The organism is Marinobacter halodurans, from assembly GCF_004327985.1.
Taxonomy (GTDB): domain Bacteria; phylum Pseudomonadota; class Gammaproteobacteria; order Pseudomonadales; family Oleiphilaceae; genus Marinobacter_A; species Marinobacter_A halodurans.
This window is the reverse complement of the sequence record NZ_SJDL01000022.1, coordinates 1-57,671: the sequence shown is the minus strand read 5'-3', so window position 1 is coordinate 57,671 and position 57,671 is coordinate 1. Positions and strand designations below refer to the sequence as shown.

Here is a 57,671-nt window from a genome sequence, read left to right as displayed (position 1 = left end):
CAGCAATAAGGGGGTATCCGTTTGGGAGGTCATGGTGGATGCCACAAGTGAGTGGGGGAACGTGGAGATATATAAGCAAATTATAAGCGCTTATAGGCGATCGTGCCTTGAAAATGTGTGTAAGGCGTACTTATATCATCGTAACTCATTGTCCATGAGGGTTTAACCAATATTGGCGATATTCTTGCTTGGGTCCTTGTGATTTTGAGCAACGACGTCTGTGTTGCCGGAGGCAGAATCTGTAGGGAATGAGCACATTGAGAGAAGAATTGGTGGAACCCGTATCCTCACAAACCGTCCTGCTGGTGGATGATGTACCGGCAAATCTGGATGTGCTGCTTGAGCACTTGCAGAGTGGCGGTATACGCCTGCTCGCGGCAACCTCGGGGCGGGAAGCTCTTGTTCTGGCGCAGAAAAATCCGCCAGACCTGATCCTGCTGGATGTCATGATGCCGGGAATGGACGGCTATGAGGTGCTGAAACGGCTGAAAGACGATATCGCCACACGTGACATTCCTGTAATCTTCGTCACCGCCATGTCGGATTCGGTGGACGAGGCCAAGGGATTGGCGCTGGGCGCGGTGGATTACATCGCCAAACCTTTCGTGGTGCCGGTGTTGAAGGCTCGGGTGAAAAATCACCTGGAGCTCAAGCGCAAGTCCGACCTGCTGGCGAAGCTGGCCTTGCTGGATGGACTGACCGGCATCGCCAACCGCCGCCAGTTGGAGTTGACGCTGGAGTTGGAGTGGGCCAGGTGCCTGCGCAATGGTTGTCCGCTGTCCGTGATCATGATCGATGTTGATCATTTCAAAGCCTATAACGATCACCTTGGTCATGGTCAGGGCGACGAGTGCCTGCGTGCGGTGGCCAAGGCGCTCCATGGTGCCACCCGTCGAGCCGGTGACCTGTTGGCGCGATACGGTGGTGAGGAGTTTGTGGTGGTCCTGCCGAGTTCGTCCACCGAGGATGCCCTGCAAACTGCCGAAGCCTTGCGACGGTGTGTCCTGAGGCAACGGCTGTCCCACCCGAATTCCCCAGTCAGTCACCTGGTGACCATTAGTCTCGGCATTGCCTCGGCCGTGCCCAGTAAAACCCGGATCGCAAGCCATATGATGGAAGTGGCCGATGCCGCCCTGTATCAGGCCAAGAAGGCCGGTCGAAATTGTGTACGAAGAGCTGGTGAGGAATTGGAGGACGCCGGATCGAATGGCTCTGGCCTCCGTTGATTGGACTGGAAATGATGACGTTAATGACTGATAGAAAGCAGTTCAGGACATTGCCTTTGGCACGGTTGGCCATGATGCTGATCGTTGTAGCAGCACAGCCCGCCCAGGCTGATGAAGAGGCTGAGATCGCGGCGCTCAACGCCATGCTGGAAGCGGAGACCGACGTTGCGACAAGCAATCGCATGAACGCCGACTTTGTGCCGGGGATGGTGTCGGTCATGTATGGCGAGGAGCTGAAACGACTCGGTGCCCGAAACGCGGCAGAGGCTCTGGACAGAGTGGCCGGCATCTACGTAACCGAGGGCAACCGTGGTAACTATCGGGTCCAGGTTCGCGGCGTGGGGGCAACACTGTCGGGCTCGAATATCAAGATTCTGCTCAATGGCCTGCCGATGAACAGCGCGGCCAATGGTGCCGCGGACGCCGTCTTGCGTATTCCCATCGAGCAGATCCAGCGGGTGGAGGTCATTCGCGGACCGGGCTCCGCTCTCTATGGTGAATACGCGATGACGGGGGTGGTAAACATCATTACCCGTACCGGCGATAACGCTGTGGGTGTTCGGGGTGGGAGCCATGGCTACCTCCAGGGCGATGCCATGACGTCCGGTATCAGCGAGTCCGGGCTATCCTGGAAGGCCAACGTCTCCACCTGGGGGCGCGACGAAACCGGTCGTCAGTCCAACCCGGATAATTTTGCGCGGAGGGGCAATGGGAATTCACCAGGCTCTGTCGACGACGACTTCGATGGCAATCTGCTGTTGGCCGGACTGGGATACCAGGGATATCAGTTGTCGGCCCAGTTTCTCGATGTCAGGCGGGGGGACTATTTCGGACGTAATGCCCTCGCCGATTGGGATACTGAGCGTAGCAAGGAACAGTTGGTCGGGTTGGCGCTCGACAAAAACTGGAAGATGAGTGAGACGGTCACCTCTGAATTGACGATCAGCGGCCTGCAAACCGACTTCAATGACTCGGCAACACTGACCATCCCGAAGGGCGTGGATCCGCCTGGACCGCGACCACCGGTCACGAGGGATGTCTATCGGCAGCACAGTAATACCAGTAGACAATACCGGGCGGACCTGAAATTCAACTTTGAGCTGGGACGCAGACACCATCTGCTCTGGGGGCTTGGGTATGCTGACTTGGACGTTGTCGAGTCCGGCAGCACGTTTATCGAGCCCGGTGTGTCCGTGAATCAGGCGACGGCCACTCAAGTGCTCGTATTGGAAGGATCCCATCGCAGGATTGCCAGTAGCTATCTCCAGGACCAATGGCGGGTGATCGATTCCCTTGAAGTCACCCTGGGCGCCCGCTACGACCACTACGACGACTGGGGGGAGAACTGGTCGCCGCGGCTGGCTGCGGTGTGGCAGCCTTTCGATGCCCATATCTTCAAGTTCCAGTATGCAGAGTCCTTCCGTCCGCCCACATTGGAGGAATCCTATCCCGGGCCGGATCTTTTCGGCGGAACCACAACGACGTCCGACGTGACGGCGGAAGAACTGCGGTCCATGGAGCTGGCCTATATATATCGTCATTCCGGCCGGGTTCTTCGGGCGACGTTGTTCAAGACCCATATTGGTAATCTGATCGAGTTTTTTCAGAATCCGGGCGATCCTCCGATTTTCCGCAACCACGGTGAAATTCATTCCTGGGGCGGCGAGTTGGAATGGGAGGAATACCTGGGCCGCAAATGGAAGTTGATGTCCAACCTGTCCTACGTCGAAGCAAGAGATACCGTTACCGATGAGCCTCTGGTGGGGGTGGTCCACTGGCTGGCGAATGCCATGCTCTCCTGGGATGTCAATTCTGCGGTTAACCTGTCCGGTCGTGTCCGCTATGTTGGTGAACAGCAGGGCTGGAGTGATCGGGTCAGGGCCGGGCAGGCGGACAGTTTCGATCCTTACACCACCCTGGACGCCGTGGTGAGTTGGGAGCATCCCATGGGCCTCCGCGGTTTGGAGCTCCGGGCGGGGGCCAATAACCTGCTGGGTGAAAGCTACGACATTTTGCCCAATCCAGCCCAATACCCAACCGGCCTTACGGATGAGGGGCGGACCCTCTGGGTGTCCGCCGCCTATCAGTTTGGCGCACACTGACCATGCACTAGCCGTATGGTAGCCAGCATGCGAAAGCGCGGGATCGGCAAACAGCGATATGTGCTAAGGGTGGCCTGCCGGTTTTGCCTGTTGCTGTTGTTGATATTTGCCAATGCCCATGCGCTGGTGGCAGACACCTACAGTGACCGGCGTGTCTCCGTTGGGCTGAACCTGTTTGGCGCTTTGTTGGTGGCGGATCGGGAGGCGGACAAAAAGGCGAACGAAGACGGCGAATTGCCCATCTATGTGCTCTACGCCGACGACCGCCTGGAGGCGGAAGGTTACGCTCAAACGCTGCAGAAAAAGCTGGCATCCATTCGAGATCACCGCACCCGGGTGGAGAGTGTTTCCTACAATGCCTATCTCGCCGGAGAAACCGACCCGCCGCTGGGTATCTTTATCTCCCAGCGCCTGACGGATAGCGAATTGGAACAACTGATCCGTTCGTCCATTGACGGGGGCGTGATTCTTTTCTCTCCCTTCGAGGGCGATGTGGAGAAAGGGGTGCTGGGAGGTTTGTCCGTACAGGCATCGGTACGGCCCTACATCAATCAGAAAGCGCTTGAACAGACCGGGCTTGCGATCAAGTCATTCTATCTGCGAGTGGCGAGGATCTATGAATAACACCCTCTATCGCCACCGGATGGCGCCGGTCATTGGAATCTCTGCGGTCTTTCTGGCGGTCATGCTGACGTTTCTCTGGTCGGTAGGTCGTTACTGGTCAGGCGTCTTGCAGCCCCGCTTGGCTCAGGCGGCGCAAACCCATGCGGAAGTGCTGGCGAATGCCCAGGCCACGCCGTTGGCAGATATTCTTGAGCGTACCAAAGGTGCGGTGCAGAGGAGAGCGCTGGACACCAAGTTGCAGGAACTGCTTCTGATTGTTGATCCGGCGGTGAAGGAGCCCTTGTTCAAAGATGTCGATTTGACGTTCGACTACGATCTGCTCGAAAGGCCTAGCGGCAGCCTGGATATCTCCACCGGTGAGCGGGATTGCAAAACCTGTTACAAGGTGGAGGTTCCGCTTATCGACGACAGGAGCAACGTGTTTGGTATTGCCACCTTCTGGGTGACCGATGCCTACTACCGGCATTTGGCCAGCAACATGAAGCATCGGCTCTACACCGAAATGAGCGTGGCGCTGGTGGTGTTTATTGGCGTCTGGGTCATTGTGTTGGTGCTGTACTTCCGGTTGCAGAGAGCCAAGGAGCTGGTTGAAGTGTCGGATCGGGCAAAGACCCGGTTCCTGGCCAACGTCAGTCACGAACTGCGCACACCGCTGAATGCAATACTCGGCTACACCCAGTTGTTCAAACGCAATCAGGAACTGATGAGGGGCTACGGCCAGGGTATCAGTACCATTGACCGCAGCGCCGAGCACCTGTTGCTGATGATCAACGATATCCTGGACTTTTCACGTGTCGAATCCGATAAGGTGCAACTGATCGAAAGGGAGGTCTCCCTGGAGGAGTTTCTGGGGACGCTGGTGGAAATGACGTTGATTCGCGCCCGTCTCAAGGATATCGGCTTCCATCATGAATTCCAGGAAAACCTCCCCCAGGTCGTTAACTGCGATGATAAGCGGTTGCGACAGGTCCTGTTGAACCTGCTCAATAATGCTGTGAAGTTTACCCGCAAGGGTGGGGTCACATTCAGGGTCTTCCGGCTTACACAGCAGGCGGAATTGGGGAGCTCGAGGGTTCGATTCGAGATCGCCGATACCGGCCCGGGTATTCCCGGCAACAAGCTGGGAGAGATCTTTCTTCCTTTCCATCAACTTGAAAGCTCCGAGGCCAGTGCCGAGGGGTCGGGGCTCGGCTTGGCGATCAGCAGCAACCTGCTCGGCCTGATGGGGGCGAAGCTGCGGGTTGAAAGCAGGGTGGGTGAGGGTAGCCGCTTCTGGTTCGATCTGACTTTGCCGGTTGTGATTGAGGCTTCGGAGCAGGAGTTGCCGGCCAAAGGGAATGTGATCGGTTATGACGGGCCTGAATTGCACATCCTGTCAGTGGACGACAATGCCCTCAATCGTGATGTGATTCACCAGCGATTGGCGGGTTTCGGCTTCCGGGTCAGTGATGCCGACGGCGGGGCCCGGGCGCTGGAGGTGCTGGCGAGTGACACCGTAGACCTCGTGCTTCTGGATCTATTGATGCCCGAACAGGATGGCTATGAGGTACTTGCGGCCATCCGCCAACGCTATTCCGATGCCGAGCTTCCGGTTATCGCCATGACGGCCTCGGCACAACCGGAAGCTGTGGAAAGGGGTCATGCCTCGGGCTTCCGTGACATATTGTTCAAACCGATCGCCGAAGAGGCGCTTCTCACTGCCTTGGCTGAAACACTGCCGGTTATCTGGCGGTACGAGGGGGAACAGGCAGCCGCTGACCTTGCATCGTCAGGGCCGGTGACGACATCGCTGGTTCTCCCTGAAAGGGAGATCATGCAATCCCTGAAGGATTGTGCCCGACAGCATGATGTCCTGGGTTTGCGCAAGCAGTTGGAAGCGATCAAGCCTGAGCCCGGAATGACGGTGTTCGTCGACAAGGTTCAGTCCATGGTTCGCGCCTACCAGTTCGGGCCGTTGGTGGAATGGCTGGAAAGTTTCGAAAGGGACTGACCATTCCGAATCGTCGTTCTTCTGGCGCAGCCTGTTCTTTTTCTTTAGGCGCCCCGGGTCACGCATTCTATAAAGTCTAAAGGCGAGTTCTGCTTATAGAATTTGAAATGTCTTGAGACGGGGCGCTTGTAAAATATTTATCACATTGAAAAGTGACAGTGCCCTTTCATTGTATATATGAACACGTCTACCAGGCCGTCGTCATGCCCGGTGTCTGAGCCCTCGCCCAGTCAACCACCCGGCGCTGACTGTCGGGGGCGTTATCCAGCGCCCTGCCGACAGCGAGGGTGGTAGGGTATCCGAAGATGCCGTCCCGAATGACGCCGGCGGCCGGGAGCGGCGGGCTGAGCTCTCGGCAATCGCCTCATGAATCCAGCTCACGACACAGGCTCATCCAGCGATCGATTCCCGCGCTTCGATACTTCTGCTTGTGCAGGATAAAGTAGAACTGGCGGTCAAAATTACGGTATTCCGGCACGGTCAGTGGCACCAGGCTGCCCCGCCGGAAGGCATCCGCCAGGCAAACCTGAGACAGGCAGCCAATACCGAGATTGGCCTCCACCGCCCGCTTGATCGCTTCGGTGTGCTCCAGTTCCAGCAGGATGTTTAGGTCTGGCAGGATGCCGTGCATGCCGCGCTCGAAGGTCTGTCGGGTACCGGAGCCGAGTTCCCGCATAACCCAGGTGGCCTGGACCAGATCGTCGTCCGTTAGTGTCGCCCGGTCGGCGAGCGGGTGTTCCGGCGAACAGAACACCACCAGTTCGTCAGCGCGCCAGGGAATGACTTCCAGGTCGTCCGACTGCAGTTCCCCCTCGATTAGCCCGATATCCAGCTCGAAATCCTTCACGCGGCGGGCGACGGTGCTGGTGTTGGCGACTTCCAGCGACACCTTGGCGTGGGGCTGGGCGCGCATGTAACGGGCCATGACGCCGACGGCCAGGTAGTTGCCGATGGTCAGTGTGGCGCCGACCTTCAGGGCGCCGACTTCGGTGTGCTGATCCAGCGCCAGTTCCAGTTCACGGCCGCGGGCCAGCAATGCCTCGACCTGAGGCCGGAACAGTCTTCCCAACTCGTTCAGTTGTAAGCGTTTTCCGATACGATCGAACAGCTGGATATCGAACTGGGATTCCAGCTCCTTGAGTGCACTACTGGCTGCGGACTGCGACATGGCCAGTGATTCCGCGGCCCGCGTGATGTTCTGGGTGTTGGCAGCCGCCAGAAAAATTTCCAGTTGGCGGAAGGTGTATCTCATTATCGGTATTTCCGAATAAGGTTATGAAAATATCCCATTTTGTCGATAGGTTACTCCTGCGGTAAGCTGTGCTCAACTTTCAGGCGTACAAACGCCCAACACAGATACAGCTGCTTCAGGAATAGATCGTTATGAGCAATATGAATCGCGAAACTGTCACCAGCGTTCGCCACTGGAACGACACGCTGTTCAGCTTTACGACCAGCCGGGACCCCGGTTTCCGCTTCAAGAACGGTCATTTCATCATGATTGGTCTGGAGCAGGAGGGTAAGCCCCTGATGCGCGCCTACAGCATCGCCAGCGCCAACTATGAAGAGGAACTGGAGTTCTTCTCCATCAAGGTGCCGGACGGCCCGCTGACCTCCAAGTTGCAGAAAATCCAGGTGGGTGACGAGATCCTGGTGAGCCGCAAGCCGACGGGCACGCTGGTGGTCGACCACCTGCTGCCGGGTCGCAACCTGTACCTGATCAGCACCGGTACCGGTTTGGCGCCGTTCCTGAGCATCATCAAGGATCCGGAAGTCTACGAGCGTTTCGACAAGGTGATCCTGACTCACGGCGTGCGTTACAAGTCTGAGCTGGCCTACCAGGACGAAATCAGCGGTCTCCCGGAGAACGAGTACTTCGGTGAGATGGTACAGGGCAAACTGCTGTACTATCCGACCGTGACCCGTGAGGAATTCCGCAACCAGGGTCGTCTCACCGATCTGATGGAAAGCGGCAAGCTGATGGACGACCTGGGTCTGCCGGCGTTCAACAAGGAAGACGACCGCTTCATGATCTGTGGCAGCCCGAGCATGCTCAAGGATACCTGCGCCATCCTCGACGCCCAGGGCTTTGAGGAAGCACGTCACGGCGATCTGGGTCATTACGTGATCGAACGCGCCTTCGTGGAGCGTTAATGCGCCGATGACTCGAGTCAGGCTCAATAAAAAAGGGACCTTCGCGGTCCCTTTTTTGTGCCTGCTTGAGGGTGAGGTCAGCGGAAGGCTTCCTTCTTGAGTTCCGGCGCCTGTTCCGGGCCCACTTCAATCCACCAGACATGGGTATCCCAGTCGCCCAACACAAAACGCTGGGCCGGTTCGCCGTTCGCTTCCAGGTCATGGACGGCCGGGCGGTGAGTATGTCCGTGGATCAGGCGCTGCACGCCATGCTCCTCCATCACCCGGACCACTTCATCCTTCGTCACATCCATGATGTCTTCTTGCTTGCCCTGGTTTTTCGCCATGCTCATCTCCCGCAGTTGCCGGGCCACCAGTTGGCGGTCGGCGAGGGGGCGTTTGAGGAACATGGCCTGCCATTGCGGATTGCGCATGTTGGCTCGGAACTTCTGGTACTCCACGTCGGCGGTACACAGGCTGTCACCGTGCATGAGCAGGGTGGGGGTGCCGTATAGATCGACGACAGTGGGATCGTCCAGCAGGGTGCCGCCAACCCGGTCGCAGTAGTCCTCGCCAATCAGGAAGTCCCTGTTGCCGTGCATCAGGTACAGCGTGACACCGGCGTCTGTCAGTGACTTCAGGGCGGTCGCGATTTCATCCTGCAGCGGAGTATGCTCGTCATCGCCGATCCAGGCCTCGAAGAAATCGCCCAGGATGTACAGGGCTTCGGTGTGGGCTGCCTTGTCCTTCAGGAAGTGGAGGAAGGCGTCGGTGATGTCCCGACGCGACTCCTCGAGATGCAGATCCGAAATAAAGAACGTGGTCACGCCGCGCCTCCATCCTCCAGCACTTCGGCAGACTCGATCACCACGTCCTCGGCCGGCACGTCCTGGTGACCCTGGCGCATGGTCGTGCGCACACCACGAATGCTGTTGACCGTATCCATGCCTTCAACGACCTTGCCGAACACGCAATAGCCCCAGCCTTCGGCTGTTTCAGACGTGTGGTCGAGGAAGCCATTGTTCTCCACGTTGATGAAGAACTGGGCGGTCGCTGAGTGCGGGTCCATGGTCCGCGCCATGGCGACGGCGCCGATCATGTTGCTCAGGCCGTTGTTGGCCTCGTTCCGGATCGGTTCACGGGTCTTGCGGGGGACCATGCCCGGTTCGAAGCCGCCGCCCTGAACCATGAAGTTGCTGATGACACGGTGAAAGATCAGGCCGTCGTAGAAGCCGTCGCGCACGTACTGTTCAAAGTTGGCGGCGGTTTTCGGGGCCTTGTCGTGGTCCAGTTCGATCTTGATATCACCGTGGTTGGTTTTCAGCAGAATCATCGGGGGTTCCTGTGTTGGTCTCGCGTTAAAACATTCATTTCCGGGCACGCTGCTCCCCGGAAACCGGATCGTCAAAAAAAGTTAAGGTAAATTGTACGCGCTCGCGCCGCCGGATGCATGAGATACGGCCTCATCTATGCGTATAATAGCGGTTTTCCATCGACCACCAATTCAGAGTATCTATGAGCGCAGAATCCCGAAAAGCCAATAACTTTATCCAGAACCTGATCGAGGAAAGCATTGCCAGCGGTCAGCATCAGGGCAAGGTGGTAACCCGGTTCCCGCCGGAGCCCAATGGATATCTGCACATCGGCCACGCCAAGTCCATTTGCCTCAATTTCGGCATTGCCGAAACGTTCGACGGCGACTGTACCCTGCGCTTCGACGATACCAACCCGGAAAAGGAATCCCAGGAATACATCGACGCGATTACCCGGGACGTGAGCTGGCTGGGTTGCGAATGGGCCGGGGAGGTTCGCTATGCCTCCGACTACTTCGACGCCATCCACGACTTCGCGGTGGAGCTGATCGAGAAAGGGCTGGCCTATGTCTGCGCCCTGACGGCGGACGAGATGGCCGAGTATCGCGGGACGCTGACCGAGCCGGGCCGTAACAGCCCGTATCGCGACCGTCCGGTGGAGGAGAACCTGCGTCTGTTCCGCGAGATGCGTGAAGGCAAGCACGACGGCGGCTCGCTGGTACTGCGCGCCAAAATCGATATGGCGTCGCCGAACATCAACCTGCGTGATCCGATCCTCTACCGCATTCGCTTTGCGTCGCACCACCAGACCGGTGACAAGTGGTGCATCTATCCGATGTACGACTTCACCCATCCGATTTCCGACGCGATGGAAGGGGTGACCCACTCACTGTGTACGCTGGAATTTGAGGACCATCGCCCGCTGTACGACTGGGTGATCGATAATATTTCTGCGCCGTGCAAGCCGCGTCAGATCGAGTTTGCCCGACTGAACCTCAACTACACGATCACCAGCAAGCGCAAACTCAAGCGCCTGGTGGACGAAGGCTTTGTGGAATCCTGGGACGACCCGCGCATGCCGACCATTTCCGGTATGCGTCGTCGCGGCTACACCCCCCGGTCCCTGCGCAATTTCTGCGACATGATCGGTGTGAACAAAGCCGGCGGCATCGTGGACATGGGCATGCTGGAGCACGCCATCCGCGAAGACCTGAACGCCCGCGCCCCGCGAGCCATGTGCGTGATGCGCCCGCTCAAGGTGACACTGACCAACTACCCGGAAGGCCAGTCCGAAACCCTGACCCTGCCGGTGCATCCGCAGGATCCGGACATGGGCACCCGTGAGGCACCGTGGACGCGTACCCTTTACATCGACCGCGAGGATTTCGCCGAGGAGCCGCCGCGCAAGTGGAAGCGGTTGGCGCCGGATCAGGCGGTCCGCCTACGCGGCGGTTATGTGATGACCTGTCGCGAGATCGTCCGTGACGACAGTGGCGAGATCGTTGAGCTGCGCTGCGAATACGACCCGGCCACATTGGGCGTGAACCCGGACGGCTATAAGCCCAACGGCGTGATCCACTGGGTCTCCGCCGAAGAAAGCATCGAGGCGGATGTCTATCTGTACGATCGTCTGTTCAACCACGAGGCGCCGGACAGTGACAAAGACGTGGATTTCGTGACGCACATCAATAACGAGAACCTGGTCGTCAAGGAAAACGTGCGCGTTGAAAAGAGCCTGGCGGAACCGCGTAGCGATATTCCCTACCAGTTCGAGCGTGAAGGGTATTTCTTCCTGGACGGGCAGCGTTCCCGTGACGGGCGTCCGGCATTCAACCGGACCGTGACCCTGCGTGATTCCTGGGCGAAAGCCAACAAGTAAACCGTGATCGTACTGAACCCACTTTTTTGGACCCGAATACCGTGATTCAACTCTACAACACCCTGACGCAGAAAAAGGAACCCCTGAAGACGCTGGAGCCGGGCAAGGTTCGCATGTACGTCTGTGGCATGACGGTTTACGACTTCTGCCATCTGGGGCACGCCCGGGTGCTGGTGGCGTTCGACGTGATCACCCGGTATCTGCGCCACAGCGGTTACGACGTCACCTACGTGCGCAACATCACCGATGTGGATGACAAGATCCTGCGGCGGGCGGATGAGAACGGTGAGGCGTTCACGGCGCTGACCGAGCGCATGATCGATGCCATGCACGAGGACGAGCGGGCGCTGGGCGTGATCGCGCCTGACCGGGAACCGCGGGCCACGGGCCATATGGATGACATGCTGCGGATGATCCGGACCCTGATCGAGAAGGGCTTTGCCTATGCGGCGGACAATGGTGATGTGTACTTCGCGGTTGAGCAGTTCAACGGTTACGGCAAGCTGTCCAAGAAGAAGCTGGATGACCTGATTGCCGGTGCCCGTGTGGATGTGTCCGAGGTCAAGCGTAGCCCGGCGGACTTCGCGCTGTGGAAGGCGGCCAAACCCGGCGAGGTGAGCTGGCCGTCGCCCTGGGGTGACGGTCGGCCCGGTTGGCATATCGAATGCTCGGCCATGTCGACCTGCTGCCTGGGTAACACTTTCGACATCCACGGTGGCGGACCGGACCTGTTGTTCCCGCATCATGAGAACGAGATCGCCCAGTCCGAAGCGGCCACCGGCCAGCCGTTCGTGAACTATTGGATGCATGCCGGCGCGGTCCGGGTGAACAAGGAGAAGATGTCCAAGTCTTTGGGCAACTTCTTCACCATTCGTGAGATCCTGGAGAAGTATCCGGCGGAAGTGGTGCGCTACTTCCTGGTGTCCAGTCACTATCGCAGTCAGGTGGACTATTCCGAAGAAAACCTGGCGGAAGCCTCCAACGCGCTGACGCGGCTCTATCATGCCTTGCGCGGTGTCGCTCCGGCGGCGGACGTGCCGCAAACGGATTACGATGCCCGCTTCCAGGCCGCCATGGATGACGACTTCAATACGGCAGGTGCCAACACGGTCCTGCACGCGCTGGCCTCCGAGATCAACCGTCTGCGGCGCGATGGCGAAGAGCAGGAAGCGGCACGGCTGGCCGCCGTGTTGGTGCGTCTGGGTGGCGTGCTGGGGCTGTTGCAGCAGGATCCGGAAGTCTATTTCCAGGCGGGTCCCGGTGACGGACCGAGTGCGGAGGAGATTGAGCAGCAGATCGCGGCGCGCACCGAAGCCCGCCGCAACCGGGATTTCGCCGAGGCCGATCGGATTCGGGATGCCCTGGCGGAGCAGGGCGTCATCCTCGACGATTCGCGTGAAGGGACGAGTTGGCGACGGGCATGAATTTGTCCGTATTATCCCTTACACTAGCGCGCTCAAAGATAACGGGTGGCCGGACAGGGCGTCGGCCATCATCAGGAAAGTAGGGTGGGCAAAGCGGCCTCAAAGAAGCCGCGCTCATACCCCGGCACACAGAAACCATTGAGGCGATAACGATGACAGAACGCGTCCAAGTCGGCGGCCTGCAGGTCGCGAAAGTCTTGTATGACTTTGTGAACAATGAAGCGATTCCCGGTACCGGCATCGATGCTGACAAATTCTGGTCTGAATTTGACTCCATCATTCACGAGCTGGCGCCGCGCAACAAGGCGCTGCTGGCCAAGCGTGACGATATCCAGGCGAAAATGGATACCTGGTATACCGAGCGCAAGGGGCGGCCGATCAACATGGACGAGTACAAGTCGTTCCTGAAGGAGATCGGTTACCTGGTCGACGAGCCGGCGGACTTCAGTATCACCACCTCCAGCGTCGATCCGGAAATCGCCACCATGGCCGGCCCGCAGTTGGTCGTTCCGGTGATGAACGCACGCTTCGCCCTGAACGCGGCCAATGCCCGCTGGGGTAGCCTGTACGACGCGCTGTACGGCACCGACGTGCTGCCGGAAGATGACGGCGCTGAGAAAGGTCGTGGTTACAACCCGATCCGCGGCGCCAAAGTCATCGAGTATGCCCGCAACATGCTGGACAGCTCCGCGCCGCTGGCAAGCGGCAGCCACAAGGACGCTGCCAGGTACAGCGTTGAGGGCGGCAAGCTGGTGGTCAAGCTGCAGAACGGCGAGACCACCGGTCTGAAGGATGAATCCGGTTTTGTCGGCTACACCGGCGCGGCCGGCGAGCCCACCGGCATCCTGCTGGTCAGGAACGGCATGCACTTCGAAATCCAGATCGATGCCTCCCATCCGATCGGCAAGGACGACGGTGCTCACGTCAAGGACGTGCTGGTCGAGTCCGCGCTGACCACCATCATGGACTGCGAAGACTCCGTTGCCGCCGTCGACGCGGATGACAAGACCGTGGTCTATCGCAACTGGCTGGGCCTGATGAAGGGCGACCTGGAGGAGACCTTCGAGAAGGGTGGTCAGCAGATCACCCGTAAGATGCACGGCGACCGGGCCTATACGGCGGCCGACGGCTCCGAGCTGACCCTGAAGGGGCGCAGCCTGATGTTCGTGCGGAACGTGGGTCACCTGATGACCATCAACGCCATCCTGGACAAGGACGGGAATGACATCCCGGAAGGTCTGATGGACGGCCTGATCACATCGCTGATCGCCATCCATGACCTGAAGAACGAAGGTCCGATCCAGAACTCCACCACCGGCAGCGTCTACATCGTCAAACCGAAGATGCACGGCCCGGAAGAGGTGGCGTTCACCAATGAATTCTTTGGCCGCGTCGAAGACGCCCTGGGTCTGCCGCGCTTTACACTGAAAGTCGGCATCATGGACGAAGAGCGTCGCACGACCGTCAACCTGAAGTCCTGCATCGAAGCCGCCAAAGAGCGCTGCGTGTTCATCAACACCGGTTTCCTGGATCGCACCGGTGACGAAATCCACACCTCCATGGAAGCGGGCCCGGTTATCCGCAAGGGTGACATCAAGGGCGCGGCCTGGATCCAGGCCTATGAGCAATGGAACGTGGACGTGGGTCTGGAAGCGGGCCTGAAAGGCGTTGCCCAGATCGGCAAGGGCATGTGGGCCATGCCGGACATGATGGCCGCCATGATGGAGGCCAAGATCGGCCACCCGAAGGCCGGCGCCAACACCGCCTGGGTTCCGTCACCGACGGCCGCAACGCTGCACGCGCTGCATTACCACCAGGTCAATGTGGCCGACGTCCAGGCCCAGTTGGCCAAGCGTGAGCGGGCGAAGCTGGAAGACATCCTGACCATCCCGCTGCTGAAAGACCCGAAATCCCTGTCGGCCGACGACATCCAGAAGGAGCTGGACAACAACGCTCAGGGTATCCTGGGTTACGTGGTTCGCTGGATCGATCAGGGGGTGGGTTGCTCCAAGGTGCCGGACATCAACGATGTCGGCCTGATGGAAGACCGCGCGACGCTGCGCATTTCCTCACAGCACATCTGCAACTGGCTGTATCACGGTATCTGCACCGAAGAGCAGGTGATGGAAACCATGAAGCGCATGGCCGCCGTGGTTGATCGCCAGAATGCGGGCGATCCGTCCTACCGCAACATGGCGCCGGACTTCGACGACAGCGTGGCCTTCCAGGCGGCTGTCGACTTGGTCCTGAAGGGCCGTGAACAGCCGAACGGCTACACCGAGCCGCTTCTGCATGCTTACCGTCTGAAGGCGAAAGCCAAGTACGGTCAGTAAGCGACAGGCCGCAAAAAAACCCGCGTCTTGCGGGGTTTTTTGTGGCTGCCCGATAGCGGGCCGTCGGCCCGCCGAGGCGATGTGGTGGGCCTACTGGTCCTGGTGCAGTTCGTTGGCCGCATAGAGCGTGTTCTGGAGCAGGGTAGCGATGGTCATCGGACCGACGCCGCCGGGAACCGGCGTAATATAGGCGGCACGTTCTGCGGCTTTATCGAACTCCACGTCACCGATCAGTTTGCCGTCCTCGGTGCGGTTGATGCCGACATCGATTACCGTGGCGCCGGGTTTGATCCAGTCGCCCTTGATCAGGCCGGGCTTGCCTGCGGCGGCAATCAGGATGTCCGCCTCAGAAACGAAGCGGGCGAGGTTTTCCGTAAAGCGGTGGGCGATGGTTATGGTGGCGCCGCGCAGGAGCAATTCCATCGCCATGGGGCGGCCGACGATGTTGGATGCGCCGACGATGACCGCGTGCTGACCTTTATAGGGTGTTCCGATGGAATCCAGCAGGGTGATGATTCCGGCCGGCGTGCACGGACGCAGCTCCGGCCGGCGTTGAGCCAGGCGGCCGACGTTATAGGGGTGAAAACCGTCCACATCCTTGTCCGGGCGAATCTTCAGCAGGATCGGATCTGCATCCAGGGGTTCCGGCAACGGCAGTTGGACCAGGATGCCGTCGATGGCCGGATTTTCGTTCAGTTCGTCGACCAGTGTCTCCAGCGCTTCCTGGCTGGTATCCGCCGGCAGGTCGTAGGACAGGGATACGATACCGACCTTCCCGCAGGCCTTGCGCTTGTTGCCAACGTACACCTGGGAAGCTGGGTCTTCGCCGACCAGGACGACGGCCAGCCCCGGTGCTCTCAGGCCTTGCTCAATGCGGGTTTGAACGCCCAGGGCGACTTCTTCACGAACCTGGGCGGCGATTTTCTTTCCATCAATCAGTTCTGCTGTCATTGCGTGTACAATCTGGTTTGTAGGCAGGGCCTTGAAGCCTGCCAGAGCGAGTGATCACGGGATGGCGCCGCAGTCGGATCAGTCTGCGGGAGCAGGCCGACGCTTTCCGGCTAGCGGTGTGCATCCAACCGCTGTACGCCATCCGGGAAAAGAGGGCGCCATTGTCTCATGGTTACGGCTTACGGCCAACGCGGCGGGAAAGATTGGCCACTTATCCGAAATCCGTGTTGACGGGCCCCGGAACCGCCGGTATCATTCGCGCCAACTTTGCTGAGGCATCTGTTGTTCAGGTCGTCAGGAACGGGGTATAGCGCAGTCTGGTAGCGCGCCTGCTTTGGGAGCAGGATGTCGGGAGTTCGAATCTCTCTACCCCGACCACTCCGCTAAAACCTGGTCATTCAGGTGGGCGAAAGGTCAAGCGCCCGTAGCTCAGCTGGATAGAGCAACGGCCTTCTAAGCCGTGGGTCGTAGGTTCGAGTCCTACCGGGCGCGCCATTAACCCGGCGGGTGAGGGCTCCAAGGAGCACGAACCAAGCCCCGAGGCAAAGTTGGGAATAGGCGCCAGCTTATTCCGGTAGGATATACGAACCGTAGATTGGGTTCGAGTGACAATGTGGTGGACGTAGCTCAGTTGGTAGAGCTCAGGATTGTGACTCCTGCGGTCGAGGGTTCGAACCCCTTCGTCCACCCCACTTTTCCCGGATGTTTGATTCCCCGCTGACCGGATTCTAAGCTGGCATTCTGGTGCTGTTACGGTTATCGAGTGGCGAGAGTGGCGGAACTGGTAGACGCGCTGGATTTAGGTTCCAGTGGGGCAACCCGTGAGAGTTCGAGTCTCTCCTCTCGCACCATCCCTTCCTTGTAGATGTCGATCCCACGACCCATCGTCGGTCAGTCTGTTCACGAAAGTGCAAAGTCCGCGCGCCAGGCGTTCTCTCGGCGACCAAAAGCATGATAAAATGGCTGTTTAGTTTTCGCAGGCCTGAGCGGAATGATCTGCGTCCGTTCTGGATTTCGCGTCCGACTCAACCTGTGTCCATTTACTTATTGAACCGGTAATTCGAGGAACTTCCATGCAAGTGTCTGTAGAAACGACGTCCAACATCGAGCGTCGAATGACGATTGGTGTGCCCGCTCAGGAAATTGATCAGGCTGTTCAGAAGCGTCTGCAGGAAACCGCACGCACCGTTCGCCTGAACGGTTTTCGCCCGGGCAAGGTGCCGCTGAGCGTCGTCAAGCGTCGTTTTGGAGCGGGTGTTCGCCAGGAAGTGGTCAGCGAAGTCATGCGTGACAGCTACGTCAAGGCGCTGGAAGAGAAAGACGTGTCTCCGGCCGGCTGGCCGCGTTTCGAGCCGAAAGTCATGGAAGAAGGCAAAGACCTCGAGTTCGTGGCGATTTTCGAAGTACTGCCGGAAATCGAACTGGCGGACCTGAGCAAGGTTGAGGTCGAGAAGCCCAAGGCCGAAGTGGGCGAGAAAGACGTCGATCAGATGATCGATACCCTGCGCCGTCAGCAGGCGGACATGAAGTCCGTCAAGCGCAAGTCCAAGAAGAAAGACGTTGTGACCATTGACTTCAAGGGCTACGTCGACGGCGAAGCCTTCGACGGCGGCTCTGCCGAAGGCCACAAGCTGACTCTGGGTTCCGGTCAGATGATCCCGGGCTTTGAAGAAGGCATCATCGGCGGCAAGGCCGGTGAAGAGCTGGAAATCGAAGTGACCTTCCCTGAGGATTACCAGAACGAAGAGCTGGCCGGCAAACCGGCCAAGTTCGAGATCACGATCCACACCGTAGAAGAGCCGATCCTGCCGGAACTGAACCAGGAATTCTTTGAGAAATTCGGCGTCGATGCCGAAGACGAGGAAGGCTTCCGCGCGGACGTGAAGAAGAACATGGAGCGTGAGCTGAGGCAGGCCGTCTCCAACAAGGTCAAGAACGACGTCGTTGAAGGTCTGGTCGAAGGCAATGACTTCGAAATTCCCCAGGCGTTGATCGACCAGGAAATCGACCGTCTGCGTCAGGACGCCGTCCAGCGCTTTGGCGGCCAGATGCAGATGGATCCGCAGCAGCTGCCGGCTGAACTGTTTACGGATCAGGCCAAGCGCCGCGTCAAGACCGGCCTGTTGTTCCAGGAACTGATTCGTCAGAACGACATCAAAGCGGATGCCGACAAGGTCGACGAAAAGATCCAGGAAATCGCATCGACTTACGAATCACCGGAAGAGGTGATCGCGCACTACAACAGCAACCCACAGCAAAAGGCCCAGATCGAGTCCGTGGTGCTGGAAGAGGCTGTTGTTGACCATGTGCTGTCACAAGCCAAGGTCAAAGAGAAGAAGATGAAGTACGAAGAAGCCGTTGCCGCTGGTCAGCCGCAGCAGGGCTAACGCTTCGTTTCAAAAATGGACCGTTTCGGGGCGGACATCGCGCTCCGAAATGGTTACGCTGGAAATCGATGAGCAGCTTCGGGCCACTTCTGGCACCAGGCGGTGTTTCGGAGTTGTTCAAAGGTTTCCTGGAATACGGAACAGCCGGAATGTCCGGCTGTTTTTGTCTGGGGCGATGACATGTCGCGGTTATCGGGCAGCGTCGTCCCGGATCTTCGAGAGGCATGCTGAGGCCAAATCAAGGCGCGCTCAGTTGACTTCCGGTAGGGTGGTCCCCATATCATCCGCTGGATCGTTCATTTAGCTAAGGAGTTCAGGCACATCATGACGCAACAACCGTACGACGGCCCGACCATGGTGACCAATTCCGGTCTTGTCCCGATTGTCATCGAGCAGACAGCGCGAGGCGAGCGCTCTTTCGACATCTATTCCCGGCTGCTCAAGGAGCGTGTCATCTTCATGGTGGGTCCGGTCGAGGATCACATGGCGAACCTGATCGTCGCGCAACTGCTGTTCCTGGAATCCGAGAACCCCGATAAGGACGTACACCTCTATATCAACAGTCCGGGTGGCTCCGTGACGGCCGGCATGTCCATTTACGACACCATGCAGTTCATCAAGCCGGATGTGGCTACTCTCTGCGTCGGTCAGGCTGCTAGCATGGGTGCCTTCCTGCTGGCCGGCGGCGCTGCAGGCAAACGGGCCTGTCTGCCGAATTCCCGGGTCATGATTCACCAGCCGCTGGGTGGCTACCAGGGGCAGGCCACGGACATCGAAATCCACACCCGTGAGATCCTCAAGATCCGTGAAACCCTGAACCGTTTGCTGGCCCACCACACCGGTCAGGACCTGGAGACCATCGCCCGCGATACGGACCGTGATAACTTCATGGATCCGCAGCAGGCTAAAGACTATGGTCTGATCGACTCCGTACTTGATAAACGCGTGTCGAATAAATAATACTGATTTGGCGGCCTGAATCCCGGAGCCTGGGCGGTAATCGCCGCAGGGACGGGCCGGCAGGCGCCGGTCAGATGCAATCCGAAATCGACTACCGTGATCGCATGACGTCTCGCGGGCGTATATCGGCAACTGGAATGCTGTATTTCCGGCCGACAGTGAACACGAAAGCCAAGACAGAGGTATTTCAATGGCAGATGACAGAAACGGCAGGGGCGACGATAACGGCAAGTTGCTCTACTGCTCGTTTTGCGGAAAGAGCCAGCATGAAGTCCGCAAGCTCATTGCAGGGCCCTCGGTTTTCATCTGCGACGAGTGTGTCGACCTGTGCAATGACATCATCCGGGAAGAAATCCAGGAAAACGCGCAGGAAGAACAGAGTGACCGCCTTCCCAGCCCCGCGGAAATCCGCGACACACTGGACCAGTATGTCATTGGTCAGGATCGCGCCAAGATCGTATTGTCTGTAGCGGTATACAACCACTACAAGCGCCTTCGCTACGGCGAGGGCAAGTCGTCTGACGTGGAGCTCGGCAAGAGCAACATCCTGCTGATTGGCCCGACCGGTAGTGGTAAGACGCTGCTGGCCGAGACACTGGCGCGCATGCTGAATGTTCCGTTTACGATCGCCGATGCCACCACTCTGACGGAAGCCGGTTACGTCGGTGAGGACGTCGAGAACATCATCCAGAAGTTGCTGCAGAAGTGCGACTACGATGTGGACAAGGCCCAGCGCGGCATCGTCTACATCGATGAGATCGACAAGATCTCCCGCAAGTCGGACAACCCGTCGATTACCCGGGACGTATCGGGTGAAGGTGTGCAGCAGGCGCTGTTGAAGCTGATCGAAGGTACCGTGGCTTCGGTACCGCCCCAGGGGGGACGCAAGCACCCGCAGCAGGAATTCCTGCAGGTGGACACCGGTAACATCCTGTTTATCTGCGGTGGCGCCTTTGCCGGGTTGGACAAGGTGATCCGCGAACGGTCCGAGCGCAGCAGTATCGGGTTCTCTGCATCGGTGGTCAGCGACGACGACCGCAAGAGTACCGGAGACATCATCAAGGATGTGGAAACCGAGGATCTGGTGAAGTATGGCCTGATCCCCGAATTCGTCGGCCGTCTGCCGGTTGTCGCGACGCTGACCGAGCTGGATGAGGATGCGCTCGTACAGATCCTGACCGAGCCGAAGAACGCCCTGACCAAGCAGTACCAGAAGCTCTTCGATATGGAAGACGTCGAACTCGACTTCCGCGAAGACGCGTTGCGTGCGGTGGCCCGCAAGGCCATGGAGCGCAAGACCGGTGCCCGGGGGCTGCGTTCGATCCTCGAGGCGACCCTGCTCGACACCATGTACCAGATTCCGTCTGAGCATGATGTCTGCAAGGTGGTGATCGACGAGAGCGTTATCAGCGGTGATTCCGAACCGTTCAAGATCTACGCCAGTAACGACCACGCCAAGGCCGTGCCGGAAGACTGACGGCGTCATATGCGGTGTGGTTGGGAAAAGGGGCGCTTGCGCCCCTTTTCTGTTTCTGCGACATCCGTTTCTTATGGCGCCAAAACCGGCGCAGATGGCCATTGTATTCGCGAAAAAAGCCCCCAATCATTAATTCAGTGGAAGCTGACAGCCTTCTTTCTATGGCATCATGGTGGAAAGCCTGTTGGCGGCAACCCGATTCGCAACCGGGCAGGGCATTGACGCTCGCACCTGTCCGTATGCCACGTGTTTCAAGACGCGTCAGTCAGAGGATTCTCTATGACATCAATACCTGAAGCCCCCATGAATGATTATCCAATGCTTCCGTTGCGGGACGTGGTGGTCTTTCCCCACATGGTTGTGCCGCTGTTTGTCGGCCGGGAAAAGTCGATCCAGGCCCTGGAAGCGGCCATGGAGGGGAGCAAGGAAATCCTGCTGCTGGCCCAGCGGGATGCGGGGACGGACGACCCGGGCGCGGATGACGTCTACAACATGGGCACCCTGGCCACCGTCCTGCAGATGCTGAAATTACCCGACGGCACCGTCAAGGTGCTGGTCGAGGGCAATGCCCGGGCGCGCGTCGATTCCATCGAGGAAGGTGAATTCCTGACCGCCCGGGCGGCGTTGCTCGAGGAAGATACCCTGCCGGAGCGGGAAGAGTCCGTGCTGGTCAAGACACTCTCTGAAGAGTTTGAGAAGTACGTCAAGCTGTCCAAGAAAGTGCCGTCGGAGGTGACCAATTCCCTGACCGGTATCGACGACCTGGAGCGGCTGGCCGATACCATGGCGGCGCACCTGGAGCTCAAGATCCACGAGAAGCAGGAACTGCTGGAGACGCTGGATGTGCGTCAGCGGGTCGAGCTCCTGCTGGGGCGCCTGGATGGCGAGATCGACCTGATCGAGGTTGAAAAGCGTATCCGTGGTCGCGTGAAGAAACAGATGGAGCGCAGTCAGCGGGAGTACTATCTCAACGAGCAGATGAAGGCCATCCAGAAGGAGATGGGCCAACTCGGTGAAGGCGGTGGTGATTTCGAAGAGCTGGAGCAGAAGCTCGAGGAAGCCGGTCTGCCCGAGGAAGCGCGCAAGAAGACCGAAGCCGAACTCAACAAGCTCAAGATGATGTCGCCCATGTCCGCTGAAGCCACGGTCGTTCGTGGTTACATCGACTGGATGCTGGCGATCCCCTGGAAGAAGCGCAGCCGGGTCCGTCACGACCTGGAGAAGGCCCGGGAGATTCTGGACCAGGATCACTACGGCCTGGACGAGGTCAAGAAGCGGATCCTGGAATATCTCGCGGTACAAAACCGGGTGAAGAAGATCAAGGGGCCGGTGCTGTGCCTGGTGGGCCCTCCGGGTGTCGGCAAGACCTCACTGGGGCAGTCCATCGCCCGGGCAACCAACCGCAAATATACCCGTATGGCGTTGGGTGGTGTGCGTGACGAAGCGGAAATCCGCGGTCACCGCAAGACCTACATTGGCGCTTTGCCGGGCAAACTGCTGCAGAAGCTTTCAAAGGTCGGTGTGAAGAACCCGCTGTTCCTGTTCGACGAGATCGACAAGATGGGGATGGATCACCGGGGCGATCCGGCATCGGCGTTGCTGGAAGTCCTGGATCCGGAACAGAACCACACCTTCAACGATCATTACCTGGAAGTGGACTATGACCTGTCCGACGTGATGTTTGTCTGCACGTCCAACTCCATGGACATTCCGCCGGCCCTGCTGGACCGGATGGAGATCATCCGTATCCCGGGGTACACCGAGGACGAGAAGGTCAACATTGCGCGGCAGCACCTGTTGCCCAAACAGCTTAAGGCGAATGGCCTGCGCAAGAACGAGTTGAACGTCTCCGATGACTCACTGCGTGACCTGATCCGCTATTACACCCGCGAGGCGGGCGTGCGGAGCCTGGAGCGCGAGATTGCAAAAATCTGCCGCAAGGTCGTGCGGGAGCATGTCGAGGCCGGCAACACGGAAACCGTGGAACTGACGCCCGATCTGCTTGAGCATTACTCCGGCGTGCGCAAGTTCAAGTATGGCCTGGCGGAGGAATCCAACCAGGTCGGGCAGGTGACCGGTCTGGCCTGGACCCAGGTCGGTGGTGAGCTGCTGACTATTGAATGTGCCCTGACCAAAGGCAAGGGCAAGGTGGTCAAGACCGGGTCGCTGGGCGACGTCATGCAGGAGTCCATCCAGGCGGCCCTGACCGTGGTCCGCAGTCGGGCGGCCGGTCTCGGTATCAAGGATGACTTCTACGAGCATCATGACCTGCACATTCACGTGCCGGAAGGTGCCACACCGAAAGATGGCCCCAGTGCCGGTATCGGCATGTGCACCGGTCTGGTGTCTGCACTGACCAGCATTCCGGTGCGGGCGGATGTAGCCATGACCGGTGAGATCACCCTGCGCGGTCGCGTGCTGGCCATTGGCGGGCTCAAGGAAAAGCTGCTGGCAGCCCATCGTGGCGGCATCAAGACGGTCATCATCCCTGAGGAAAATGTCCGTGATCTCAAGGAGATACCGGAAAATATCAAGGAATCGCTCGACATCCGTCCGGTGACCTGGATCGATCAGGTGCTGGATGTGGCGCTGGCGTACCAGCCGACGCCGGAGGTGGGCGACCTGTCCGATAAGCCGACACCCGCCAAATCACGGGATGAAGAAGGCGAATCCGGCGAACGCATAAATACACATTAAACGGCGAGGCCGTTGTTGACACGCCTGAGAGCCCGTTGGTATAACTGTTTCGTCCTGAAGCAGCCTGTACCAAGGGCTCCCGGGGTTTTTGCAAGTATTCCGATCGACACCCAATGACCGAAAGGAATAAGAAAACCGAAGAATGGAATTCTCCGACAGCATGTGCGATAGTCGGGAAGCTCCGAAAAAAACAAACCAACCTATAACATCTTCAACCTGAAATCGAAGGGGTTTAGTGTGAACAAGTCCGAACTTATCGATGCAATTGCAGAGTCAGCTGACATTTCCAAGGCCGGTGCAGGACGTGCCCTGGATGCCATGGTTAACTCCATCACTGACGCTCTGAAAAAAGGCGATCAAGTCACTCTGATCGGCTTTGGTACCTTCTCCGTCAAGGAGCGCGCTGCTCGCACTGGTCGTAACCCGCAGACCGGCGCTGAGATCAAGATCCCGGCCTCCAAGGTTCCTGGCTTCAAGGCTGGTAAAGCCCTGAAAGACGCCGTCAAGTAAGAAGTGGCTTAAGCGGTAATGTCGGTGAGACATTGCCGGGGTAGTTTCTTCAAGGCATCCGGTCCCGGTAAGTCCAAAATACCTGATCATGCTGAAATCTACTGAATAACTGCCCCACAGATTTCGAGGCGCATCCCTGGTCGGGTGCGCCTTTTTACGTTCAGTGTGCTGCTCACGTCAGCCTCTTTCATGAGTCCATGGCAGCCGCTGGTACCCCGACGAACAAAAGAACGAGGCCTGACGCGGACACCCGGTAGTGAACCGAGGCTGCCGGTCCGAGCTGACGTCTGGGAGGAACATGCTTCAAGATATCCGGAACAATGCCCAGAGCACGATTGCCAAGGTCATCATCGTGCTGCTGGTAATCGGTTTGTCCATGTTTGGCGTGAGAGCCATCGTTGGCGGATTTTCGGGAGAGCCCGAAGTCGCTACCGTCAACGGCAAGGACATCACCGAACGCGAGTTTACCCGCACTGTGCAGATGCAGCGCCAGCAGCAGTTGGCCCAGATGGACAACCCCGATCCCTCGCTGATCAACGAAGATCAGATCCGCAAGCAGGTTCTGGAAGGGCTGATCCAGCGCACGGTCCTGACCCAGGATGCCCAGGACCAGGGGCTGGCCCTGTCCGAGCAGGATGTGGACAGCCTGATCAAGTCCATGCCGCAGTTCCAGGTGGATGGCAAGTTCAATCGGGATGCATTCGCCGCCGCAGTCCGAAACATGGGCATGGGAGTGGCGGAATTCCGTCAGGCACTGCGCCGCCAGTTTGCGATTAACCAGATCCGTGCCGGCATTTCCCAGAGTGCCATCGTCAATCCCCAGACGGCGAAGGATATCCTGCGTATCCAGTCGCAGACCCGCACCTTCCAGACCCTGCGCATTCCGGCCTCCGCGGTTGCGGACGACGTGAAGGTCAGCGACGATGACATCGCCGCCTACTATGACGAGCACAAGTCGGATTTTGTCCAGCCGGAGAGCGTTGACGTTTCCTACATCACACTCTCGATTGATGATCTGGCCAAGCAGGAAGACATCAGCGAGGACGCGGTGCGCGATCTTTATGAGCAGCGCAAGCAGGATCTTGGCGGTGAAGAGCAGCGCCGGGCGTCCCACATCCTGATCGAGGACGGGGACGATGCGAAGAAGACCGCGGAAGAGGTCGAGAAGAAGCTGGCTGACGGTGAAGACTTCGCCAAGCTGGCGAAGGAGTATTCGGCGGACGCGGCCTCGGCCCAGCAGGGAGGCGATCTCGGATACGCCGGCAAGGGTGTTTACGACAGTGCTTTCGAGAAGGCGTTGTTCGGCCTGAAAGAGGGCGAGATCTCCGCCCCGGTCAAGACCCGGTATGGCTATCACATCATCAAGCTGACGGGGGTCCGCAAAACCGAGGCGCCGTCCTTCGACGAGATGAAGGATGATCTCCGCCAGGAGCTGGCTCGCCAGAAAGCGGGCAAGACCTTCTCTGAAATCCGGACCAAGCTGGCGGACATTTCCTACTCCGACCCGAATCTGGAGGGGCCGGCCAAGGAACTGAACCTGACGATCCGGACCCGCGATGGCGTCAAGCGTGATGGCAACAAGGCGCCGTTCGATCACGAAGGTCTGCTGCGCCAGTTGTTCAGCGACGATGTGCTCAGCGGTGAGTTCAACACCGAAGTGATCGATGTGGACAAGACCACCTCGGTGGTGGCTCACGTTCGCAAGCATCATCCGGAGGAGCAACTGTCGCTGGACGCGGTTAAGGACCGTATCCACGACCAGTTGCGTGCCAAGCGGATCAGTGAAGCCCTGGCGGACAAGAGCAAGGCGCTGGTCGAGCGCCTGAAGCAGGGCGACGCGCCGAGCGATGTTGCCGCGGCAGTGAACGGCGAGTGGCAAAGTCACGATGCCGTCAGCCGCAACGCCGGCGACGTCGAGTTTGACGTGATCCGGTCCGCGTTCAGCATGCCACGCCCAGCCAGCGATGGTAGCAGCACCTATGACTGGGTGAACGGTGCCCAGCGTGCGGTGGTCATTGCCCTGAACAAGGTGACCGACGGTAAGGTCGAGGGTAAGGACGACCAGGTCAAGGCGCTGACCCAGTATCTCGGTACCCAGCGAGGCCAGCGCGAGTACGCGGCCTATGTGCAGTCGCTGCGCGACAGTGCCGAGGTGGAGCGCCCCTGATCCGGGCGGGCTCCAAACCATGAAAAAGGCAGGGCCGCGGCCCTGCCTTTTTTGTATCTGCGCAGTATGGAAAGGGAACGGGTCAGTTTGCCGGAACGCCGGTGCCCTGGGCGCCGGACTGGGCCTGCTCGAAGACCGCCACCGACAGCGCCGGCACGGTAAAGTCACCATCCGAGAAGCTGGCGGCTACGTCGCCGCTAAGCTCGCCATGCAGCGTGAAGCCGGTCATGGCGGTGGACAGGGTCTGTGTGTCCGGCGAGGCATTGATGATGACCATCAGGGCATCCCGCGCGCTGTCCAGGTCCGCGCCGGCACTGGTGCCGTCGTCCAGGCTGTACGCCAGTACGCCGGGGATCTGGTCCGGCCCGATATTATGGAAGGCCAGTCGCTGTTTGACCTCGGCGCCGGTGGCCAGATGGAACAGTGGTGAGTCCCGCCGGATGCGCAGCAGGTCCTCAACAGCGTCGCGGGCGTAGGTGATGTCCGCCTGGGTGGGCTCGGCGTTGGGGTTGGTGATGATGGAGCCGATCAGATCCCAGTTGTCGCCGTCCTTGTCCTCCCGGGGCAGGCCGCGATTCCAGGCGGTGTCCTGATAGGTAAAGTCCACTGCATTGAACCAGTCGCCTGAGTCGTAGCTGTCCCGTTGCATGGATTTGGAGCGCAGGATATCGGCGCCCATCTGCATGAACGGAACGCCCTGGCTGAGCAGCGGCACCGCCAGGCCGATGACCTGCATCCGGGCCCGGTCCTGGCTGGAGACCGACGTGGCGATCTTGTACTGGTTGTTGTCCCACAGCGTCTGGTTATCGTGCTTGGAGACGTAGTTCACCAGTTCCTGCGGGTCCTCGGTATAGCCGGCCGCCTGACCGTTATAGTCGATCTCCGCGCCGGTCCGGACGTCACCGGATGCCGTCTCGAAGCTGAAATCCTTCAGGCCGCCGGCAATGCCCACACGAATCCAGTCGAGGGTGGACAGCAGGGTCTGTTTCTCCTCGTCCGAGCCGCTGTTCATCCCGTTGGGCAGGGTGTACAGGCCGTTGGCAAAGCCCTGGTTCCGGCGCAGGGCATCACCACCATCGAACGGCCCACCACCGCGTACGGCGTCCCGCAGGCGGTCGTTGAAGGAGCCTATGCCGGTGCCACCGAGATTGGCCTGAATCGCGTTCACGCCACGGGCGTTATTGGCCACTTCCCCAAAGTTCCAGCCTTCGCCGTAGAAGTAGGTGTCCGGGTCGACCGCCTGTACGGCCGCCAGGGCATGCGTCATGTTACGCAGCATGTGATGGCCCATCAGGTCGAAGCGGAAGCCGGAGATGTCATAGGCATCGGCCCAGGTGACCAGCGAATCGGTCATCAGCTTTTCCATCATCGCGTGTTCGGAGGCGGTGTTTTCACAGCAGGAGGACTGCTCCACGGCGCCGCTCTGCGGATCCAGGCGGTGATAGTAGCCGGGCACCAGCTTGTCGAGTACCGACTTGTCGGCCAGGCCCGAGGCGTTGGTGTGGTTGTAGACCACATCCATGACCACGTTGAAGCCCATGTCGGTCAGTGCCTTGACCATCCGCCGAAACTCCAGGATGCGGGTTACCCCTTCGGCATCCGAGGCGTAGCTGCCTTCAGGCACCGTGTAGTGGACCGGATCGTAGCCCCAGTTGAAGCTGTCCAGGCTGCGCAGGGTGTTATACAGGGCCTGGGCATCGCCGGTGGCCGGATCGAAGGATTCGAGCACCGAGCGGATGCTTCCGGCGCTGCACTTGTCCGCCCACTGGGACGCGGCCGTGTCGGACAGGCTGCACAGGCGACTGAAGTCGTCGTCGATATCCACCACCTGCGACGGGTCCTCATTCACCGTGGCGAAGTCGAAGGTCGGCAGCAGGTGGATATGGGTGATGCCGGCGGTGGCGAGTTGTTGCAAATGTTGCACGGCGGCACTGCCGCTGTCGCTGAACGCTGCATACTTGCCGCGATCGCTTGCCGGAACCGAGCTGTCGCCGGCACTGAAATCACGGATGTGGGTTTCATACACCACCACATCCTCCGGCTGGTCGACGGCAGAGGGCGTCAGGCTGTCCCAGCCGCTGGGCTTCAGGTCGGCATCGTCCAGGTTCACCACCTGGGCGTACTGGCCATTGGTGGAGAGACTCAGGGCGTAAGGGTCCGTGGCAAAGGCGTCTTCGACGTTGCCGGTCTCCGGATGATAGGCCGTGACCTCATACTGGTAATACTGGCGGTCCAGCGAGAGTGGTCCGGAGTATTCCCAGACACCGGGGTGAGCGTCGTCCTTTGTCATATCGACGGGGTAGCCGGTGAGCGCGGTTTTCGCGTTGTCGAAGACGTGCAGGCGCACGGATTGGGCGGTCGGAGCCCAGACCCGGAACGTGACTCCGCTGCCGGTGACGGTGGCCCCGAGCGGTCCGTCGTAGCGATACAGGTCATCCAGTACACCGGGAATCTGCACCTTCGTGGCGCTCATCAGCTCGTCATTGCTGTTGTAGGCCGCCGCGACCAGTTGGCCCCTTAACGCTGCTTTGCGAGAGCCGGCGTCCAGGGGTACCGAGTAGGCCGGCCAATCGGCCAGGTGGGGAAAGGCCTCCGCTGCATCGCTGGATAGCGTGCCGGCGGTGAGTTCGACCGACTGCCCGCCAACGAGTGCGCCGTCGCTGACGTGGATACCGGCATCGGTGTCGTAACGCAACTCGACCCGGGCGGCGTTCCCGGCATCGTCCCAGACCAGGGTTTGCCGATCGACCCAGTGGGCACTGGCGCCGTCGATGGTGATGTCGCTGCTGACCGGGCTGGTGTAGATCTCACCGGAGCCGCTGAGCGTAAAGACCCGGCGGCCCAGCTCGTCCAGATGCCAGATCATGTCGTTGCCACCAAGGTCCTTGCTGTCTCCGTTGTGCATGATGAAGTTGATGCACCCGGCCTCGTCGGTCAGGTCGATCAGGTAGTAGGCGCCGTAAGTGTCGCTGACACCATCCGCGACATGAGCGCTGGTCCACTCGGTCGGGTTTGCAACGCCGGAGCAGCTGTCGGTGTTCCACAGATGCAGTCCCCAGCCGTCGTAGGTGGCGTCGGGTCGTTTGTAGTAGAGCACTGCCTCGTTGGCACCGGGGTCGATCAGGGGCTCGGTGGTGTCGCCGTCGGACGACCCGTCATTGCCCTGATCGGTCTTGCAGCCGGTCAGACCCGCCGCAAGGGCGAAGGCCAGGACCAGCGGAAGGGTTTTGCGCTGATTCATGAGAAGCATTCCTTGTACGGTTGTTGTTTTTGGTACTGCGCAAGGAAATGGTCGCCGGTTGTAGTGTCTCTCCACATCCTCTGGAGGACGATTCATTGCGGCGTAGAAGGCGGGGCGTAACGGGGGTGGAGGGCAAGAAAAAATCTCCGGACCCGGAGGTGCGGAGGTTTGTCGGCGACTGAGTGCCCGGTCGGGAAGGAAGGGCCGACCGGGTGTCAGGCGGGTGTTACCACCAGGCTTCCATCTGGACGCCCAGCTGGATATCCCCGTCCACGCCATCGCCTTCGCGGGCCGCTTCGGCACGGTCACCGAAGAACGTGGCCGCGTAGGCGCGAATCACCGGACGGGCCCAGTAATTGCCGCCGGCCGACCACTGCTGGGCAATGGCAACTTTCTGCAGGTTGGAGGAGTCATCCTGGCCGATGAACTGGACATCGTCGTAGCCGATTTCCACGGCGGTGCTCAGCACCGGAGACCATTTGTAGGTCGGACGGACGACCACGCTGGTGCGTTCGGCATCGTCCTGGCTGCTGTTGGACGCAGAGCCCTGCTGATAGAGGGCGGAGTAGCCCATTTCCCAGTTGGCTGCCAGGTTGATGACACCGTGATCCAGGATGCGCCAGCTGCTGTCCATGTAGCCTGCGTTTGAGTCGTTCTCGTTGTCGACACGACCACCGCCGCCGGCTTCAAACGCGGCGAAGCCCATGGAGTCGGCACCGTACTGCAGGACGAATTTGTTGAAACCGCCCATGATGCCGGTCGAGAGTTCCGCTGTCAGGAAGTAGCCGTTCTCGTCGTTGAATCCGGCATCCTCCTGCTGGTCGGTCAGATCGGCCATGCCGTAGATGGCGGCCAGGGTCAGGGAACTGGATCCGACCGGGAAGGCGTAGCGCACGTCCAGTTTGTTGTTCTGGACGAACTCGTCACCGTCCGGGTTGTCGTGGTTGATGAACGCCAGTGACAGCTTGCCGGGACCGGCCTGGATGTTCTCGACACCGCCGCCGTAGCCGGAATCGTTCAGGTAGTAGAAGTCCAGGTGGTGGACGTCGTGGCGCTGGTAGTAGCGCTTGCCGGCCCACAGGGTTGCACCGGGCAGCGACTCGATGACGTTGTTGCCGGAGACGTACAACTGGCGCAGGGAGGTGTCACCACCGTCGTAGCCGCCGCCGTTTTCGTTGTAGCTGTAGCTCTGGAAGTCGTTGCCCTGATTGTTGGCGCCGTAGGACACCATGGAGTCGAAGCGGAAGGTCTTGCCGTCTTCGTTGTAGAGCTCGTCACCCAGCCCGATTTCCGCGTAGGTGTCGCATTCGTCGGCCAGCCGGCCCACGTAGTGTCCGGCTGCACCGCTGCCGAAACAGGTCTGTTCGCCGCCACTCTGGATGTTGGTCGAAGCGCCTGCACGGGCATACCCGGTGAAGTCGACAGCAGCAGCGGGTGTTGCCAGCGCAGCGGATGCGATGGCCGCGGCAATCGGAGTCAGTCTGAAGATTGCTCTCTTGTTGTTTTGCATCATTTGTATCCTGTGCATTTTTGTCTTGTTTGAGCGCCAGGGTCCCGTCACCTGCGTGACGGCCGGCTAACGGCCGACAGACCAGGCAACGGAAACCCGCCTGAAGCACGCGGCGTGGCGCGCTTCGCTGGCTTCCGGCCCATATATCGGGAAACCCGTATTCATACTCCGTAATGCACAGTACTGCCGCATCATCCGGGGACGGAGAAATAGGGGGGGAGTGTCAGGGGGGAGACGGGGCGTAGCGGCTGGACGGGGCGGCAGCGACCGGTTGGGTCGCTGCTGCGGGACGCCTTAGTCGGCGCTGAAACGTGTCGGTTTGAGGCTGTCCTTGATCTTCTTCAGGTGGCTCTGGAAGTCGGCACCGCGCTTGAGCGTGACGCCGGTGGCCAGGATGTCGATGATCACCAGATGGATGATGCGTGAGGTCATCGGCATATAGACCTCCGTGTCCTCTGGCGCGGTCACTTCCAGCGCCACGGTGCAGGCCCGGGACAGGGGCGAATTCGGCGCAGTGATGCCAATCACCGTGGCGCCGTTGCTGCGGGCGGCCTCGGCAATGTCCACCAGTTCCCGGGTGCGCCCGGTGTAGGAAATGACCACGATCACATCGCCGGTGTGGCTGCCCGCGGCCACCATGCGTTGCATCAGCGCGTCGTCATAGGCGACCACCGGAATATTGAAACGGAAGAACTTGTGCTGGGCATCCAGCGCAACCGGTGCCGAGCCGCCCATGCCGAAGAAGTTGATCTGTTTGGCCTGGATCAGGTAATCGATGGCGGCCCCCAGGGCAACCGGGTCGAGCACCTGGCGGGCCTTGTCGAGGCTGGCGATAGTGCTCAGCACGATCTTGTCCGAGAAGGTGGCGACGTCATCATCCGGCCGTACGTTCTGGCTGACATAAGGCGTGCCGGTGGCAATGCTCTGCGCCAGCTGAATCTTGAAATCCGGGAAGCCAGAAGCGGAGAAGCCCCGGCAGAAACGGTTGACCGTCGGTTCGCTGACATCCGCGGCCCGGGCGAGGGCAGCAATGCTGTAGCGGGTGGCGGCGGTCGGGTCCCGCAGGATGGCCTCGGCGACCTTGCGTTCGGACTTGTTCAGGGTGTCCAGTTTGCCCTGGATCTGTTCCAGCAGATTGGGCGTTGTCGTGTCGTTCGTTGTGGTCATGTTTGGCTATCCCGCTGTCACTCTGCTTCACTGAAAGAGCTCGGTGGAGGCTCCCTATCAAACGACGGCGCTTCGCGGTACTGCGTTGCCACACATCGTGCATGCCGGCCTGCGCCGGTCACGGGTCTTTGCGACCATCGAGGGCGCGAATTATACCGGTTTTCACCGGTCTCATGTGTAGTAAAGTAGTCAAGAATTCCGAAAAAATCTTGGAATTCATCCTTTTTAATGCGATTATTTTGTCAAAATTACTACATTGCGGCGCCTGCCTGATGTTGGTCGGTCAAAAATGACCGTCGCGTCTTCCAGTGGTCAGCCGCAGAATCCCTCAGAAACCAGGTTGAAGGACTGTCACAAGAATGAGCCGGAAAAACGAGAACCAGTGTGACCTGATCATGTTCGGCGCGCTGGGGGATTTGGCGCAGCGTAAACTGTTCCCTGCGCTCTACCAACTGGAAGCGGCCGGCCTGTTGGCGCCCAAGACCCGCATTCTGGCCCTGGCCCGCCAGGATCTGGACACCGATGGCGCGCGGGACCAATTGAGCGCCAAGCTCAAGGAGCACGTGAAATCCGCTGAGATGGACGAGAAGGTCCTGGCCCGCATTCTCTCACGCATCGACTACCTCAAGCTGGATTTTGCCACGACGGATGACTACGTCGGGCTGCGCCAGTGGCGTGAATCCGGCGGCGGTGCCCTGATTGTCTACATGGCCACGCCGCCGGCCCTTTACGGGATGATCGCCCGTAACCTGAAGCAGACGGACTGCATCGACGCGGCCACCCGCGTCGTCGTCGAGAAGCCGATCGGCCACGACCTGGAATCGTCCCACGAAATCAATGACCAGTTGGCGGAAGTGTTCAACGAGAACCAGCTATTCCGTATCGACCACTATCTGGGTAAGGAGACGGTCCAGAACCTGATCGCCCTGCGTTTCGCCAACAATCTGTTCGCCTCGCAGTGGAACCAGGACCATATATCCCACGTCGAAATTACCGTGGCCGAAAGTGTGGGCATCGAAGGCCGCTGGGGCTACTTCGACCAGGCGGGGCAAATGCGGGACATGATCCAGAACCACCTGTTACAGCTGCTGTGCCTGATCGCCATGGATCCACCGTCGGATCTGTCGGCAGACAGTATCCGGGACGAGAAAGTGAAAGTGCTCAAGGCGTTGCGACCGATCACGCCGGATCTGGTGGAGACCCATCTGGTGCGCGGTCAGTACACGGCCGGTACCGCGGCGGGTAAACCGGTGCCGGGGTATCTCGAAGAAGAGGATGCGGTGCGTGGCAGCACGACCGAAACCTTTGTCGCCCTGAAAGCGGAAATCTCGAACTGGCGCTGGTCCGGTGTGCCGTTCTATATCCGCACGGGCAAGCGGATGCCGGAAAAGCTGTCGCAGATCATCATTCATTTCAAACCGGCGCCGCACTACATCTTCGATCCGGACCAGAAACACCTGGCCAACAACAAGCTCATCATCCGCCTGCAGCCGGATGAAGGGATGGCGCTGCAGATCCTGACCAAGGACCAGGGTCTGGACAAGGGCATGCGCCTGCGCCAGGGGCCGCTGGAGCTGACCTTCTCCGAAACCTTCAAGCATGCCCGCATCCCCGACGCCTACGAGCGTCTGCTGTGGGAGACCATGAAGGGGAACCAGTACCTCTTCGTGCGTCGGGATGAAGTGGAGTACGCGTGGCGCTGGGTCGACCAGGTCATCTCCAACTGGGAGGAGCACGCATCCCCGCCCAAGCGTTATGCGGCGGGCACTTGGGGGCCGGTGGCCTCCATTGCACTGATCACACGAGATGGCAGGAGCTGGTATGAAGATGCCTGATATCGATTGGCCGGCAACCGTGCAGCCCGTGCTGGGCGAAAGTGCCGACGAGATTGCCGGGCAGTTGGCCGATGCCGTCGCCGGGCAACTGGAACAGGCGCTGGCAACCCGCGAACGGGCCAGCCTGGCATTGTCCGGCGGCAGCACCCCCAAGCCGTTCTTCGAGAAGCTGCGGGACAAGCCGCTGGACTGGTCCCGGGTGGACGTCACCCTGGCCGATGAACGCTGGGTGCCGTTGGAGTCCAGTGACAGCAACGAGCGCCTGCTGCGCGAGCATTTCCTGCAGGGCGGGGCCGTAGAGGCCCGCTTCATCGGCATGAAGCAGGAACACGAAAGCGCCAACGCCGGCCAGCCACTGGCCGAGCAGGCCCTGTCCGCACTGGCCTGGCCCCTGGATGTGCTGGTGCTGGGTATGGGTAACGACGGCCACACGGCCTCATTGTTCCCGGATGCACCCGAAATTGACCGGGCGCTGGACCCCAGCCAGCCGGACCGCTGCATGGCGCTGCATCCGGCTTCCCAGCCCCAGGCGCGACTGTCGTTGACCCGGCGGGCCCTGGAAAACGCGGGCTGGGTTGCCCTTCACCTGAAAGGCGAGGACAAGATGGACACGCTGCGCGCGGCTATGGACGACATGAAGTCCGTGCGCGAGATGCCGATCCGGTTGTTCCTCGGCCTGGGGCTGAACCTGTTCTGGAGCCCCTGAATTTTCCGTTTACAGAGAGACGATCTGCAATGCCTTCATTATTGACAGAAGCCCATCGGCAACAGGTTCAGGCGCTGCTGGCAGCCTGCCCGCTGGTGCCGGTGATCGCCATCGACAAGCCGGAAGACGCACTACCCCTGGGTAAGGCGCTGGTGGCCGGTGGCATCAACATCCTCGAGATCACCCTGCGCACGCCTTATGGCCTGGACGCCATCCGCGAACTGCGTGCGGAGCTGCCCGATGTATGGGTAGGCGCCGGTACCGTGACCACCGTAGAGCAGTACAGGCAGGTCGAAGAGGCGGGTGCCCAGTTCGTGATTACGCCGGGCCTGACCGAGGCATTGCTGGATTACGCGATTACCGCGAAGTCGCCGCTGTTGCCGGGCGTGTCGACCCTGTCCGAAATGATGATGGGCTATCAGCGCGGCTTCCGTCACTTCAAATTCTTCCCGGCGGAAGCGTCCGGTGGCAAGGCGGCCCTGAAGGCCTTCTCCGGTCCGTTCCCGGACGTGGTGTTCTGTCCCACCGGCGGTATCGGTAAGGATACGGCCAAGGATTATCTGGCGCTGAGCAACGTCGCTGCAGTTGGCGGTAGCTGGCTGACGCCGAAAGACGCGATTGAAGCCGGTGACTGGGAACGGGTTACCGAAATCGCCCGGGAGAGTCTGGCGCTGCTGAAGTAATTGAGTGGTCGTAAAGAGTGTAGTTGGGTTGGGCGCCTTCGGGCGCCCTTTTTTGTGCCTGGGAAATGGAACGGGGATACCCGGAAAGGTGGTTGAAGGTTCTGCGGTCCGGTACCGACGCTCCCTGGCCATCCTTGATGGCAGCCCTTCAGGCTGTTCCGAAGCTGAAGTGCCGGCTACATGGTTGCAGGCAGCCCCGAGCGTGTAGCAGATGCTTTAGCTTCTGAGGCGGCCTAAGCCGCCCGATCCCTTACTCGTGATGGGTCGTATGGGCAGCCCTTCGGTCTGCTCCGAAGCTGAAGCATCGGCTACATTTCGCTGGCTGACTCGGGTGTGTTGTAAATGCTCGGGTATCTGAGGCGCCGACAGGTGTTCATCATCCAGGGGCTATTATCCGCAGGGGTGGCCTGGTCTGAGACTGGGTTCGGAGGGAGAAAGAAAAAAGGGCAGGAGGGCTAACGGGAGTAAGCTCTCCTGCCAAGTCCACGTTGGTTGGAGCACCACGCAGTTCGTCGGAAAGAGTGGGGCGGGGGATTACTGGATCGTGTCCCCCACGCGCAGGATTTTCATGGTGTTGGTGCCGCCCTGAGCGTTGACGTAATCGCCCTTGGTCACCACCACCAGGTCGCCGTTCTTCACCACGCCACGCTGGACCAGTTCGTCCACGGCGCTGGCGTTGGTTTTCTCGTTCGGAATCACTTCGGAATCGAATGGCACCGTCTGCACGCCGCGGTAGAGCGCGACCTTGTGCTGGGTGCTGTGGTGGCGCGAGAAGGCGAAGATGGGGAGGCTCGATTTAATGCGGGACATGAGCAGTGGGGTGGCGCCGGTTTCAGTCAGGCAGATGATGGCCGTCACACCTTCAAGATGGTTGGCGGCGTACATGGCCGACAGTGCAATCGCTTCGTCCACCCGCTCCATGCTCTCATGGATACGGTGTTTCGACTGGTGCATGGAGGGCTGCTTTTCCGCCCCCAGGCAGATGCGCACCATGGCTTCCACCGCTTCCTTCGGGTAGTCGCCCACGGCGGTTTCGGCGGACAGCATGACCGCGTCGGTATAGTCCATCACCGCGTTGGCCACGTCCGACACTTCGGCCCGGGTCGGCATCGGGTTGTCGATCATCGACTCCATCATCTGGGTGGCGGTAATGACCACGCGGTCCAGGCTGCGGGCCCGGCTAATGATATGTTTCTGGACACCGACCAGCTCGGCATCGCCGATCTCGACGGCGAGATCGCCCCGGGCGACCATGACGGCGTCGGAGGCTTCGATCACGGCGTCCAACTGATCCGGATTGTGGGCCAGTTCGGCGCGTTCGATCTTGGCAACCAGCGCCGCGTCCGAGCCGGCTTCACGGAGGAGGGCACGTGCGGTGTGCATGTCGTCGGCGGTGCGGACGAAAGAGACGGCGACATAGTCGGCGCCCAGTTCGGCCGCGGTCTTGATGTCCTGCTTGTCCTTCTCCGTCAGGGCTTCGGCAGACAGTCCGCCACCGCGCTTGTTCAGGCCCTTGTTGTTGGACAGGGGGCCACCAATCAGGACGCGGGAGGTGATGCTGTGGCTGTCGACGGCTTCCACTTCCATTTCGATGCGGCCGTCATCCAGAACCAGAATATCGCCCGGTTTGACGTCGTCGATGAGCTGCTCGTAGTCGATGCCAACGCGTTCGTTGTCACCGGCTTCCTTGTCCATGCTGGCATCCAGCGTAAACGTCTGGCCGGCCTGTAGGGTGATCTTGTTCTCCGCGAAGCGGGCAATGCGGAGCTTGGGGCCCTGCAGGTCCGCGAGCAGGGCGACAAAACGGCCCTGGGCCTTGGCGGTTTCGCGGACCAGACGGGCGCGCTCGATGTGATCATCGGCGCTGCCATGCGAGAAATTGAGACGGGTGACGTCGACGCCGGCGGCGATGATGCTGGCCAGCGATTCCGGCGAGCCAGTGGCGGGGCCGAGTGTGGCGACAATCTTGGTGCGCCTGAGCATTGAAAGCGTGTCCTCTGATGCTAAACGGGAGATCGCGCCTGATGGGCGATCTCCCTGAGTGAATGAAGCAATGGGTCCGGTCGGCGACGCTTACTTCCTATGCGCGGCCATCAGGGCACGCGTATTGTCCAGCATGCGGTTCGAGAAGCCCCATTCATTGTCATACCAGGCCATGACTTTGACGTGACGACCTTTGGCGCGGGTATGATTGCCGTCGAAAATGCTGGAAAGGGACGAGTGGTTGTAATCGACGCTGACCAGTTTCTCTTCACTATAGCCGAGGATCGGGTTCTGTTCGGCGGCCTTACGGACCAGCGTATTGATTTCCTCGACCGACGTGTCACGGTTGGCGATAAAGCTCAGGTCAACCAGCGAGACGTTGATGGTCGGTACCCGGACCGCAAGGCCGTCCAGTTTGCCGTCCAGGTCGGGCAGTACCTTGCCAATCGCGGCGGCAGCGCCGGTCTTGGTCGGAATCATGGACTGGGTGGCCGACCGGGCGCGATAGATGTCCTTGTGGTAGACGTCGCTCAGCTTCTGGTCGTTGGTGTAGGAGTGGATGGTGGTCATCAGGCCGCTTTCGATACCAACGCCGTCATGAATCGCCTTGACGACGGGCGCCAGGCAGTTGGTGGTGCAGGAGGCGTTGGAAATGATCTGGTGTTCGGCGGTCAGGGTGTCGTCGTTGACGCCGTAAACGATGGTGGCGTCGGCGTCACCGGACGGCGCCGAGATGATCACGCACTTGGCGCCGGCTTCGAGGTGCGCGGCGGCGGCTTTGCGAGAGGTGAAAATGCCGGTGCATTCGAGCACCACGTCCACTTCGAAGGCTTTCCATGGCAGGTTGGTCGGGTCGCGCTCGGCGCTGATGCCGATACGGTCGCCGTTGACTGTCAGGGATTCTGCATCATGGCTGACATCGCCACCGAAACGGCCGTGTACACTGTCATACTTGAGCAGGTGAGCATTGGTTTCTGCGTCGCCGAGATCGTTGATGGCGACAACCTGCATCTCCTTGCGGTAGTCATTTTCATAAAGGGCGCGCAGAACGTTGCGACCGATTCGTCCGAAACCATTGATAGCGATGCGAGTAGTCATGTCGGGCCTCCGCTGACTGTGGTTGTTGTGCGGGTCGGCGGCCTGAAAGACCTGTGGTGAGGTCGTTCAGGTCGGTTTCCAAAACTTGATGTAGTAAACATAACAAAATTATTTCTTGCTATGTAGATTAATTCGTGAAAAAGACGAAAAAATTACGTAGGATTACAGTCATTGGTGCCGCACAACGTGCAATTTTGATCGCAATTTAGACAGCTGGGGCTGAGGGGTGTTCCGTGCGCACTCGGAGCGCCGGCCACCGCGGCTGTCAGCGCAACAAGAACCAGGAGAGAGACATGCATCCGATTGTGGAGAAAGTGACCCAGCGGATAATCGAGCGCAGCCGGGCAGGGCGCGAGGATTACCTGCGGAGAATGGCGGAACTCGGCGAACAGTCACCGCAGCGAGGGGTGCTCTCCTGCGGCAATCTGGCGCATGGGTTCGCCGCCTGCTGTCAGCCCGACAAGGACACTCTCAAGCTGATGAACAAGGCGAACGTCGCCATTGTTTCGGCCTACAACGATATGCTGTCCGCACACCAGCCCTATCACCGCTTCCCGGATGTGATTCGCGAGGCGGCCCACGGTATGGGCTCGGTCGCCCAGTTTGCCGGCGGCACGCCAGCGATGTGCGATGGCGTGACCCAGGGGCAGCCGGGCATGGAGCTGAGCCTGTTCTCCCGCGATGTGATTGCCATGAGCACGGCGGTCGCCCTGAGCCACAACATGTTTGATGCCACCCTGCTGCTGGGGATCTGCGACAAGATCGTACCGGGTCTGCTGATCGGTGCCCTGAGCTACGGTTACCTGCCTACTGTGCTGGTCCCGGCGGGCCCCATGCCCTCGGGGCTGCCCAACAAGGAAAAGCAGCGCATCCGTCAGCTTTATGCCGAAGGCAAGGTGGGCAAGGACGAGCTGCTGGAAGCCGAAAGTGCGTCCTATCACAGCCCGGGTACCTGCACCTTCTATGGCACTGCCAACAGCAACCAGCTGCTGGTGGAGGTGATGGGATTGCATATGCCCGGCTCCGCCTTCATTCACCCGGATACCGAGCTGCGCGATGCGCTGACCACGGCCGCCACCGAGCAGGTGGTGAAGCTGTCCAAGCCGAACGGCGGCAAGCTGGGGCTGGGCGACATGGTGTCCGAAAAGAGCATCGTCAATGCCCTGGTCGCCCTGCTGGTGACTGGCGGGTCCACCAACCACACCATCCACTGGATCGCGATTGCCCGCGCGGCGGGGATCACCATCAACTGGGACGATTACGCCGAGCTTTCGTCGGTCGTGCCGTCCATGACCCGCATCTACCCCAACGGTCAGGCGGACATCAACGCATTTCACGATGCGGGCGGCACCCCATACCTGATCCGCGAGCTGCTGGAGCATGGCTATTTGCACAACGACGTGGAGACCGTCGTCGGCCATGGCCTGGAACGTTACACCCAGATGCCGTCGCTGGATAACGGCAAGCTGGTGTGGTCGCCGGCGCAGACGGAAAGCGGCGATAGGGAAGTGCTCAGTTCCGCGGAAGAGCCGTTCGCGCCGGAAGGCGGGCTTCGGGTTCTCGACGGCAACCTCGGCCGCGGCGTGATCAAGGTATCCGCGGTTAAGCCGGATCACCATGTGGTGCGCGCGCCGGCGGTGGTCCTTAACGACCAGAACGAACTGGCCAAGGCGTTTGACGCCGGGGATCTGGACAAGGACTGCGTCGTCGTCGTCCGCTTCCAGGGACCCAAGGCGAACGGGATGCCGGAACTGCACAAGCTGACGCCGTATCTCGGTGTCCTGCAGGATCGCGGCTACCACGTGGCGCTGGTGACCGATGGCCGGATGTCCGGCGCCTCCGGCAAGGTGCCGGCGGCGATTCACGTCTATCCGGAGGCCCTGGATGGCGGCCCGCTTTCCAGGGTTCGCGACGGGGATGTCATCTGCGTCGATGCCACCCGGGGGCGGCTGGATATTGAAGTCTCCGATGAGGAATTTGCTGCTCGCGAGCAGGACCGCATCGACCTGACGGCCGTTCACCAGGGCTATGGCCGCGAGCTGTTCGGCTGGATGCGCCGGTCCGCCGGGACGCCGGAGGAAGGGGCCAGCTTCTTCTGGAGTCACGACGCATGACCGATCAATCCATGGTAGAACTGGTCGGCGACATCGGCGGGACCAATGCCCGTTTTGCGCTGGCCCAGGAGGGCGATGTCCGTCCACACGCCATTGAGATCCTGCGCTGCGGCGACTATGACAATCTGGATGACGCCATCCGGGCGTACATGGAAAAGGTTGGCATCGACCGCATCAAGGACGTGTGTCTGGCGGTTGCCGGTCCGGTGCCGTCTGCGGACGATCCCGACGCCCAGGTGCGGATGACCAACAACCACTGGCGCTTTGGTCTGCGGGCTATCCGTGAGCAATTCGGCCTGCGTTCGTTCAAGGTGATCAACGATTTTACGGCGATGGCGCTGGGCGTGCCTCATGTTGCTTCCGAGCAACTGGTCCACGTTTGCGGCGGACCCGGTGATCCGCGCCGTGCGAGGCTGGTGATTGGCCCGGGAACGGGGCTTGGTGTGTCCGGCCTGGTACCGCTGCGCGATGGCTGGATTCCGTTGATGACGGAAGGTGGGCACGTGGATTTTGCGCCCACGGACGAAACGGAGATTGCTATCCTGCAGATTCTCAAGGCGCGCTTCGGACGGGTCTCGGTAGAGCGCATCCTGTGCGGTCAGGGGTTGCTGAACCTGTACCAGGCGCACGCCGAAATCCAGGGCGTTGCGGCTCCCCTGGACGCACCCGAGAAAATCTCCAACGCCGCGGTCAACGACGGCGATCCGCTGGCCCGTCATGTGCTGCGTCATTTCTGTGAGATCCTTGGCCGCACTGCCGGCAATGCGGCGCTCACGGTTGGCAGTCTTGGAGGGGTTTACCTGTGTGGCGGTATCCTGCCGCGCTTCCTCGATTTCTTCCTGGAAAGCCCGTTCCAGGCTGCGTTCGAGGACAAGGGGCGAATGCGCCCCCTGATGGAAGCAACGCCGGTCCAGATTGTCATGGAGCCCTACACCGGACTGTTGGGAGCTGCCGAAGCGCTACGCAACCCGGAAGTCTGACGACGTCCTACCCTGTAGGCCGGTCGGGGCCGTATTGTCTCGGCCGCCTCAATCTGCTTTCATTATGCCTCGTTTTCGCCTGCCGGCAGTGCCGGCAGCGTGTCCCTGTTACCTCATCGCTTTCAGAAGGGTGTTTCTATGCGGGTGGCCGTCTTTTGTGGTTCCAGCCACGGTAATGATCCAGTCTACGGGCGGAGTGCCCGCGCCATGGGCCGCGCCCTCGCCGAGGGTGGACACACACTGGTCTACGGTGGCGGCAAGGTTGGCCTGATGGGCGTGGTTGCGGATACGGTGCTGGAACATGGCGGCGAAGTCATCGGCGTTATCCCGCGCATGCTGAAAGAGCGGGAGATCGCCCATGAAGGCGTGACCGAACTCTTCGTTGTGGACGACATGCACGAACGCAAGGGGCGTATGAACTCCCTGGCGCAGGCGTTTATCGCCATGCCCGGCGGCCCCGGCACGCTGGAGGAGATTTTCGAAGCCTGGACCTGGGCCCAGTTGGGATACCATGAAAAACCGTGTGCGTTCTACAACGTGGCCGGTTATTACGATCCGCTGCTGGCGTTCATGGATACCATGCGGGACCGGGAATTCCTGAAACCCCACTACCGGGACATGCTGATCGTCAGTGACGAGCCGTCGGAGATCCTGTCCCGTTTCGAAACCTACTCCTCGCCCCAGGCCAAATGGCGCTGAGGCGATCTTGCGTCGATTGATCTGTCAGAGCGTCAGCGGTTTTTTGGCCGCGCGGCGCTCTTCCTGCCACTCTTCCAGCGTCTTGGCGGCGGAGTTACCGTCCAGGCTGTCGACGATCTCGAAGAAATCCGAACCCAACGGGTCTTTCAGGATCTCATCCCGGGGCTTGCTCTTGACCACATAGACGGTCTGCACATTCTGGTGATCGAAAGCCCGCCATTGCTGCTCGTCTTTCAGCAAGCTGTAACGGTAGTCTTCCAGGGCACGGGTGACCGCGGCCGTGTCCAGCGTTCCGGCCCGCTCCACCGCATCGCGATATTGATAGAGAATACTGTAGGCCGACGCGGCCGCTGACGAAGGGCGCATGTTGTAGCGCTTGACGAAGTCCTCCACGAACTGCTTGCCGCGAGGGTAATTGTATTTGTAGGGGACTTCCCAGACCCAGGGCACCGAGCCGATCACGCCTTCCATAATGGTCGGGCCCACATCCTGCGCCATGCCCAGCGTGATGTTGGGCACCACCACCTGCATCCTGTCCTTGATGCCCATCTCGTAGGCAATGTTCAGGGCCCGCACCATATCGTCGCCGAACAGCACCATCACCAGCACATCCGCGTCGCTCGCCTGGGCCTGTTCCAGGGCCGCCTTGAAATCGCGGATGTAGGCGCGTGGGAAGGGCGTCTTCACACCGGGGTGGGCGTCGGTATCCATGGTGTTGGTGAAGCGCCGCATGGAGCTTTCGGTTGACCAGCCCCAGGTATAGTCGGCGGTGATGTAGAAAAATTTCTGCCCGGCGTAGCGGGACTGCAGGTGATGGCTGATCGCCTTTGCGGCCATCCAGGCGTTGAAGGGTTCGCGGAACATGTGCCGGTGACCGGCGCTGCCGGTCGTCGCGTTGGAGTAGGTCAGGGTGCCGAAGTAGAGCCGGTCGCGCTTGCGGGCTTCCTCGCCCGAAGCGATGGCCACGGCGCTGGAGACGCCACCAAACACCATGCGGGCATTCTCCCGGTCGATCAGCTCGGCGGTATTGGCTGCCCCCTGCTTGGGATCGCTGCTGTTATTGCGAATCACCAGTTCGATGGGCTGGCCCAGGATGCCGCCGTCCCGGTTGATCTCATCCACCGCCATGAAGGCGCCGAGGCGCTCCTGCAGCCCCTGGTCCTTGTAACGGCCATTCTGTGGGTAGTTGAAGCCGATTTTCAGCGTTTCGGCGGGCAGGGTGGTGGCGGTAAACGCCAGCACGATACCGGCGAGCAGCAGTCGCGTGATTGACATGATCCGTTGTCTCCCGGGCCCATCCGGCGACTGTTCCACCTGGGGCCCCTTGTTGTTCTTGGATTGGGGTCGTTCTTGAACCGGGCGTCTTCGTTGAACGCCACTTGAGTCTGTGCAGGGTGGCGCCTGGCATCAATGCGACTATCGTACGAAATTCAGGCAGTAATTGTGTCCCGGGGTAACGCGATGTAAAGATGGACAGCACAGCCATGCAGCGACCCCGGGGATTCGCTCTCCGGACGGGAGGTGACGAATGGATTTCAGGGCCTACGAAATGCGGTTGCGGGACGTCCTGCAGCGTCGGGAGTCCGCATTTACCGATGGCGAATACCAGCGGCGCTGTCAGGCACTCGACCGCCGCCTCGACGAGCGTGGGCTTGATGCCCTGCTGGTCACCAATCCCGCCGAGATCTATTACCTGACGGGCTACAACACGTTCGAGGTTTCAGTGCATGCGGCGTTGGTCTACAGTCCATCGCAGTCCGTGCTGCAGGTCCCGTCGATCGAGACCGGGACCGCCGTGGCCTGTGCCCGGGTGGACCACATCCTCGGTTACCGTTGGGAGGCGCCCGGGGAGGTGGTTGAGCCTTTGGCGGACTGTCTGGCCGCACAGGGGCGGCGAATCGGCGTGGATCGCTGGGGCGCTGGTTTAAGGAGCGGGCTGCTGGCCGGTCTGGAGCAACAGTTGCCGGACCGCGAGTGGGTCGATGCCTCCGGTTTGCTCGACCCCATACGCCGGGTCAAGTCCGGTGAGGAGCTGGAATGCCTCGAACAGGCCGCGCGCTTGACCGAAGCGGGCGTGGAAGCCGCCCGACGGACGGTTGCCGTTGGTCGCACCGACAGCCAGGTGGCCGCCGCGGCCGCCGAGGCCATGTACGGTCACGGCAGTGAATTCATGAGCATGCAGCCGATCGTCGTGGCCGGGCCGCGCAGCAGTGTCATTCACACCAACCACCGGCGCTTTCCGATCCAGGCCGGCGAGCCCGTGTTTATCGAGTTGGGGGCGGCATTCCAGCGCTATACCTCGCCGATCATGCACACGATCGTCGCCGGATCCGGGGCGCCCGATCCTCGCATGCAAGCGATGTTCGAGGCCTGCCGTCGGGTGTACGACACCCTGGTGGCCGCCATGAAACCAGGGGCCACATTCGACAGTGCCGCACAGGCGGCGGAAAGCGCGTGGCAGGACGAGTCGGAGGAGGCCTTCTTTTCCGGGGTGTATGGCTATACCATCGGCGGCCAGTTTCCCCCGTCCTGGGTGGAAGGGTCGGGCTTTATCGCCCGGGGACAACCGACGGAATTCGAGGAGAATATGGTGTTTCACCTGCCGCTGTGCTTCCGCATCCCCGGACTCTGGGGCATGGGCTTCAGCGAAACCGTGCGGGTCACCCGGCAGTGCGCCGTTCCAGTGACCCGCAATCGCTGGCAACTGGAGTCAGGCGGTTGAGGCGGAAGGGCCCCTGACCGGTTGGTTCGCCAGGTGGTCCTGGATGGCGCTGAGCTCCGCTGCCGTCAGCCGCAGGCCGAGTTTGGTGCGGCGCCAGGCAATATCCTCGGCGTCCACCGCCCATTCGTGCCGCGTCAGGTAATCGATTTCGCGGGCGTACAGGTTGGCGCCGAAATGGTGGCCCATGCCTTCCATGGATTGGCAGCCTTCCAGCAGGGTTCGGGTGCAGGTGCCATAGGTTCGCACGTAGCGCCGGGCCAGCCCGGTGGGGAGCCAGGGATAAGCGGTCTTGAATTCGTTCAGTAAATCTTCCTGGCTGGTGAAGTCACCGCCTGGCAACGGTGCGCTGCGGGTCCAGTTGGGACCGGCCTCCGGGAAGAAGTCGCAGAGGCGATCCGTGGCGGCTTCCGCCAGCTTCCGGTAGGTGGTGATCTTGCCGCCGAATATGGAGATGAGTGGTGCCTTACCGTCACCGGCGTCCACCTCGAACGTGTAGTCCCGTGATGCCTTCTGCGCGGAACCGCCTTCGTCGTCCATCAATGGCCGGACACCGGAGTAGGACCAGACCACGTCGTCCGGGGTGAGCTTGTTGCGGAAGTAGTCGTTGACGATGCCGATCAGGTAGTCGACTTCCTCATCGGAAATGACGGCCTTTTTCGGATCGCCCTCGTAGTCGACGTCGGTTGTGCCGACCAGCGAGAAGTCGTCCTCGTAGGGGATCACGAAAATGATGCGCTCGTCCGCGTTCTGCAGGATGTAGGCCTCCGGCTCGTCGTGGATCCGGGGCACAACAATATGGCTGCCCTTGACCATGCGAATCTGCTTGGGTGCGGGGATGTGCAGGCTGTCCCGGAACAGGGCGCTGACCCAGGGGCCGGTGGCATTGACCATGGTCTTGCAGGTGACCGTCTCGGTCTTGCCGGTCAGCCGGTCGTTCAGCGTGACGACCCAGTGATCGCCCGCCCGCTCGGCCCGTTCACAGCGGGTCCGGGTCATGACCCGGGCGCCTTTCTCCTCGGCGGCCTTGGCGGTGAGCACCACCAAACGGGCATCGTCGACCCATCCGTCGGAGTACTCGAAGCCACGGGTAATCTCTGGAATCAGTGGACTGTTGCCGTTGAAGCGGATGCTGTTGGAGCCTTTAAGCAGCTCGCGCTTGGCCAGGTGGTCATACAGGAACAGGCCGGTACGGATCATCCAGGCCGGCCGCAGGTGTGACTGGTAGGGCAACCGGAACCGCATCGGCCACATGATGTGCGGGGCATTGCGCAGCAGTGCTTCGCGCTCGGCCAGGGCCTGGCGAACCAGTTTGAACTCGTAGTGTTCCAGGTAGCGCAGGCCGCCGTGGATCAGCTTGCTGCTGCTTGAGGACGTGGCGGAGGCGAGATCGTTCATCTCGCAAAGCAGGGTTTTCAGCCCCCGCCCGGCAGCATCCATGGCGATGCCGGTTCCATTGACACCTCCGCCGACAACGACCAAGTCGTAGTCTGTCTCTGCCGCGCTCATACCTTTCGATCTCCAGCCTGTGTTCGTTTTGGCGATTTTGTAGCCAACGAAAGCATTATGCGAAAAGGATGTGTATTCGTAAAGGAAAATAAAGAATAAAAACGAACACTGTGGCGCGAATCGAAAAGCCACAGGATCGGGCGGCCGATTTCATCGTATCCGGGATCAGACGACGTGGAGCTTGACGTCGTTGTCGGTCAGCAGTTGCTGGATGTCGTGCGGGGGCTTCTGGTCGGTAAAGAAGTGGTCGGCCTGGGTTATACTGCCCAGTCGTACCATGGCATTGCGCCCGAACTTGGTGTGGTCGGCGGCCAGCAGTACCTGCTGTGAGTTGGTCATGATCGTCTGGGCCACGCGGACCTCGCGGTAGTCGAAGTCCAGCAGGGAGCCATCCATATGGATACCGCTGATGCCGATGACGCCGAAATCCATCTTGAACTGGTTGATGAAGTCCCGCGTCGCTTCGCCGACGATGCCGCCGTCCCGGTTACGCACCTCGCCACCGGCGATGATGATATGAAAGTCCTCGCGGCTCGCCAGGATCGACGCCACATGCAGGTTGTTGGTCACGATGCGCAGGTTGTTGTGGTTGAGCAGGGCCCGGGCAATGGTTTCGGTGGTGGTCCCGATGTTGATGAACAGCGAGGCTCCGTCGGGAATCATTTTCACCAGGCTGTGGGCAATGCGCTCCTTGGCTTCCAGGTCCATGATCTTGCGCGTCTGGTAAGCGGTGTTGACGGTACTGGAGTCGATGCCTGCACCGCCGTGGTGACGCCGTACCCGGCTCTGGCGAGCCAGTTGGTTGAGATCCCGGCGAATGGTTTGCGGTGTGACCTGGAAATGATCCACAAGCTGTTCGGTAGTGACGAAGCCGTTCTGGTGAATCAGCTCCATGATCAGGTCCTGCCGGTGTTTCTGTGCCATGCCTCGATACCCGCACTCGTTCTTGTAGGAAGACAGGTCGCATTGCGAAAATCACGTTACGCGCGGACGTTCTGCGACCCATTGCACGTCGTTCGACGATTTATCAAATCAATATAACACGTTATCGGGAAGTGGCCGGGCGACGGTGTGGATTTGGGCTCATGGGGATGTTCGATCTGCCCCCGGGCGTCACTGAAAACGAAAAAATATTTGGATTCGTTTTCGAAAAGGGTAAGAATGCCGCAAAGGCCCCATTGAAAATTGTCCATGACGAGCGTGGTTTCGAAGGGGGCATCGCCGGACAATAAGCAAACAAACGGTAAAAGGGTGCAATCATGACGCGTTATCTCATGGCAATTGACCAGGGCACGACCAGCTCACGGGCCATGATTTTCGATGGTCAGGGCGAGTTTGTCGCGGTCAGCCAGCAGGAATTCCCGCAACATTTTCCGGAGAGCGGCTGGGTCGAACACGATCCCGAGGATATCTGGCGCACCGTCATCGAGACCTGTCGGGATGTTCTCCAGAAAGCCGACCTGAAGGCGGACGCCCTCGCCGGCATCGGCATCACCAATCAGCGTGAGACCACGGTGGTCTGGGACCGGGAAACCGGCAGGCCCATATATAACGCCATTGTCTGGCAGGATCGACGGGCCGCAGTCCTGTGCCAGCAGCTCAAGGACGATGGTAGCGAGGCCATGATTCACGAGAAGACCGGGCTGCTGGCTGACCCCTATTTCTCCGCCACCAAGTTGCGCTGGATCCTGGATAACGTCGACGGTGCCCAGGCCCGGGCCGAACAGGGCAAGCTGGCCTTCGGCACCATCGATACCTTCCTGCTGTGGCGCCTGACCGGCGGGCGGTCCCATTTTACCGATGCCACCAACGCCTCGCGTACGCTGCTGTTCAACATCCATGAACAGCAATGGGACGCGGATCTGCTGAAGCTGTTCGATGTGCCTGAGGCGTTATTGCCTGAGGTGCTGGACTCGGCGGATGATTTCGGCACCCTGGAGCCGGAACTGTTGGGTGCCGCCGTGCCGGTCTACGGTATGGCCGGTGACCAGCAGGCGGCGCTGTTCGGTCAGACCTGTTTCCAGGCGGGAATGGCCAAGAGCACCTACGGGACGGGGTGCTTCCTGATGCTGAACACGGGCGACAAGCCGCTGCACTCCTCGTCACGCCTTCTGACTACCGTCGGTTATCGTCTCAATGGGAAAGTGACCTACGCGCTCGAAGGCAGCATCTTCATCGCCGGTGCGGCGATCCAGTGGTTGCGGGACGGCATCAAGCTGATTCGCATGGCCCGGGAAACCGAGTCGCTGGCGGAACAGACGCCGGCCAACCACGGTGTCTACCTGGTGCCGGCGTTCACCGGCCTGGGGGCGCCTTACTGGGATCCCAAGGCCCGGGGCGCGATTTTCGGGCTGACCCGGGATACCGGCATCAAGGAGATCGTTACGGCCGGCCTGCAGTCCGTCTGCTATCAGACCAAGGACCTTCAGAAGGCCATGGAAAAGGATGGCGTGCGTCCGGTCGCCCTGCGGGTGGACGGCGGCATGGTGGAGAACAACTGGGTGCTGCAGTTCCTGGCCGATGTGTTGGGAGCAACCGTTGACCGGCCCAAACTGATCGAAACCACCGCGTTGGGCGCGGCCTACTTGGCAGGCCTCAAGGCAGGCGTCTTCGACTCCCTAGAAACCCTGGAAGGCCTGTGGCAGTGCGACCGCAGCTTTACGCCGGAAATGACCAAGGAAACCCGGGACCGCCTCTACGAAGGTTGGGTCGAGGCCGTCAACCGGTTGCAGGATTAACGCACCCCCAATTCCCGCAGGCGCTTGTAGACGGTATTCCGGCTGAAGCCGAAGTGCCGCGCCGTGCGGGAAACATTCCCCTGGTGCTGGTTGTAGACCTCCAGCAATGAGTCCAGTGCCGAGCCCGCCGGCTGATCCGGTAGTGGGTGCGCCGCTACATTGGCGGTTGGAGCCGCCGGGTGGGACGTGACGGCGTTCAGGTCCCGGATGAAGTCATCGGGCAAGTGCCAGGTTTCAATCGATTCCCGGTCGGCCATGGCCAGGGCCACCTGCATCACGTTGATCAGTTGGCGGATGTTGCCGGGCCAGGGGTGGCGCTCCAGCATGTCCAGCAGGGCGCTGGACAGCTCGGCCGGTTGGTCGGGTTCCCGGTAATAGGCATGGACCTGGCGAAACAGGGCGCGTTTGTCACTCCGATCGCGCAGGCGTGGCAATTCGATCGCCAGGCCGTTGATCCGGTAATACAGGTCGCGCCGGAATGTACCGGCCTCCACCTGCTCGCGTAATGTCTGGTTTGTTGCCGAGATCAGACGGATGTCCACCGGATAGGCCTCCGTGGATCCGACCGGCGTGACTTCCCTTTCCTGCAGCACCCGAAGCAGCCGTGCCTGGGCCCGGGCCGGCATTTCACCGATCTCATCCAGGAACAGGATCCCCTTGTGGGCCTTGCGGATAAGGCCTGTCGCGCCCTCGGTGCTCGCGCCGGTAAAGGCGCCCCGTTCGTAACCGAATAGCTCCGATTCGACCAGCTCCGAGGGGATGGCGGCGCAATTGACGGCGACCAGTGGCTGATCGCGGCGTTCGCTGGCCTGGTGCAGGGCTTTTACAAAGACTTCCTTGCCGACGCCGGTTTCACCGTGGATCAGTATCGGAATGTCCCGGTCCGACACCCGTGTGGCCTGGCGAATACAGCGGCGAACCTGCTCGTCGCCGAACTCTATGTCGGCGAAGGTAAGCGGGCCGTCCGCTGCGAGGCGCTGGGGTGTACTCGGGCGGGGCGGGGCGTGGCCATTAAGCCTGGCGGAGGGGGCCCGCAACAGGCCGAAAAGCCGACGCTGGGTGCGGGTTCGCAGTTGGAACGAGTCCCGGTCTGCCTGGGCCAGCAGGTCATCCAGGCCCAGATCCAGCAGTTCGCAGATGGGCTGTTGGAGCTGTTCGGTCGCCAGGAGCTGTCCGGCCCGCTGGTTGACGGCAACGATGGCGCCGTCGCCATCGAGTGCGAGCAGGCCCGACCACTGGCTGTCCAGGTTGTCCGGATTGGTGTTGAGGGTCAGCAGGTAGCAGTCGCGGCTGTGGGCCCGTGCCATCAACCGGTTTTCCACCGAGATCGCCATCAGCTTGACCATGCCCAGGGTATGGGCCTGGGGCAGGTAAGCGTCGCTGGAGACGTTCAGCACACCGATCAACCTGCGGTTTACATCCCGGATCGGGGCCGCGCAGCCCACCATGAATCGGTTTGCCGTAAGGAAGTGCTCGTTGCGTTGGACCTGGATGGCCTGGCCGCAGGCGATCGCAGTGCCGATGGCGTTGGTGCCGTTATGGCGTTCCTGCCAGCTGCAGCCTTCCCGGAACAGGTCCGGGCGGCCGGTCTCGACAAAGCGGCGGTCGCCCCAATGGCGTAGCAGGCGCCCCTGGCCGTCTGACAGCATGATCAGTGAACGGCTGTTGGCCAGGATGTTGTCGTAGTAGGGCAGTACTTCACTCTCGGTGGTATCAAGCAGGATACCGTTCTCCTCATGCAACTGCTGGCGAGCCGGACGATCGAGGTCGACGGCGGCTGGCCGGGAGTCGTGAGCGAGCCCGAAGCTGTGGCAGCGCGCCCATGAGGCGGCGATCAGCTCACCGAAATCGTCGCTTGTCGTCATCCTGTTCACGGTCATTTCCCTGCCTCATTGTTGTCTTTTTCCGTGTTCGGGAACCGCAAAGATTGTTCAATATTGTGTTCACAGTGTTCGCATGTCAATGTTCATATTGAACAGTTTTATTCGAAAGCGAACATTGCTCTGCGTGAATGAACGCAATCTGATGCATTAAAAGAGTTTTAAAACAGGTATTTGTGATTTTTTTGCCTGACCGTGAGTGCGATTGGTATGTTCGTTGCGTTCTGATATTCGAAAGCGAACGTTAAGCCGCCGGTGCGGTGTTCGCGCAGTCAGAACAAAAACAAGGACACGAACGCATGTCGCTGACTCTTGAGAATGTGTCCCGCGTGGTGGACGGCGTGCCCCATGTGGCGGATGCCGATCTCACCTTTGAAGCCGGATCCTTTAACGTGCTGCTGGGGCGAACCCTGGCGGGCAAGACATCCCTGATGCGCCTGATGGCCGGGCTGGACCGTCCGGATGAAGGTCGCGTGCTGGTCGATGGTGTGGATGTGACCGGCCAGAGTGTGCAGAAACGCAACATCTCCATGATCTACCAGCAGTTCATCAACTACCCGAACCTGACGGTGTGGGACAACATTGCCTCGCCCCTGAAGCTGGCCAGGATGGCGCCGTCAGAGATCGAGCGCCGGGTGCGTGAGACTGCCGAAATGCTGCGCATCGAGAACCTGCTCAAGCGCTACCCGCTGGAGTTGTCAGGCGGCCAGCAGCAGCGCACCGCCATGGCCCGGGCCCTGGTCAAGGATGCCACGCTGATCCTGTTCGATGAGCCGCTGGTCAACCTGGATTACAAGTTGCGCGAAGAGTTGCGGGCCGAATTGCGGGAACTTTTCCGGGCCCGCAATTGCGTCGCGGTTTATGCCACCACCGAGCCTAACGAAGCCCTGGCCCTGGGTGGTGTGACCACGCTGCTCCACGAGGGGCGGATCATCCAGAACGGGCCGGTGATGGACGTCTACCGCCGGCCGGTGAACACCACTGCCGCCGAACTGTTCAGCGAACCGCCCATCAACTTCATGCCGGGGCGGGTTACGGAAAATGAACTGACCTTCGACGAGTACGCCCACCACCCGCTCACCCGAGAGCTGTCGTCCCTCGTGCCGGGCCGCTATCAGTTTGGCATACGGCCCAGCCACATCAGCCTGGTGCCGCAGAACGAGGATGACCTGGAACTGGCAATGACGGTGGAACTGGCGGAGATCAGTGGCTCGGAAACCTTCATGCACGTGAAGAATGAGCACTTCGAGCTGGTTTTGCAGTTGATGGGCGTCCACGAATACCACACCGAGACCCCGATCCAGATCTACCTGCCCATAGGCAAGCTCTTCGTGTTCGATGAGGCCGGAGACCTGGTGCACGCGCCGGCCTCGGTGCATGACAACAATGCGGATACGGAGTAAGCGACCATGGCCGAAATCCAGTTGAAATCGCTTGCCCACAGTTACAGTCGCCATCCCGAAGGCCCGGGTGACTACGCCATCCGCCAGATGAGTCACACCTGGCACAAGGGCGGTGCCTATGCCTTGCTGGGGCCGTCGGGCTGCGGCAAGACCACCATGCTCAACATCATTTCCGGCCTGCTGGCACCGTCGGAAGGGGATGTGATGTTCGACAATGTGCGGGTCAACGAGCTCTCGCCCAAGGACCGTAACATCGCCCAGGTGTTCCAGTTCCCGGTGGTCTACGACTCCATGACGGTGTTTGACAACCTGGCATTCCCGCTCAAGAACGCCGGCATTCCCAAGGCCAGGATCGAGGCCAAGGTGGAAGAGATCGCCGCCATCCTGGAGCTCGAGCCGGTGCTTCGGAAGAAGGCCAAGGGCCTGACGGCGGACGAGAAGCAGAAAGTTTCCATGGGCCGCGGCCTGGTGCGGGACGACGTCTCCGCCATCCTGTTCGACGAGCCGCTGACGGTGATCGATCCGCAGCTCAAGTGGAAATTGCGGCGCAAGCTCAAGCAGATCCACGAGCAGTTCAACATCACCATGGTCTACGTGACCCACGATCAGTTGGAAGCGTCCACCTTCGCCGACAAGATCGCGGTGATGTACGACGGCCAGATCGTGCAGTTCGGCACACCCCGCGAGCTGTTCGAGCGACCCAACCATACATTCGTGGGTTTCTTCATCGGCAGTCCCGGGATGAACCTGATCGATGTATCGGTGACGGAACAGGGCGTTCGTTTCGACGACATCGACGTCCCGCTCGACGACGGGCAGAAACAGCGCATCGCAGCGACCGGATCGAGCAACATCAAACTGGGCATTCGCCCGGAGTTCGTGCAACTGACCGCGGCACCCGCCGATGACACCTGGCCCTGCCGGATCCTCGACGTCGAGGACCTCGGCACCTACAAGATCGTTACCCTGCAACTGGGCGAGCAACGCCTGAAGGCCCGGATCGACGAGGACCAGATGATCTCCGGCGACACCCTCCATGTGGGGTTCCCACGCCAGTGGCTGAAGGTGTACGTGGATGAATTCCTGGTGGACGAGCAGACCGAGGAGGCGCAGTCATGAGAAAGGTCCCCAACAACCGCGCCTGGTGGCTGGTGCTGCCGGTTTTCATCCTGGTGGCGTTCTCCGCCCTGATCCCTCTGATGACGGTGGTGAACTACTCCGTGCAGGACATTTTCGGGCCCAATGCGGCCTACTTTGTCGGCACCGACTGGTTCCGCGAGGTGCTGCGTAACGAAAGCCTGCAGGCGTCCCTGGGACGGCAGGTGGTGTTCTCGGCGGCGGTGCTGCTGATCGAAATCCCGCTCGGCATCGGGATCGCGTTGCTGATGCCCACCGGCGGCAAGCGGGCATCCCTGTGCCTGATCCTGCTGGCGATCCCGCTGCTGATTCCCTGGAACGTGGTGGGCACCATCTGGCAGATCTTCGGCCGGGGTGACATCGGCCTGTTCGGGCGATTCCTGAATGAGATCGGTATCAACTACAACTACACCGCGGACCCGGTGGACGCCTGGTTCACGGTGTTGCTGATGGACGTCTGGCACTGGACGCCACTGGTCGCCCTGCTTTGCTACTCCGGGTTGCGCGCGATTCCCCAGGCGTTTTACCAGGCGGCGGAAATCGACCGCGCTTCCCGCTGGGCGGTGTTCCGCTACATCCAGTTGCCGCGTCTGAAAAGCGTGCTGGTGATCGCGGTGCTGCTGCGCTTCATGGACAGCTTCATGATCTACACCGAGCCGTTCGTACTCACCGGCGGTGGACCGGGCAGTTCCACCACCTTCCTCAGTCAGACGCTCACCACCATGGCGGTTGGGCAGTTCGACATCGGGCGGGCCGCGGCGTTCTCGCTGGTCTATTTCCTGATCGTGCTGCTGGTGTCCTGGCTGTTCTTCACCGCCATCACCTATCCGGACCGGGACAAGTAGGAGGCCGTCATGACTCATAGCAAACGCCGTGGATTCGGCATCACCTTCTACATCCTGTTGTTGCTGCTGCCGATCTACTGGTTGCTGAACATGTCGTTCAAGACCAACCAGGAGATCCTCAGCTCGCTGACGCTTTGGCCGCAGAACTTCACGTTCCACAACTACGCGGTGATCTTCACGGACCCGAGCTGGTACGACGGCTACATCAACTCGATGATCTACGTGTCCATCAACGTGGTGATCACGCTGCTGGTGTCGCTGCCGGCCGCCTACGCCTTCAGCCGCTACAAGTTCGTCGGCGACAAGCACCTGTTCTTCTGGCTGCTGAGTAACCGCATGGCGCCGCCGGCGGTGTTCCTGCTGCCGTTCTTCCAGCTGTATTCCTCGATCGGCCTGTTCGACACCCACATTGCGGTGGCCCTGGCGCACTGCCTGTTCAACGTGCCGCTGGCGGTGTGGATCCTGGAAGGGTTCATCTCTGGAGTGCCGCGTGAATACGACGAGATGGCCTACATCGACGGTTACAGCTTCCCGCGCTTCTTCATCAAGATCTTTATTCCGATGATCCGCTCGGGGATCGGTGTATCCGCGTTCTTCGCCTTCATGTTCTCGTGGGTCGAGTTGCTGTTGGCCCGGACGCTGACCTCGGTCGATGCCCAGCCGATCGGCGCCATCATGACCCGAACCGTCGGCGCCAGCGGGATCGACTGGGGCGTGCTGGCGGCCGCCGGTGTCCTCACCATCATTCCGGGCCTGTTGGTGGTCTGGTTCGTTCGCAACCACGTGGCCACGGGCTTTGCCCTGGGCCGGGTCTGAGGAGGTTGAGCATGATTGCCTGGATGCAGTGGACCCTTCCCACCGCGATTTTCTTCGCCACCATCGCCGCCATCCTGCTGGTGATGACGGTGTTCGAAGTGGTCAAGCCCTGCGTGGAGCGCAAGGGCTTCCTGCCGATCGCCACCACCCGCGGCGACCGGCTGTTTATCGGCCTGCTCAGCAGTGCCTACATTCATCTGCTGTTCCTGGGGTTGACGGAGGCCAGCCTCTGGATCGCCCTGGCAATTTCCGTGGTTTGGTTGGGGGTCCTGCTGCGCTGGGGATGATGGAAGGCGTTTCGTTCGTGTTCGACAAACCCCATTGTGGGGCGTTCGAATACGAACTAATGTATAAAAAATGATCGCAAACGATCGTTAAGGATTTTCGATCTATAGCCCGCGGAGGACCCTGACGGGCCTTATGGACGGAAAGAAGGGCGCAGGAAAACGCTCCTGAAGGCGGTGGGCAGCCTGCGACCCGTAGTCGATAACACTAACAACAGACGAGGTTTGGCTATGTTGAAGAACAAGAACACTCCACAAACCCTGTTGCTGAGCGCCGCCGTCGGCCTGCTCAGCCTGGGTTTGAGCCTACAGGCCAGCGCCGACCAGTATTCCGACGCGGCCGAGAAATGGGTGGACAACGAGTTCCAGCCGTCGACCCTGACCAAGGAGCAGCAGCTCAAGGAAATGGCCTGGTTCACTGAGGCGGCCAAACCCTTCCGCGGGATGGAAATCAACGTGGTTTCGGAAACCCTCGCCACCCACGAGTACGAGTCCAATACACTGGCAAAGGCGTTCACCGAAATCACCGGGATCAAGGTGACCCATAACCTGATCCAGGAAGGGGACGTCATCGAGAAGCTGCAGACCCAGATGCAGTCGGGCCGCAACATCTACGATGCCTACGTCAACGACTCGGACCTGATCGGCACCCACTTCCGCTACGGCAAGGTGGTCCCGATTTCTGACATGATCAAGGGCGATGCCAAGGACGTCACGTCGCCGACGCTGGATCTGGACGACTTCATCGGCCTGGAGTTCACCACCGCGCCGGACGGCAAGGTCTACCAGTTGCCGGATCAGCAGTTCGCCAACCTGTACTGGTTCCGCGCGGACTGGTTCGAGCGTGACGATCTGAAGAAGAAGTTCAAGGACATCTACGGCTATGAACTGGGCGTGCCGGTGAACTGGTCGGCCTATGAGGACATCGCCGAGTTCTTCTCCGACAAGGTCAAGACCATCGATGGCAAGCGCGTCTATGGCCACATGGACTACGGCAAGAAAGACCCGTCCCTGGGCTGGCGCTTCACCGACGCCTGGTTCTCCATGGCGGGTGAGGGCGACAAGGGCCTGCCCAACGGTTTGCCGGTGGACGAGTGGGGCATTCGCGTCGAGGATTGCCACCCGGTCGGTTCCAGCGTCACCCGTGGTGGTGCTGTAAACGGCCCGGCGGCGGTCTACGCCACCCGCAAGTACAAGGAGTGGCTGGAGAAGTACGCGCCGCCGGAAGCCCAGGGCATGACCTTCTCCGAGGCCGGTCCGGTACCGGCGCAGGGTAACGTGGCCCAGCAGATTTTCTGGTACACCGCCTTTACCTCCAGCATGACCAAGGACGGACTGCCCGTGGTCAACGAGGACGGCACGCCCAAGTGGCGGATGGCGCCATCCCCGCACGGACCGTACTGGGAAAAAGGCATGAAGCTGGGCTATCAGGACGTGGGTTCCTGGACCTTTATGAAGTCCACACCTGAGAAGCGTCGTCTGGCTGCGTGGCTGTATGCGCAGTTCACCACGGCCAAGACGGTCTCCCTGAAGAAGACCCTGGTCGGCCTGACGCCGATTCGCGAGTCGGACATCAACTCCGAAGCCATGACCGAAGCGGCACCGAAGCTGGGTGGCCTGGTCGAGTTCTACCGCAGCCCGGCCCGCGTCCAGTGGAGCCCGACCGGCACCAACGTACCGGACTATCCGAAGCTGGCGCAGCTGTGGTGGCAGTATATCTCCCAGGTCACCAGTGGCGAGAAGACCCCGCAGCAGGCGCTGGACGGTCTGGCGGAAGCCCAGGACAACATCATGATGCGCCTGGAGCGCGCCAAGGTGATGGAGACCTGCGGGCCGAAGCTGAACGAGCCGCGTGACGCCAGCTACTGGCTGAACCAGCCGGGCGCTCCCAAGCCCAAGCTGGAGAACGAGAAGCCGAAGGGCGAAACCGTTCCCTACAAGGAACTGCTGAAGAGCTGGGAAGAAGCTGAGAAGAGCTGATTTTCAGCCTGAACGGGAAAGCCGCCGGGTGGTTCATCCGGCGGTTTTTTTTGGTGCGCCAGGCATGGCGCGTAGCGCCTTGACGGGCGCTGTTCTGGTACAGGTGGTGCTGGCCGGATGACTTGGGGGTGCAAGTCCCCTGTGGGCCCGGTAAGGGGAACTACTAGCCGA

Annotated in this window: 43 protein-coding genes and 4 tRNA genes (1 of these 47 running past the window's edge); 33 read left to right on the top strand and 14 right to left on the bottom strand. The window is 60.4% G+C overall.

Annotation, left to right across the window (positions count from 1 at the left end):
- Nucleotides 1-33: the beginning of a sigma 54-interacting transcriptional regulator gene (locus EZI54_RS14115; protein WP_131482526.1), read on the bottom strand. 1,500 nt of this gene lie to the left of the window's left edge; 33 of the gene's 1,533 nt are visible here — the first part of the coding sequence; its start codon is at nucleotides 31-33; its stop codon lies off the left edge, out of view.
- Nucleotides 34-248: 215 nt separating this feature from the next.
- Between EZI54_RS14115 and EZI54_RS14110 the strand changes: the two genes are divergently transcribed.
- Genes EZI54_RS14110 through EZI54_RS14100 form a run of 4 tightly spaced genes read left to right on the top strand, consistent with a single transcriptional unit; the run spans nucleotide 249 to nucleotide 5,942 of the window.
- Nucleotides 249-1,226 (top strand): diguanylate cyclase domain-containing protein, encoded by a 978-nt coding sequence (locus EZI54_RS14110; RefSeq protein WP_131482525.1) that lies wholly within the window; start codon nucleotides 249-251, stop codon nucleotides 1,224-1,226.
- Between the two features lie 23 nt (nucleotides 1,227-1,249).
- Nucleotides 1,250-3,328 carry a TonB-dependent receptor plug domain-containing protein gene (locus tag EZI54_RS14105; RefSeq protein WP_165495756.1) on the top strand — a complete coding sequence of 693 codons (2,079 nt, stop codon included), beginning with the start codon at nucleotides 1,250-1,252 and terminating at the stop codon, nucleotides 3,326-3,328.
- Between the two features lie 27 nt (nucleotides 3,329-3,355).
- Nucleotides 3,356-3,952 (top strand): YfiR family protein, encoded by a 597-nt coding sequence (locus EZI54_RS24445; protein ID WP_165495755.1) that lies wholly within the window; start codon nucleotides 3,356-3,358, stop codon nucleotides 3,950-3,952.
- Nucleotides 3,891-5,942 (top strand): response regulator, encoded by a 2,052-nt coding sequence (locus EZI54_RS14100; RefSeq protein WP_165495754.1) that lies wholly within the window; start codon nucleotides 3,891-3,893, stop codon nucleotides 5,940-5,942. The genes EZI54_RS24445 and EZI54_RS14100 overlap by 62 nt, the downstream gene beginning before the upstream one ends.
- Before the next feature lie 364 nt (nucleotides 5,943-6,306).
- Here EZI54_RS14100 and EZI54_RS14095 read toward each other — a convergent pair whose 3' ends face one another.
- Entirely contained in the window at nucleotides 6,307-7,194 is an 888-nt protein-coding gene (locus EZI54_RS14095; RefSeq protein WP_131482522.1) for a LysR substrate-binding domain-containing protein, read from the bottom strand.
- 131 nt (nucleotides 7,195-7,325) lie between these two features.
- Between EZI54_RS14095 and EZI54_RS14090 the strand changes: the two genes are divergently transcribed.
- Nucleotides 7,326-8,096, top strand: a complete 771-nt coding sequence (locus EZI54_RS14090) for a ferredoxin--NADP reductase (protein WP_131482521.1) — start codon at nucleotides 7,326-7,328, stop codon at nucleotides 8,094-8,096.
- Nucleotides 8,097-8,173: 77 nt separating this feature from the next.
- Here EZI54_RS14090 and EZI54_RS14085 read toward each other — a convergent pair whose 3' ends face one another.
- Together EZI54_RS14085 and EZI54_RS14080 are read right to left on the bottom strand one after the other, a co-directional pair.
- Nucleotides 8,174-8,902 carry a UDP-2,3-diacylglucosamine diphosphatase gene (locus EZI54_RS14085; protein ID WP_131482520.1) on the bottom strand — a complete coding sequence of 243 codons (729 nt, stop codon included), beginning with the start codon at nucleotides 8,900-8,902 and terminating at the stop codon, nucleotides 8,174-8,176.
- The gene (locus EZI54_RS14080) at nucleotides 8,899-9,408 is read right to left on the bottom strand and encodes a peptidylprolyl isomerase (protein WP_131482519.1); all 510 of its coding nucleotides are present in this window, start codon (nucleotides 9,406-9,408) and stop codon (nucleotides 8,899-8,901) included. Before EZI54_RS14080 ends, EZI54_RS14085 begins: the two co-directional genes overlap by 4 nt.
- A gap of 182 nt (nucleotides 9,409-9,590) precedes the next feature.
- Here EZI54_RS14080 and EZI54_RS14075 point away from each other — a divergent pair, with 182 nt between their 5' ends.
- From EZI54_RS14075 to EZI54_RS14065, 3 genes are all read left to right on the top strand, one after another.
- Complete coding sequence (locus EZI54_RS14075) at nucleotides 9,591-11,267, top strand: glutamine--tRNA ligase/YqeY domain fusion protein (RefSeq protein ID WP_131482518.1); 1,677 nt, start codon at nucleotides 9,591-9,593, stop codon at nucleotides 11,265-11,267.
- Nucleotides 11,268-11,308: 41 nt separating this feature from the next.
- Entirely contained in the window at nucleotides 11,309-12,691 is a 1,383-nt protein-coding gene (gene cysS / locus EZI54_RS14070; RefSeq protein ID WP_131482517.1) for a cysteine--tRNA ligase, read from the top strand.
- A 152-nt stretch (nucleotides 12,692-12,843) separates the two neighbouring features.
- Nucleotides 12,844-15,024, top strand: coding sequence for a malate synthase G (locus EZI54_RS14065; RefSeq protein ID WP_131482516.1), 2,181 nt, complete (start codon nucleotides 12,844-12,846; stop codon nucleotides 15,022-15,024).
- Between the two features lie 90 nt (nucleotides 15,025-15,114).
- Here the strand turns inward: EZI54_RS14065 and folD are convergent, their stop codons facing one another.
- Complete coding sequence (folD, locus tag EZI54_RS14060; RefSeq protein ID WP_131482515.1) at nucleotides 15,115-15,975, bottom strand: bifunctional methylenetetrahydrofolate dehydrogenase/methenyltetrahydrofolate cyclohydrolase FolD; 861 nt, start codon at nucleotides 15,973-15,975, stop codon at nucleotides 15,115-15,117.
- 301 nt (nucleotides 15,976-16,276) lie between these two features.
- Between folD and EZI54_RS14055 the strand changes: the two genes are divergently transcribed.
- The 10 genes from EZI54_RS14055 to EZI54_RS14010 all read left to right on the top strand — a co-directional run bounded on the left by EZI54_RS14055 (nucleotide 16,277) and on the right by EZI54_RS14010 (nucleotide 26,173).
- Nucleotides 16,277-16,353, top strand: a tRNA-Pro gene (locus EZI54_RS14055).
- 40 nt (nucleotides 16,354-16,393) lie between these two features.
- Nucleotides 16,394-16,470: transfer RNA gene (locus EZI54_RS14050), tRNA-Arg, on the top strand.
- A gap of 121 nt (nucleotides 16,471-16,591) precedes the next feature.
- Nucleotides 16,592-16,667: transfer RNA gene (locus tag EZI54_RS14045), tRNA-His, on the top strand.
- A gap of 74 nt (nucleotides 16,668-16,741) precedes the next feature.
- A tRNA-Leu gene (locus tag EZI54_RS14040) sits at nucleotides 16,742-16,826 on the top strand.
- Between the two features lie 222 nt (nucleotides 16,827-17,048).
- Nucleotides 17,049-18,362, top strand: a complete 1,314-nt coding sequence (gene tig / locus EZI54_RS14035; protein ID WP_131482514.1) for a trigger factor — start codon at nucleotides 17,049-17,051, stop codon at nucleotides 18,360-18,362.
- Nucleotides 18,363-18,686: 324 nt separating this feature from the next.
- Complete coding sequence (gene clpP, locus EZI54_RS14030; protein WP_131482513.1) at nucleotides 18,687-19,322, top strand: ATP-dependent Clp endopeptidase proteolytic subunit ClpP; 636 nt, start codon at nucleotides 18,687-18,689, stop codon at nucleotides 19,320-19,322.
- Between the two features lie 190 nt (nucleotides 19,323-19,512).
- Nucleotides 19,513-20,799 (top strand): ATP-dependent Clp protease ATP-binding subunit ClpX, encoded by a 1,287-nt coding sequence (gene clpX, locus EZI54_RS14025; protein WP_131482512.1) that lies wholly within the window; start codon nucleotides 19,513-19,515, stop codon nucleotides 20,797-20,799.
- 279 nt (nucleotides 20,800-21,078) lie between these two features.
- Nucleotides 21,079-23,496: an endopeptidase La gene (gene lon, locus EZI54_RS14020; protein ID WP_131482511.1), complete on the top strand. Its 2,418-nt coding sequence runs from the start codon at nucleotides 21,079-21,081 to the stop codon at nucleotides 23,494-23,496.
- Nucleotides 23,497-23,733: 237 nt separating this feature from the next.
- Nucleotides 23,734-24,006, top strand: a complete 273-nt coding sequence (locus EZI54_RS14015; protein WP_123633361.1) for an HU family DNA-binding protein — start codon at nucleotides 23,734-23,736, stop codon at nucleotides 24,004-24,006.
- A gap of 298 nt (nucleotides 24,007-24,304) precedes the next feature.
- Nucleotides 24,305-26,173, top strand: coding sequence for a SurA N-terminal domain-containing protein (locus EZI54_RS14010; protein WP_131482510.1), 1,869 nt, complete (start codon nucleotides 24,305-24,307; stop codon nucleotides 26,171-26,173).
- Between the two features lie 82 nt (nucleotides 26,174-26,255).
- Here EZI54_RS14010 and pulA read toward each other — a convergent pair whose 3' ends face one another.
- The 3 genes from pulA to EZI54_RS13995 all read right to left on the bottom strand — a co-directional run bounded on the left by pulA (nucleotide 26,256) and on the right by EZI54_RS13995 (nucleotide 32,091).
- Entirely contained in the window at nucleotides 26,256-29,414 is a 3,159-nt protein-coding gene (gene pulA / locus EZI54_RS14005) for a pullulanase-type alpha-1,6-glucosidase (protein ID WP_131482509.1), read from the bottom strand.
- A 226-nt stretch (nucleotides 29,415-29,640) separates the two neighbouring features.
- On the bottom strand, nucleotides 29,641-30,927 hold the full coding sequence (gene lamB / locus EZI54_RS14000) for a maltoporin LamB (protein ID WP_242674472.1): 1,287 nt from the start codon (nucleotides 30,925-30,927) through the stop codon (nucleotides 29,641-29,643).
- Nucleotides 30,928-31,218: 291 nt separating this feature from the next.
- Nucleotides 31,219-32,091 carry a MurR/RpiR family transcriptional regulator gene (locus EZI54_RS13995; RefSeq protein ID WP_131482508.1) on the bottom strand — a complete coding sequence of 291 codons (873 nt, stop codon included), beginning with the start codon at nucleotides 32,089-32,091 and terminating at the stop codon, nucleotides 31,219-31,221.
- Between the two features lie 359 nt (nucleotides 32,092-32,450).
- Here EZI54_RS13995 and zwf point away from each other — a divergent pair, with 359 nt between their 5' ends.
- From zwf to EZI54_RS13980, 3 genes are read left to right on the top strand one after another with little or no spacing between them, the layout of a single operon-like run.
- The gene (gene zwf / locus EZI54_RS13990) at nucleotides 32,451-33,926 is read left to right on the top strand and encodes a glucose-6-phosphate dehydrogenase (RefSeq protein WP_131482507.1); all 1,476 of its coding nucleotides are present in this window, start codon (nucleotides 32,451-32,453) and stop codon (nucleotides 33,924-33,926) included.
- Nucleotides 33,919-34,632, top strand: a complete 714-nt coding sequence (gene pgl, locus EZI54_RS13985; protein WP_131482548.1) for a 6-phosphogluconolactonase — start codon at nucleotides 33,919-33,921, stop codon at nucleotides 34,630-34,632. Before zwf ends, pgl begins: the two co-directional genes overlap by 8 nt.
- Nucleotides 34,633-34,661: 29 nt before the next feature.
- Nucleotides 34,662-35,315, top strand: a complete 654-nt coding sequence (locus EZI54_RS13980; RefSeq protein ID WP_131482506.1) for a bifunctional 4-hydroxy-2-oxoglutarate aldolase/2-dehydro-3-deoxy-phosphogluconate aldolase — start codon at nucleotides 34,662-34,664, stop codon at nucleotides 35,313-35,315.
- A gap of 534 nt (nucleotides 35,316-35,849) precedes the next feature.
- On the opposite strand, the gene pyk is transcribed toward EZI54_RS13980, so the two are convergent.
- Nucleotides 35,850-37,298 (bottom strand): pyruvate kinase, encoded by a 1,449-nt coding sequence (pyk, locus tag EZI54_RS13975; RefSeq protein WP_131482505.1) that lies wholly within the window; start codon nucleotides 37,296-37,298, stop codon nucleotides 35,850-35,852.
- 90 nt (nucleotides 37,299-37,388) lie between these two features.
- A complete protein-coding gene (gap, locus tag EZI54_RS13970) occupies nucleotides 37,389-38,396 on the bottom strand; it encodes a type I glyceraldehyde-3-phosphate dehydrogenase (protein ID WP_131482504.1) in 1,008 nt (335 codons plus the stop codon).
- A gap of 293 nt (nucleotides 38,397-38,689) precedes the next feature.
- Here gap and edd point away from each other — a divergent pair, with 293 nt between their 5' ends.
- From edd to EZI54_RS13955, 3 genes are all read left to right on the top strand, one after another.
- Nucleotides 38,690-40,510, top strand: coding sequence for a phosphogluconate dehydratase (gene edd, locus EZI54_RS13965; protein WP_131482503.1), 1,821 nt, complete (start codon nucleotides 38,690-38,692; stop codon nucleotides 40,508-40,510).
- Nucleotides 40,507-41,490, top strand: coding sequence for a glucokinase (locus tag EZI54_RS13960; protein ID WP_242674471.1), 984 nt, complete (start codon nucleotides 40,507-40,509; stop codon nucleotides 41,488-41,490). The genes edd and EZI54_RS13960 overlap by 4 nt, the downstream gene beginning before the upstream one ends.
- Nucleotides 41,491-41,628: 138 nt before the next feature.
- Nucleotides 41,629-42,189 carry an LOG family protein gene (locus tag EZI54_RS13955; protein WP_131482502.1) on the top strand — a complete coding sequence of 187 codons (561 nt, stop codon included), beginning with the start codon at nucleotides 41,629-41,631 and terminating at the stop codon, nucleotides 42,187-42,189.
- Between the two features lie 24 nt (nucleotides 42,190-42,213).
- Here EZI54_RS13955 and EZI54_RS13950 read toward each other — a convergent pair whose 3' ends face one another.
- Nucleotides 42,214-43,464 carry an ABC transporter substrate-binding protein gene (locus EZI54_RS13950; RefSeq protein ID WP_131482501.1) on the bottom strand — a complete coding sequence of 417 codons (1,251 nt, stop codon included), beginning with the start codon at nucleotides 43,462-43,464 and terminating at the stop codon, nucleotides 42,214-42,216.
- Nucleotides 43,465-43,717: 253 nt separating this feature from the next.
- Here EZI54_RS13950 and EZI54_RS13945 point away from each other — a divergent pair, with 253 nt between their 5' ends.
- A complete protein-coding gene (locus EZI54_RS13945; protein ID WP_131482500.1) occupies nucleotides 43,718-44,911 on the top strand; it encodes a M24 family metallopeptidase in 1,194 nt (397 codons plus the stop codon).
- On the opposite strand, the gene glpD is transcribed toward EZI54_RS13945, so the two are convergent.
- Nucleotides 44,900-46,417, bottom strand: a complete 1,518-nt coding sequence (gene glpD / locus EZI54_RS13940) for a glycerol-3-phosphate dehydrogenase (protein ID WP_131482499.1) — start codon at nucleotides 46,415-46,417, stop codon at nucleotides 44,900-44,902. The two genes, EZI54_RS13945 and glpD, sit on opposite strands and share 12 nt — an antisense overlap.
- 165 nt (nucleotides 46,418-46,582) lie before the next feature.
- Entirely contained in the window at nucleotides 46,583-47,341 is a 759-nt protein-coding gene (locus EZI54_RS13935; RefSeq protein WP_131482498.1) for a DeoR/GlpR family transcriptional regulator, read from the bottom strand.
- 161 nt (nucleotides 47,342-47,502) lie between these two features.
- Here EZI54_RS13935 and EZI54_RS24440 point away from each other — a divergent pair, with 161 nt between their 5' ends.
- Nucleotides 47,503-47,649, top strand: a complete 147-nt coding sequence (locus tag EZI54_RS24440; protein WP_165495753.1) for a hypothetical protein — start codon at nucleotides 47,503-47,505, stop codon at nucleotides 47,647-47,649.
- A gap of 27 nt (nucleotides 47,650-47,676) precedes the next feature.
- Nucleotides 47,677-49,155 carry a glycerol kinase GlpK gene (glpK, locus tag EZI54_RS13930; RefSeq protein WP_131482497.1) on the top strand — a complete coding sequence of 493 codons (1,479 nt, stop codon included), beginning with the start codon at nucleotides 47,677-47,679 and terminating at the stop codon, nucleotides 49,153-49,155.
- On the opposite strand, the gene EZI54_RS13925 is transcribed toward glpK, so the two are convergent.
- A complete protein-coding gene (locus EZI54_RS13925) occupies nucleotides 49,152-51,035 on the bottom strand; it encodes a sigma-54-dependent Fis family transcriptional regulator (RefSeq protein ID WP_207389218.1) in 1,884 nt (627 codons plus the stop codon). The genes glpK and EZI54_RS13925 overlap by 4 nt on opposite strands.
- Nucleotides 51,036-51,334: 299 nt before the next feature.
- On the opposite strand from EZI54_RS13925, the gene EZI54_RS13920 reads away from it, so the two are divergent.
- The 6 genes from EZI54_RS13920 (at nucleotide 51,335) to EZI54_RS13895 (ending at nucleotide 57,500) form a co-directional block, all read left to right on the top strand.
- Nucleotides 51,335-52,438: an ABC transporter ATP-binding protein gene (locus EZI54_RS13920; RefSeq protein WP_131482495.1), complete on the top strand. Its 1,104-nt coding sequence runs from the start codon at nucleotides 51,335-51,337 to the stop codon at nucleotides 52,436-52,438.
- Between the two features lie 6 nt (nucleotides 52,439-52,444).
- A complete protein-coding gene (locus EZI54_RS13915; RefSeq protein ID WP_131482494.1) occupies nucleotides 52,445-53,557 on the top strand; it encodes an ABC transporter ATP-binding protein in 1,113 nt (370 codons plus the stop codon).
- The gene (locus EZI54_RS13910) at nucleotides 53,554-54,420 is read left to right on the top strand and encodes a carbohydrate ABC transporter permease (protein ID WP_131482493.1); all 867 of its coding nucleotides are present in this window, start codon (nucleotides 53,554-53,556) and stop codon (nucleotides 54,418-54,420) included. Before EZI54_RS13915 ends, EZI54_RS13910 begins: the two co-directional genes overlap by 4 nt.
- 9 nt (nucleotides 54,421-54,429) lie before the next feature.
- Nucleotides 54,430-55,236 carry a carbohydrate ABC transporter permease gene (locus tag EZI54_RS13905; RefSeq protein ID WP_123636718.1) on the top strand — a complete coding sequence of 269 codons (807 nt, stop codon included), beginning with the start codon at nucleotides 54,430-54,432 and terminating at the stop codon, nucleotides 55,234-55,236.
- Nucleotides 55,237-55,247: 11 nt separating this feature from the next.
- The gene (locus EZI54_RS13900) at nucleotides 55,248-55,523 is read left to right on the top strand and encodes a DUF2160 domain-containing protein (protein WP_131482492.1); all 276 of its coding nucleotides are present in this window, start codon (nucleotides 55,248-55,250) and stop codon (nucleotides 55,521-55,523) included.
- A gap of 228 nt (nucleotides 55,524-55,751) precedes the next feature.
- Nucleotides 55,752-57,500 carry an ABC transporter substrate-binding protein gene (locus tag EZI54_RS13895; protein ID WP_131482491.1) on the top strand — a complete coding sequence of 583 codons (1,749 nt, stop codon included), beginning with the start codon at nucleotides 55,752-55,754 and terminating at the stop codon, nucleotides 57,498-57,500.
- Nucleotides 57,501-57,671: the final 171 nt, after the last annotated feature.

Bases quoted from the DNA above. Each gene is read 5' to 3' on its own strand.
- EZI54_RS14110 (WP_131482525.1), top strand. From the start codon at position 249: ATGAGCACATTGAGAGAAGAATTGGTGGAACCCGTATCCTCACAAACC.
- EZI54_RS14105 (WP_165495756.1), top strand. From the start codon at position 1,250: ATGACTGATAGAAAGCAGTTCAGGACATTGCCTTTGGCACGGTTGGCC.
- EZI54_RS24445 (WP_165495755.1), top strand. From the start codon at position 3,356: ATGCGAAAGCGCGGGATCGGCAAACAGCGATATGTGCTAAGGGTGGCC.
- EZI54_RS14095 (WP_131482522.1), bottom strand. From the start codon at position 7,194: ATGAGATACACCTTCCGCCAACTGGAAATTTTTCTGGCGGCTGCCAAC.
- EZI54_RS14090 (WP_131482521.1), top strand. From the start codon at position 7,326: ATGAGCAATATGAATCGCGAAACTGTCACCAGCGTTCGCCACTGGAAC.
- EZI54_RS14080 (WP_131482519.1), bottom strand. From the start codon at position 9,408: ATGATTCTGCTGAAAACCAACCACGGTGATATCAAGATCGAACTGGAC.
- EZI54_RS14075 (WP_131482518.1), top strand. From the start codon at position 9,591: ATGAGCGCAGAATCCCGAAAAGCCAATAACTTTATCCAGAACCTGATC.
- EZI54_RS14065 (WP_131482516.1), top strand. From the start codon at position 12,844: ATGACAGAACGCGTCCAAGTCGGCGGCCTGCAGGTCGCGAAAGTCTTG.
- folD (WP_131482515.1), bottom strand. From the start codon at position 15,975: ATGACAGCAGAACTGATTGATGGAAAGAAAATCGCCGCCCAGGTTCGT.
- tig (WP_131482514.1), top strand. From the start codon at position 17,049: ATGCAAGTGTCTGTAGAAACGACGTCCAACATCGAGCGTCGAATGACG.
- clpP (WP_131482513.1), top strand. From the start codon at position 18,687: ATGACGCAACAACCGTACGACGGCCCGACCATGGTGACCAATTCCGGT.
- clpX (WP_131482512.1), top strand. From the start codon at position 19,513: ATGGCAGATGACAGAAACGGCAGGGGCGACGATAACGGCAAGTTGCTC.
- lon (WP_131482511.1), top strand. From the start codon at position 21,079: ATGACATCAATACCTGAAGCCCCCATGAATGATTATCCAATGCTTCCG.
- EZI54_RS14010 (WP_131482510.1), top strand. From the start codon at position 24,305: ATGCTTCAAGATATCCGGAACAATGCCCAGAGCACGATTGCCAAGGTC.
- pulA (WP_131482509.1), bottom strand. From the start codon at position 29,414: ATGAATCAGCGCAAAACCCTTCCGCTGGTCCTGGCCTTCGCCCTTGCG.
- lamB (WP_242674472.1), bottom strand. From the start codon at position 30,927: ATGATGCAAAACAACAAGAGAGCAATCTTCAGACTGACTCCGATTGCC.
- EZI54_RS13995 (WP_131482508.1), bottom strand. From the start codon at position 32,091: ATGACCACAACGAACGACACGACAACGCCCAATCTGCTGGAACAGATC.
- zwf (WP_131482507.1), top strand. From the start codon at position 32,451: ATGAGCCGGAAAAACGAGAACCAGTGTGACCTGATCATGTTCGGCGCG.
- pgl (WP_131482548.1), top strand. From the start codon at position 33,919: ATGCCTGATATCGATTGGCCGGCAACCGTGCAGCCCGTGCTGGGCGAA.
- EZI54_RS13980 (WP_131482506.1), top strand. From the start codon at position 34,662: ATGCCTTCATTATTGACAGAAGCCCATCGGCAACAGGTTCAGGCGCTG.
- pyk (WP_131482505.1), bottom strand. From the start codon at position 37,298: ATGCTCAGGCGCACCAAGATTGTCGCCACACTCGGCCCCGCCACTGGC.
- gap (WP_131482504.1), bottom strand. From the start codon at position 38,396: ATGACTACTCGCATCGCTATCAATGGTTTCGGACGAATCGGTCGCAAC.
- edd (WP_131482503.1), top strand. From the start codon at position 38,690: ATGCATCCGATTGTGGAGAAAGTGACCCAGCGGATAATCGAGCGCAGC.
- EZI54_RS13960 (WP_242674471.1), top strand. From the start codon at position 40,507: ATGACCGATCAATCCATGGTAGAACTGGTCGGCGACATCGGCGGGACC.
- EZI54_RS13955 (WP_131482502.1), top strand. From the start codon at position 41,629: ATGCGGGTGGCCGTCTTTTGTGGTTCCAGCCACGGTAATGATCCAGTC.
- EZI54_RS13950 (WP_131482501.1), bottom strand. From the start codon at position 43,464: ATGTCAATCACGCGACTGCTGCTCGCCGGTATCGTGCTGGCGTTTACC.
- EZI54_RS13945 (WP_131482500.1), top strand. From the start codon at position 43,718: ATGGATTTCAGGGCCTACGAAATGCGGTTGCGGGACGTCCTGCAGCGT.
- glpD (WP_131482499.1), bottom strand. From the start codon at position 46,417: ATGAGCGCGGCAGAGACAGACTACGACTTGGTCGTTGTCGGCGGAGGT.
- EZI54_RS13935 (WP_131482498.1), bottom strand. From the start codon at position 47,341: ATGGCACAGAAACACCGGCAGGACCTGATCATGGAGCTGATTCACCAG.
- EZI54_RS24440 (WP_165495753.1), top strand. From the start codon at position 47,503: ATGGGGATGTTCGATCTGCCCCCGGGCGTCACTGAAAACGAAAAAATA.
- glpK (WP_131482497.1), top strand. From the start codon at position 47,677: ATGACGCGTTATCTCATGGCAATTGACCAGGGCACGACCAGCTCACGG.
- EZI54_RS13925 (WP_207389218.1), bottom strand. From the start codon at position 51,035: ATGACCGTGAACAGGATGACGACAAGCGACGATTTCGGTGAGCTGATC.
- EZI54_RS13920 (WP_131482495.1), top strand. From the start codon at position 51,335: ATGTCGCTGACTCTTGAGAATGTGTCCCGCGTGGTGGACGGCGTGCCC.
- EZI54_RS13915 (WP_131482494.1), top strand. From the start codon at position 52,445: ATGGCCGAAATCCAGTTGAAATCGCTTGCCCACAGTTACAGTCGCCAT.
- EZI54_RS13910 (WP_131482493.1), top strand. From the start codon at position 53,554: ATGAGAAAGGTCCCCAACAACCGCGCCTGGTGGCTGGTGCTGCCGGTT.
- EZI54_RS13905 (WP_123636718.1), top strand. From the start codon at position 54,430: ATGACTCATAGCAAACGCCGTGGATTCGGCATCACCTTCTACATCCTG.
- EZI54_RS13900 (WP_131482492.1), top strand. From the start codon at position 55,248: ATGATTGCCTGGATGCAGTGGACCCTTCCCACCGCGATTTTCTTCGCC.
- EZI54_RS13895 (WP_131482491.1), top strand. From the start codon at position 55,752: ATGTTGAAGAACAAGAACACTCCACAAACCCTGTTGCTGAGCGCCGCC.